Genomic DNA, 57,671 nt, shown 5'->3' on the forward strand with positions numbered 1-57,671 from the left:
ACTGACATTGAATTCCTCAGCTCTCTCCGCGCTTGCGATCCTTTGTTTGGGACGCTAATCGTATCGACAAGCCCCGTCTGGCCAAAGGTTATTCAGTCGATCGGACTTGACTACGTATTCCTCGATACCGAGCACATCGCGCTCGATCGCAGTTGCTTGTCGTGGATGTGCAGAACCTATCGGGCTCTGGGCATCCCTCCAATCGTGCGCATCACTTCGCCTGACCCTTACCTCGTGACCGTTGCCTTGGACGATGCAGCGGCAGGCGTCCTCGTTCCCTATATCGAGTCTGCCGATCAAGTTCGCGCGTTGGTCGGAGCTGCAAAGTATCGCCCACTCAAGGGCCAGAAACTGCAAGCCGTGCTCAACCAACAAGAAACTGTCGGCGGAACGCTCGCCGAGTATCTCAAGAAAGCCAATGCCGGCAACAGCTTGATTCTGAACATCGAGAGCGTCCCTGGCATGAAGAACTTGGACTCAATCCTTCGGGTTGATGGAGTCGATGGCATCATCATCGGACCTCACGATTTGTCCACGAGCTTGGAAGTGCCCGAGCAATACGATCATCCGAAATTCATTGCCGCCGTCGATGAAATCATCGAGAAAGCCCGCGCGGCGGGAGTGAGTGCGGGAATTCATGCAGGCTTCAACCAGCAGATCCATACCGCGGCTCAAATCCGCTGGATGCAGCGAGGGGCGAATTTGATTTTGCATGCAGGCGACATCATCGCCTTCCAACAAACCATGCAGCGCGACATTGCTACGCTTCGTGAAGGCTTAGGCCAATCCATCGCAAAGGACGAAGTCCTGGTTAATATTTAAGTTTACAGGGATCAGTACTAGCAGCCACAAATTGCTTCCATCACCTCTATTGATTTAATTATTTCGGTAAACCATGTCTCGACCTAAGATTGTCGCCCTCGATGGATATGCTCTCAACCCCGGCGATTTGAGTTGGAATCGCCTGGAAGAACTGGGGGATTGTACCGTCTACGATCGTACGACTCCCGATGCGGTGGCCAGCCGCGCTCTAGGCGCTGAGATCGTGCTCACGAATAAGGCCTTGATATCGGGCGAGACGATTTCCGCACTTCCGGAACTTCGCTACATCGGCGTACTGGCCACCGGATACAATGTGGTCGACGTCGCGGCAGCCTCCAAGCAAGGAATCGTCGTAACCAACGTGCCAACCTACAGCACTGATTCCGTTGCACAAATGGTTTTTGCTCATCTCTTGAATCTTACTCAAAGGATTGGCGATCATGCCGCAGCGGTTCGTAACGACAAGTGGGCCGCAGCAGAGGATTGGTGCTTCTGGGATACGCCTTTGATAGAGCTATCTGGCCTGACGATCGACATTGTTGGCTTCGGACAAATTGGTCGAGAAGTTGCCAAGCTGTCGCACGCATTCGGCATGAATATTATCGTCGCCACCCGTTCCATTGAGGAAATGCCAGGCTACGTGCGGGCAGTCACCCTCGATGCGATCTTCGTGGAAAGCGACGTCATCAGCTTACACTGCCAGCTCACCCCAGAGACCGAAAGGTTGGTCAATACCGCACGAATTGGACGAATGGAACGAACGGCGTTTCTCATCAATTCGGGACACGGCGGGCTGGTCGATGAAACAGCACTTGCCCACGCACTCAATACAGAGCGGATTGCCGGCGCCGGGCTTGACGTTCTGCTTCGGGAACCCCCTCCAGCTGAACATCCACTAACGAGAGCTAAGAATTGCTTTGTGACTCTTCATATCGCTTGGGCGACTAAAAGCTCCCGCAGTCGATTGCTTGAAACAGCCGTCAAGAACTTAGTTGCATTCTTTGCAGGTGACCCCCAACACCAATTGACCGCGTGCCCATCCAATGAGTGATTGGCAGAACCTATTATTACTACCCTGGCACAAGGGAGACTGAAGCGATGTCGATTGATAGCTCCTATTTGAAAAAGCACGCCGCGCGAATTAAAGCGGAGTTCGAACTGAACGGGTTTGTTCACATACCTCGCTTCGCGACAGGCGCGGAGTTAGAGACAATCCAGAAGAATATGCAGCGAGTTCTTCAGGAAGTTGTGCCAACAATGCCTGCGACTCACGTCTATTACGAAGACTTGGCAGATAAGACTTCTTTGAAGCAACTGCAAGAGCTGTATGAATACGACGCCTTTTTCAAATCGCTCATGATCGACAGCAGGTGGCAAACGCTGGCCGAAGTCTGCCTCGGCGAAGCTGCTACGCCCCAAAATATGCAGTATTTTAATAAGCCCCCCGGGGCAAGTCTGCCGACGCCGCCGCACCAGGACGGTTTCTACTTTCACGTCAAGCCAAACCATGCAATAACTCTCTGGATGGCTTTGGAGGAAGTGGAACCCGAGCAAGGCTGCGTAAATTATGTTCAGGGGTCTCACAAATACGGCATGCGTTGGCACGGTCAATCGAACACCCTAGGATTCTCGCAGGCAATGCTCGATTTCGGGAATCACTTTGATCGTACCAATACGCGCAGCTTCCCCTGCCAGGCCGGAGATTTGATTGCTCACCATTGCCTGACCATTCATTGGGCCGATGGCAATCACACCTCAGACAAGACCCGCCAAGCTCTTGGCTGGATTTATTTCGGCGCAACTTGTCAGGAAGACGCTGAGAAAGCCGCTTCCTACAAAAAACAGCTAGACTCGCAACTCATGGCAGCGGGGAAAGTGTGACAACCGCCTGTTGCATCCAAATTGTCTACTGACGTGACGTTGTGAAATCTTAGTTCGCGCCAGCCCGTCGTGCTCCAGTATGCCCCCCTGCGGTTATCCATCCCACGCTTTCTGAATTACTTGCTTACGGGGCGTATTTATTATCTCTCTACATCAATCATTCTAGTTGGAACTGCCGCATGCTTCTCCATCGTATATTACTGATCGTACTAGCAGTGAGCCTTCTCGGCGTTACCGACAACGCCCGCTCGTCCCAGGTTTACCAGGCAGAAGTTCTTGTCTACGGGGGAACCTCCGGGGGCGTGGCGTCGGCCGTTCGCGTCGGTCGCGCCGGCAAGTCGGTGATCCTCGTCGAGCCAGGTAGGCATCTAGGCGGAATGACGTCGGGCGGACTCAGCTGGACTGACATTGGCAGTTCTGGTGAACGCATCCGAGCCGTCGGCGGCATTGCCCAGGAGGTGTACCGACGTATCGGAGCGCACTACAAGATGGCGCCTGGGACTGAGTTAGAGCCTCCGCGAAGCGACGATCCAACGCGCTCAGGCGTCGACTTCGCCAAGCCGCCATCGCTCGCGTTCGAGCCCAAAGTTGCCGAACAAGTTTTTAACCAACTTGCGGCAGAAGCCAACGTAGACTTACGGTTCGGTTCGCATTTGGTCAGCGTCGTCAAGAAAGATAACCGCATCCATGAAATAGTCTTGAAAAACGGCAATGTCTTTCGGGCTCGCATTTTTATCGATGCCACCTACGAAGGAGATTTGCTTGCAGCAGCCGGCGTTAGCTATACCGTCGGGCGCGAGGCGAATGCACTATACGACGAAACGATCAACGGCGTGCAGCCTCCCGCAACGAATCCGCGAGGCGGTCAGTTTCAAGCCAAGGTGGATCCCTATCGAGAGCCTGGGCAACCAGCAAGCGGAGTACTTCCGTATCTATTGAAGGATGAGCGGCTTGGCAAACGCGGAGTCGCGGACAATCGCGTGCAGAGCTACAACTATCGAGTAACGCTCACCGATCAGCCGGAGAATCGACTGCCTATCGAACCTCCTGAGAAATACGACCCTGCACACTACGAGTTGTTAGCCCGTTGGATCGTCGCCCGCGAAGCTGCTGGAAGAAAACTGACGCTACGTAGCTTCTTGAAATACGACCCTCTCCAAAACGGCAAGTACGATTTCAATAATCGCTGGGCGATCTCGACAGACTTCCTCGGTGGCGCCGACGAGTATCCGAATGCCAATCCTCAGCAACGCGCTCGGATTGCCAAGCAGCATGAGGATTACTTAAGGGGCTTCTTCCACTTTCTCGCTACGAGTGCTCAGTCGCCTCCGCAAGTTCGTCAGGAGATGCAGCGATTTGGACTCTGTCGCGATGAGTTTATCGACAACGCCGGTTGGCCTCACCAATTGTATGTTCGCGAGGCCCGTCGCATGGTCAGCGACTTTGTGATGACTGAAGGTCATGTCACTGGCGAGCAAGTGGCCCCGCAAACGATTGGCTTGGGAACCTACAATGTGGATCTCCATGCAGTCAGACGCTTGATCTATAAACAACAACCGGTAAACGAAGGAAGCATTGGCGTCGGCGTAAAGCAACCCTACCCAATCGGTTACGGGGCAATCACACCTCGGCAAGAGGAATGCGACAATCTCTATGCGACGTTTGCCGTCTCGGCGAGTCACGTCGCATTCGGCTCGATTCGTATGGAACCTGTTTTTATGACGTTGAGCCACTCAGCCGGAATTGCAGCCACTCTGGCAATCAATGCGGACATCCCTGTGCAAGAAGTGGACTATAAGGTTCTTCGCGAGCACCTATTGCAAGATAAGCTGATTCTCGAATGGGAAGAATAGATTTGTTGTCCTGCTTATCAGCCTCCGCACGAGTAGCGAAAGGTCTTCCAAAACCATCTCTCTCTCAGCATGGTGTGCCACTCAAAACTAGTACCACTAGTCATGAGAGCTTAACATTACCCCACATTTACTTCGAAATCCGCGTGTTGCTCGTAGAGCAATGTGGAGTTTTGTGAACCCACGCCATCGTGTTGACCTGCCCCCACTTGTGAAACCTTGGCCTGCTCCCCAAAACCTAGTCCATGTGTGTGAGAGTCTAACTGCCAATTTTGGCCAGGAGACTCCAGATGTCCCAGAAACGCAAGAAGCGGCATTCGCCGGAGCAGATTGTCAAGAAGCTACGCGACGCCGACGTGATGCTCAACACGGGCAAAGACGTGGCAGCGGTGCTGCAAGCCTTGGAGATTAGCGAAGCGACCTACCACCGCTGGCGTGCTCAGTACGGCGGTATGAAGGCCGAAGAAGCGAAGCGACTGAAACAGCTTGAAGACGAGAACAAGCGTCTGAAAGAGATCGTGGCTGAACAGCAACTCGACATCAAGAAGCTGAAGCACCTGACAGAGGGAAACTGGTAAGCCCTGCTCGGAAGCGTGCGGCCGCCTCAGAACTTCAAGAGAAGTTCGAGGTCTCCCAACGCAGGGCTTGTTCAACGGTCGATCAGCCGCGTAGCAGCCAGCGTTACGCGGCGAAGCCGCGTGATGATGAATCTCAACTTCTCAAACGAATGCTGGAGCTAGTCGGCCAGCATTGCCGTTACGGCTACCGCCGAATTACGGCGCTACTGCGAGCGGAAGGCTGGCAGGTGAATCACAAACGTGTTTATCGCTTGTGGCGAAAGGAGGGCTTGAAAGTACCTCAAAAAGAGCGAAAACGACGCCGTTTGGGCGTCAGTTAGAATGGCTGCTGCCATCGTCGTTCTGAGCATCAGGACGACGTGTGGGCTTGGGATTTCATTTTTGATCGGACGACCAACGGCAGCACGTTGAAGTGCCTGTCGATTGTCGATGAGTACACACGAGAATGCCTCGCTTTGAAGATTGACCGCAGTATCACTAGCGAGGATGTCCTCGACACGCTGGCCGAGCTGTTCGCGATACGTGGTGTGCCGAACCACATCCGTAGCGACAATGGTCCTGAGTTCATCGCGAAGTGAGTACAGGAGTGGCTTGCAAAGCTGGAGGTAGAGACACTGTATGTCGCGCCAGGTAGCCCCTGGCAGAACAGGGCAATCGCATCTAAATGACGGAATACATCGATCTCTGCGTAGAAGTCATTTCAGCGGTTGGGTCAGAATCTAACCGCCGATAGCATTTCTAGCACGGAGGTCGACGTATGGCGATTACAAAATCCCCTGTCATTCTTACACACTTCGAGGAACTTACCGATCCTCGCATGGAACGGACCAAGCGACATCGGCTCAGCGACATCGTGGCTATCGCCTTGTGCGGCGCAATCTGTGGAGCCGACTCGTGGGCCGATGTCGAGCGATTTGGCAACGAGAAGATCGACTGGTTCCGCACCTGGTTGCCTCTGGAGCATGGCATTCCCTCGCACGACACGTTGGGTCGCGTATTCTCGCTGCTGGACACCAAAGAATTCTACCACTGCCTAGCGAACTGGGTTGCCAGCCTGCAACTCGATCTGCAAGGCCAGACCGTGGCTATCGACGGCATGACACTTCGCCGGTCTTTCGACCAAGCGTCCGGCACAGGAGCCTTGCACCTGGTCAACGCGTGGGCCAGTGATCTTCATCTCTCGCTCGGACAACTCGCGACGGAGCAAAAGTCCAATGAAATCACTGCCGTACCACGGCTTTTGGAGATACTGGCCATCGAAGGGGCAGTCGTCACGCTCGACGCGATGCATTGCCAGAAGCAAACTGCTGAGAAGATTCGCCTAGCGGGTGCTGATTACGTTTTGCAAGTGAAAGGCAATCAAAAAAAGATGCATGAGCAACTGCTCCAGTTGTTCATTGACTACGGCGATCAGGATTATCGTGGCGTGCGTCGGCATGTCACGGTGGAGAAGAATCACGGCCGCGATGAGCGTCGCGAGTATTACGTCGCTCCCGCGCCCCCAAAACTGTCTGAGCAGTGGCGTGACCTTCGCTCGGTTGGCATGGTTTTTCGCTATCGTAAATCGGGAGAGAAGCTGAGCGAAGAGACTTCCTTTTTCATCAGCAGCCTGCCCCCCAAGGTCAGGTCCCTAGCAGGACATGTTCGTAACCATTGGAGCGTGGAGAACTCACTGCATTGGTCGCTGGATGTAACTTTTTCAGAAGATCAAAGCCGTCTTCGGAAAGGCAACGGCCAAGAAATCGCTGCCGGAATGCGTCGCTTGGCGCTCTCCATTCTCAAGCGAGACACTACGCTCAAAGAAAGCCTGCGCGGTAAACGACTCCGCGCAGGTTGGAATAACCAAACACTGCAAGCCATTCTCACGAGTATTCAAGCGTAATTAGATGCGATTGCCCTGCCATCGCAAGATGCCTTGCTTACGCTCCTTGGCGTCTCCCTTGACGGGCTCGGGATTCGATTTCAGTAACGAGACTTTGATCTCCGCATCTTCGGCCGGAGGGAGACGATCGTACAAACGAACAGCTGCCGCGGTGTCGCCAAAGTTCTCTAGCAACAAACGGTAATCGAACTGCGCTACCTGATTGCCACCTTGCATGCGGTGATGCTTCTTGACCAACTCACGGGTCACGCGAAGCGATTCGTCAATGCCCAGGCCGATAGTTAACGATTCGCCGATGGCCACCGTTGGCACAGCACCACGGCCGACGAAGCGGTCGCCCGAGAACGTGGCGGCGGGTCCTGCCAGCAGTACAAAATCGGTGTCGTTCACAACGCCCGTTTCTTCGATTAGGAGTCATTTTGCGAAGATCGAACGTTGGCACCGCGAAGCAGAAGAGCAAATATGCCAAATAGAAAAACGCCAGTAATCAGAGGCCCACCGATTATCAAGAGTCGGCTGATTCCTGGCTGAGGCGTTAACGAAGATTGCTCGGCAGCCGTCGGTTGGGGGGCTACCGGTTGGGCATCTTCAACGAGCGGTTTACTGGCCGTAGCAACATCGGCCGCACCAGTTCTGTCCTGCTTGTCGAGATCTTTCACGGGTTCAACTTCGGTGCTTGCGGATTTCTCGGTCCTCTTTTTGCCGCTGACTCTGGCCAGCAGGCCAAACGCCATATAGCTACGTGCTCGTTTCACCGCCTGAGGGTCTAGTTGCTCCAAGTCGGCCAGCGCGGCAGATGCTCGCTCGCTGATCTCGTTGTGTTGTTCTGTGGCTGCCAGCAGGTACGAAATTACCGGCTGTCTAACCCAGGCATCCTCCTCCGAGGCCTTAAACATTTCAACTAGTTTATCCATGACACTCCAGTCCTCCCAGCGTGCCAAGTCGCGAATCACCTGGTCAGCGATTTCCTCGTTGTCCAACAGTAGTCGAATCGACTGTAACAATCGCTGACGAGGGAGCGAGTCGGTTTCTTCGCCATGAAATCGTAGCGCCATCATCGCCGCATAAACATGCGCGTATTCGGCAGCTGGGTTGGTAAGAAACCGCTCTTCAATGAGCTGCAAGCCGTCAGGTCCACGGAGTTTCAGGTAGGCGGCGATTAGTGCGTCGAGGCATTGTTGCTTGCGGCTCACATCTGCCTTGACCATCTCGTTGAGAACCGACGCGCCGAACGCTGGCCCCGTATTGGACATCATCGCCAAACTGACAGCGATGCCTGGCTTGAATTGCTGATCGTCGTACAGCAGCAACGATTCTAAAATTGCAATGTCCTCTGCCTGTCCACAGGTACCAAGCATCGTGAGATAGAGTCGTCGCCGCGTAGGGCCGACCTGACAGTCCTCGATCCAACGGATGAGCTTCTGGCGATTCATCTGATCGCCAACTTCTACGACGTCCGCATATGGCGCCCGGCCAAACTCGTCGTAGGCGTCTTGGGCCAGTAGTGGATCCTCGTCTTCTAAGTGGTTAAGAAAAAAGGCTAGCCGCTCAGCTCCTTTTTCTGGCAAACTGCCTAATTGCCTCACGTACTCGATGCCTCGATTAGTCAGCGGCAACGAAGTCGTCCAATCAATCTGACTACCTGCGATGCCGCTGATCAAAAAACTCTTCTTCTGTTCGTTGCTCCCAAAAAAAACAACCTCGATCGTGCTGCCCGCAACTGGCGGGTTGTCGCCGCGGATAGCTTCGACGACTTCAAATTCCGCTATGCCCATGTCTGGATCGTCGAGGTCTAGTCCTGCGGGATCGTCGCTGTTGGGGTCGGCTTCGACCGGCAAATTGACTAGCTGCGCGATCACTACCACGTCGGCTTCAGCGATTTCTTGGCTCAGCGTCTGCGATACCGCACTACAAAACGGGCAGGCGGATGCGCTTGCTGACCAATTCGCGAGAAAGAGGCAGAGTACCAAAAACAATCTGCAGATGGGCATGGGGTAACCATCGGTATTTTACGGCCGGCGAAGGCTTGTCAACGAGCTGTGAGGTTCTATTGTATTGCGAGTTGCGTGACCTTGGGAATTCGTGTTTTTTTCTGGGGATGTCCCATTGATAGTTAAAACGTGGCCTCGCTCTTCAGCCAACTTAGCGTAGCGACGTCAGCTGATCAACTCGGCGGCGTCCCGACGCAGGACGATTGCAAAGTCGCGTCTGCGATACTACCTGAGCATTCCGAACTCGGTGACACGATGGGCTTTAGCTCAAGGAGCCAGCTATGCCTGCACCTACCGTTTTGCCATCCCTGATGGCCGCCTTGTCCCAAGTGAGCGATCCTCGCCAACCGCGCGGTGTTCGACATCCATTTTCCGCCATTTTGGGACTAACCTTGCTCGGCTTGGGCTGTCGCACCAACGATTTTGCCGGGCTGCATCGGTGGGCCAAAGCCCATTGGCATTTGATCGGTAAGACGCTTGGTTTCACGCGTCGCCGCCCGCCACACCCCACGACGCTCAGTCGCACCTTGGCCAAGTTTTCTTTGGCAGAACTGCAAGATGCTTTTCCGAGTGGCTGAGTACGATACTCGCTGAGGTAACGATTTCGGCAGCCGTCGATGGCAAGACCAGCCGGCAAGGATTCGATAGCTGCCAAGCGTTCCCTGACCGTAACCTTCATAAGGGGGGCACTACCCAGCACGGATCGGAGTTGAGTAAAAAGTGCAGTCTAGATTAAACTCCGGTTGTGTAACAGTATCCCCCCACGACCGGAGACTTTGGGATAATTGCGATCAAGTTCACGGAAGTGCAAGTCGAACAGTTGGCTTACGAGCGATTTCATCACCCCCATGGAAATGCCATGGCAGCCGCCGCAGGCTCGACGCGAACTGGCGTACCCACCGTCAGATCTTTAGCCACTAATGCACGAAACGACGTCTGAGCATGAAATTGTCTGCGAAATAGGTGCAAACACACTGAGAAATTAAATTCGCTTTGATCGCACGGCAGTTTTGGTTTTCAGTCACTTTGCGAATCAAATAGTTTCATGCGGAGATGACGCCTGGAGCAGCTTGTGAAGCAACGCTCAGATCCCGCGTCGGTGAAATCATTCGAAGCGCGCAACCGCTAGGTGAGGCTTCGGGGAAGAATTTCCGTCATCACAGTGCTGTCCACTCTTTTTGCTTGGAAACGACAATTAATGGGATAGATTCCATATAGCCATCATGGCCCGCAAACTACAAAACAGGATGGTTTTGTGCGACTATTTAATTGAACAGGACGTAGGCTCGAGAGAACAGCCTACTGATGACTCACCTCATAAGAGATCGTGACGTACTGTGACAAACTTTTTGCACACGACGGTCCTAGTGAAAATATGCCGAGCCCAAAAGCGAGCAGATATAAGCTTTTTGGCTCTGGTACCACGTGAACTGGATCTGAGGACAAAGGCTGGAGAATAGAGCTTGCACAGTATTGCGAATTCCAAAGGCGCAAATCCTCCTCATCCACAGCTCCATCATCAGTGACATCACCTTGAGACAATGTCGCGCCGTTGTTGATTCCAAACCCGCGTTGCCAGATTAGGAAGTCGGAGCCGTCGACATCAGAGTCACTATCGAAATCGGCTAATTGCACCCAGCTTGAAGTCATGTCCATGGCTCCCAAATAAAAGAAACCTGCACTGTTAGTGTTGTTCGGCCCTTTCTGAATGGTGAGAGTGATCTCTCCGTTTGGGTCCGGAATGATGTCCAATAGCTGGGCGATGTTGTTTAGGTTCTCAGCTGGGTTTAGGAAAGTCGTGCCGAGATTGTCTCCGGCGACATCGTACTGCGTTTCGCGATTGTCCGACGCTCCGAGTCGAGACGCAAAAAAGGTGAAGTCGTACGACTGATTCTGGTCAAGGCCTGAGAGGGTGTACTCAACCAGGGAACGTGGCTCGCCAACGTTGAAGTTGGAGTCGTGCCCAAACAGACTGTCTGCGGTCGCGTTGAAATTAAAAAAATCACTGGCTGGTGAACCAGCACTGATCGTGCCGCTTGGGTTGTGACCGGCTTCGTTAAAACCGGCGGTAGAGGAAATGGTAAGGCTGATGTCGGTTTCCACACCAGTTACAAAATCTATGGTTTTCTCGATATCCTGGGCATTCCAAGGCACAACGTTGTACTTTGGATCAGGGCTTCCCGTCTCACCAAAGTCGAATTTGAGCGTTACTTGGTCTGGTGGGGCAGGCGGATCGGGTGGAATGAGCCCATCAGTGATACTAGTGAGGAATTGGCCTTCGTAGAGGCTGAGTCCCAGTTCCCCCAAGACGCTGCTCAAATCGATTCCACTGGTCTGTTGTTGGTAGATAGTGGAGTAGATCTCTAAAGAGGCCAGCAAAGTACCTCGGTTCTGGGCATGGTATAAATCATCGGAGTGGAGATTGTCCCAATTAGCATCCTCCCAGCGAGAGCCGACCTCAGCTATGCGGGCGATTCGACCGCCGGTGGACACGTCTATGTCCTGGGCTGCAAGCAGATAGCCGTTACGAAGTTCGGCTTGCATCTCGGACGGACCGCCCGGAAAGTCGGGCACTCCACTGGTATAGTAATTATGCCCGGGAGCACGGGCCCAGGTTTCGTAGAGCACTGGGGTGTGGCTGGGGCTGTGAGCGGCAATCTGTTGATACAGCGATACCGAATCAGCCCGATGTTGCGCGACGTTTCCTAAGTGAGTGGGTGTTGTCGAAAAGTTTTGCAAGACGGCGAAATCCCATTGCTCGCTAATCGGCAACCCACTGCTAATGACTCCAGCGTTGTTGGCGAGATGCCACGTGAAGCTGGAGCCGTTGTTGGCGGCGTTAACCACGGTTGGAGTTGTATGCCCCGCCGCGGTGGCAATATCTCGCACTAGATTCGGCACACTCTCTGTGCTGCCGAGACCGTTCGTAAAGCTATTGCCATAGAACAGGATGTTGATCGCCTGCAGCTCGCCACCCCACAGTGCGAGGTAAGCGATTAAAATCGCTCTTAAGTAAGTCAAAAAATACTTCATTAAATGCTGCGCCTTGGTCTGGACCAAAATCCCAGTATAAACGCGGAACTAGTGAGCAAGAAGAGCGACGAAGCCTCGGGAATGGTTGATATTTGGGACGCTGCGGTCCCATAGTTCGATTTCCAAGCGACAAAGTCTTCGGAGCTTTGCTGGTTGGGTGCCCCGCCACGTTGCCAGAGGAGGAAATCTTCGCCATCGACATCGCCATCTTCGTCAAAGTCGCCAGGAAGGGGCTCCATAATTGGTGCAAGTTGGATGGTGAAGAATTCGTCCGATGCGTAGCTCCACTCTTCAAGATAGGGAGAGTAGCTTTTCACAGTCACGGTCTCGCCGTCCGGAGAAAACTCAAGGAGTCGAATCCAGCCATCACCACCGTTGGTTCGATTCTGTTGGTTGACAAGCACTTGATAGACGTCTTTACCCTCATTATTTTGAGTTAAGAGATAGGGGTAACCATCGAGCTCGTCGAACTGATGTCCGGTAATCACAAGTGATAGATTTTCCCGTTCCTTAACCAGCTTGTCCCAGAGGTCTTTGCCGTCGTTTCCGTCGGAAGCCCAGCTGTATCTCCTGGGGTTGTAAATCGACTCAGTGTGGTTTACTTCGGAGTCGCGAATCTGATCGAAGGTGCGCCCTTGAAGGTCGTTGGGATCTACGGTGTCGTCGAACCATTGCCCACCATCATACATATAAGCGTGTGTCAGTAGTATCGCACGATGGTTGGGAAGCGAGTCTGCAATCGATTCCGCCCAGTTTACCACGTCGTCGCGTGGGCCGAACTCCAATGCAAGCACCAGAAAGTCTTGTCCGTTGGCTTGGAAAGTGTGATACGTGTTGGTGCGGCTATTTGGTTCGGCGGGATAGTAGCCTGAGAGAGTCGATTGTCCGCCGTAGGCTGAGCTGGGACCGAACCGGTCTGTCTGATTGAATTGGGTAAGCGCTCTATTGCTAGAGCAATCGTGGTTGCCTGGCGCGATGGCGTAGTTCAGTTCCCCATCGAGGGTATTCATGGAAGTGGCTGCAACGTCCCATTGGCTAGTGTTGTCGATGTTCACGACATCGCCTACATGCAACACAAACTGAATGTTCTGCGAACACTTGTTGTCGACCAGCCACTGCGTCTGCATGTCGAATATGTTGGGGTGTGACTGGCTGGAGTTTTGCGTATCACCCAAGACAGCAATGGTGTATGAACCGGGCTCTACGTAACGCGGGTCTTGCAACGTCTGCCCCGACGTTGCAAGACCCGCCGCATGCGTACCGCCAAGCTGAAAGATATCGTTGGCGGTCATCGCATAATCTTCAAAACGAAAGCTGCTCAAGTAACCTGGCTGGGTTTCACTGTTATTGTCAGTAAACAACAGATAGCTGGGATCTAGTGAGAAGCCAGTACTGCTGGCATCTTGTTCGCCGACGTAGCCGCCGTTGATATACTTGTTCCACGTGCCTCCAGCATCTCTCGTGAGCGCAATGCGATTCCACTCTCCCGGCTTAATCGCTCCGTGATATTGATTGCTGATGCGAATGGCACGTAGATTTACCTAACTCCTTTCACCATTTCGCTTTTGATCACGTGACGTGGTTTTCTTAGAAACGCAAAGTGCTTGGGCCTTCGTTTTAATAGGCGTGGCTCGAATCGGTCGGGTCGATCGGCAACACGATGGCTGGCGACGCAATCCAGCAACTGTTGATAAAGGACCATTCGGTGAGCACCCCCTCGACACGCTTGGTAATCAATCAGCCGTTGAAACTCTTCAAGGAATTGCAGAGCTCCTTTGAAGCTAACCGTGCGCGGCTGAATGCCATGCTTACTTGCTGCTTGAGCCATGATCGTGCGAATGAGATTGTAGGCGAGGACGTGTGTCCAGATTTCCTTGCGGACCAATTCGGGCGTCTTGCAGCGCAAAACGTCCATCTGCAAGGTCTGTTTCACCGAGCGCAGATCAAGTTCCACATTCCAGCGTGCTCGATAAAGCTCCCCGATGTCTTCTTTGGTAAACTCCTTGGCATCGAGTAGCGTCGTTACGACAACGATCGTCTTGCTGCGAAAGCCAGCTTGCTTGATATGAATACGACATTCACGGACCGTGAGAAACTCGGGTAGCAGTTTCTGAGCTTGCCAACTGAGCGAGCGTATCTGCGGTCTGGGCCACTGAACAAGGTGATCTTCCTTACCCAGTCGCTTTCCTTTTCGGAAGTCGGCCTTTCGCATCGCCTGCAGCCCAGAGACCGAATCGACGCCTCGCTGCTTGAGCGTGCATAGCTCTCGCCACGTGCAATAGAGGCGATCGGTCAGCACCACGTCGCCAGGGCGAAAGAAGTGCCAGAGCGCGCGAAACACGCTCAACTCGCCTCGCCCCTTGCCTGCGTAGCGACAGATCCCCAGGTCAATGATCGCGCCACACGAAAGCGAAAAGATGGCGGCGATGCGTGCCAGCGGAAAGCCGAGACCCGGTTTCTGCGAATCATGCTGGGGGTAAGCATTCTGATTCTCAGGCGTATCGGGCATCGTTACCGTGGAGCCATCGAACAAATACACGCGACGGTTCTTCCAAAGCCAGTCCGATTGAGCACTATGATCAAGGGCTTGCCCTGTCTCTTGTGCGACATCGGAGAAAAACTCCTCCGGCAAACGTTTTCTCGCTTGGCAGTACGCGCCAGTTTCTGGCGAGCATTCACTTTGGCCTTGGGATAGGCGATGCGTAAGTAAGCGCGCGACGGCTGCCCGACAGGAATGATCGGCACTCAAAACTTGGCTCAAAAAAACCCACAGCGTTACTAGTGGTGGGTAGATGCTATCGTTCCAAACGACCTTGGACGCTGTCAGTGCTTGCGAAACAATCTGCTCGGAAAGAACATCGGTGAAAGGCAAGTCGCCGTCTTGAAGAAACTGGCGTCGCAGAAAACTGACCTGTTGTTGAAAACGATCTTGGTTAAAATTGCCCATCAGAAGGCCTCCTTGCTAGCGATGGTTGTGTTAGACAACACCATCTGTGCAAGTGAGGCCTTTTTTGCCTAGGTCAGTTCGGCGTAAACACTTACAGAAATCTACGTGCCATTCATTGCTGATGCCGACGCCTCCCCAGGGAACGTTCCGAACAAAGAAGTCTGCATCATTGCCATTGGTATCAACAGTTTGCATCATGGCACGCCAAGCTACGTCGCTCGATTCAGGGTAGAGTACGTCCCACATCATCGTGTACTCGTCCACAGCGGCGCCCGCATTGTGGGCCACGGCGTAGCCCTGAGTCGAATCCGCCGCAGGGAACGCCATGATTTGCTCTGCGTCGGTATTACCGAAAAGGGATGGCAAACCGAAACTGGCAGGTGTGCCAAACTGAGTCACCGTCGATGTGTTGCCCCGATAAGTCATCACTCCACTGCCCAGCGAGGCACCGAGGTCTCCTTCGAAATCCCAAATAGAGCCAGTTGCCGAGACTGTGCCGAGGTTCGCACCTAGCCACACAACAACAGCCATGAAAAGCTGTTGATTCTTGAGTGCAAATGCCACGCGGGTTTTACTCCCTGATCGACGAATAAACAAAGTCATCGACAAACTGTCCCGAGTAAACGTGTAGTCACAGACTTATGCTAAGGAAGCTCTGGAATACAGATGTCTTTACTGCGATGACACTAGGAACCTCCGACGAATCTAATCACTTGCCTACGACTCTGCTGGTCATCGTCGTTCCACGCTTAGCGTTTTCACTTTGGAATACGTTTCATGAAAGCTGACAAAAGTGCAAGGAGTGTGAGCGAACTTGGCTCGACGACTGTCGTCGCGACCGTTAGCGAACCGGTGTACTGCCGTTGCCAGGCAAGGAAATCTTGACCATCACTGTCACCGTCGCTATCGGCGTCGGCCAGTGCGTCGACACCATATGAGGATTTCCACTGTAAGAGATCGGCATCGTCGACATCGCCATCGCCATCGAAGTCTGCCGACGGTCCGGTTGCAGGAGCAATCGGATCGTCGAAGCTGATAAAAGCCCATGAAAAACTGGAGTCCTCAAGTATCAGCCCTGATGCGTCGACCGAGTTGATCAGAAAAGTATCTGAGAGTGTCGGTTCGTAGCTCAAAAGATTGTTGTTTGGTGCTGTGATGGAGCCATCGAAGTATTCGTCGCTGATCGTCAGTAGGAGCATGCCCGTTTCGGGTGTTTCACCGAGAATGGTCAATTCATACTCTCCTGTGGACAGACGCGACATGGTAAAGTCGCCTGCCGAAGAGATGTGAGAATCGGTCGCTCCGTCGTAGAGTCCACCAATCATCCCTTCGGTATCGTAAGGGAGATAGATAAAGCTGAAGTTGCGATCCACCCCCGTTGCAGAAAAAGCGGCCCCGTTGTGTTGGACGCGCATGTCCCAGCCGCTTCCATCGGAGTATGGCGCGGTCTGGACAACAGTATTACTGTTGTTATTGCCAATGGCGAACAAAAGCCCTTCGGATTGCGAGTTGACGCCAAGGTCCAATGAGTACCTTCCTAGCCCTTGCTTGTTAAGCATGGATTGCTCCACTTCATTGAAAGCATCGGTGGCCAAGGTGCCGTTGGAATTCACATGCGCTCCTTGCCAACCTGCCTCGAAATCGAACCATGCCACAGAGTTGTTAAAATTGACTTCGGTGACGCCTGCGAGCCCTGCTTTGGTAAGAGACAACGCCATCAATCCCCCGCCATAGCTATTGCGTCCTGCTTCAACGGTTGCGCGATGACCATCTCGCAAGTTCTGAGTAATCGACGCAAGTAGTATGCCACGCTGATAGACGAGTCCACTTCCGTCAACGGAGATTTCGTAATCTCCCCGATTCAATTGCAAGGTGCCGACTCCGGGTAGAGAAGACTGGGGCACAGTGATCGCTCCTACAGTATTGCCTCCAGGAGCTGCATCGCCGACAACGAGCAGATTGGCTACTACGGCGTGTTGGTTGATGGCCGGTGCCAGCGGTTCGTGATACTCGTTCAGTCTGAGCGTGAACTCTTGGTCGTAGCTTGCGTCGTAACGATCAAGCACCGGCGAATAAGTGCGAACGACAACTGTTTTGCCATCTGGCTTGAATTCCAACAGTCGCATGTCGCCATTGCCACCCTCTTGTTTGAACTGATAATTTGCCAGCATTTGGTGAACTTCATTCCCCATGTCGCCAGTACTGCTGAGAAAGCCGGTGCCATCGCCGATGACATGCCCACTAAAGGTCATACGGAAGTTGTCATGCTTTGAGACGAGGTCGTCCCACAGCTCTTGACCGTCGTTGACGGTTTCGGCAGGATTACTTCCCAGCGGATAAGAGTGTGGGTTCCACGACTGGCTGCCCCCTTTAGTGGCCCAGTCGTAGCGGGTTTCGTCGTAGTACATGTAGGCGTGTGTCGCCATCATCGTTAGGTGGTCGGGGTGATTTTGAACAATCTGATCGGCCCACACCACAACCTCATCACGTGGAGCCCACTCCAAAGCCAAAACTAGCCAGTCTTGGCCTCCGGCGTTGAAGGTATGGTAGGAATTATCTGTCTTGCCTGTTTCGAAGAAGCCACCGACTGATGCCTGGTTGGCGTAGGGAGATCCTGGCCCAAAGTAATTGGGATCGTTGAACAAACTATCTCGGTTTCCGGAAAAACCGCTCGGGCCATGGTCGTGATTACCCGTTGCAATCGCATAGGGAACCACTCCATTGAGTAGATTCATGGATGTGAGTCCACGGTCCCACTGGGTTACAGAATTGTGTTCGGTGACGTCTCCCTCGTGAATTACATACTTGATATTGTGGGACACGGCGTTGTCGGCGATCCACTGTGTTTGCGTAGTAAAGTGAGGGTAGTTGAATTCGGTATAGTTTTGCGTATCTGGCAAGACGGCTAACGTCCACGATCCCGGGTCGATCGGTAACACCTCGCATGCTGCTTTGCTGCAAGAGAATGCCAATGGAAGCAAAATCGCCAAGCGGTAGACTAGCGCAAAAGGCCATTGCTGAAGTATGGTGAAGCGAATGTGGTTCATCATTGGGTTCCAGATCTGCGATTATCAGTCCGCTAGAGAATCGAATTGGATATTTGCAGGAAGAACGCCCGGCAACGGGGAAGCAATTCTGTTGTCCAACCCGGAATAGTCGAGTCCCAACAGAGCAGCCACGGTTGCGGCTACTTGCCCCTGACTGGCTTCTACATTCTTGCGCACTCCCAAGGCAGGCGTATCGGGGCCTAAAACGGCAATCCAAATCCGCTCGGACCCGGGAAGATCAGCACTGTGGTTCTTCCAGCCTTCGCGTCCACTTCCACGTCCGTGGTCGACGGCCACGACCAGCGAGGTTCGGCCTCGATACCCCTCCGAATTCTGTGTGAACTCCCAAAGTTGGCGCAAGAAACGGTCACAGCGATTGGCTGCTTCCAGATACAGATCGTAACGACCCGAGTGGCACCAACTGTCGGTTTCATCCAGCGACAAGTAGAGGACGCGGGGCTGATGCTCACGTGTGTATTCGAGGGCACCAGCAAAGGTCAGGTAATCGAAACGAGAGTTTTCCCAATAGTGAGGTGTCTCGCCAACCGCACGATTGAGCATTTCGCGTCGGACCGGATCGGCCCCATGTTTGAACTCTTGCCATCCGGAGTTAACATGGATTCCGCTCCGCTTAGAATTGATGATGTATGGCAGTGTATCCCAGGAAGAAAAAACGGCGACCTTACCTGAAAATTCAGGCCGATCGTGAATCCATTCCAGGACATTCGTGTTTTCGTTGTAGATTTTGTCATTCGAGTCGATCGCCGCGTCTGGAAAGCCGCAAAGCAGTTCTTGGTAACCGGGATAGGAAAAGTACTTTCCGTTTCTCACCCACACTTCGCAGTCGTCGTCGGACGAACCGAATATTTGCCCTTCGTTGGCGATAACGCTCCACAGAAAAGGCATGAGTCGCTTGCGTCGAACAAGCGGGTCTTCATGCCAAAAGGCTTTGCGAAGTTTTGCTGGATTGCTGACGCCGCCAATATCCTTGTCGATCAGACGCTGCTCGGCGCCAGAGAACAGTTCTTCCGGTCGCAATCCGTCGAGAGTAACTAGAATCACATTTTGGGTCTGAGGTACTGTCGCCCAGGCTGCTTCGCTAATGCAAAGCAGAGCGAGCGTCAGGAAAACAGCCCTCCAATAAGATTCCCCCATTGAAATTCCCCTTCTGCAGAATGTGACACTCTGTTAGCTGTTGTAGAAATCATCAATAGCCGCCTTCGCTGAGCAATGACAATCCTGCAAATCAATATTCTGTGCATCGTTCTGTGAGCAATTACCGCTCGCAGTTTAATACCTCTCTCTTTCTAGGCTCAAATATCGAAGCCTCAACCTAAAGGCGGAATCTTCTCCCCCAAAAATGAAGGGTCGAAAGAAGTAGCAAGAGACTCGTGGGTTCAGGCACTGACGTTGCGGAGGCAAGGAGCGTCGTCCCGTACTGGCTTTCCCACACCGCCAAGTCTCCACTGTCCACGACACCATCGAGATTGGCGTCGCCTTCTGCATGAGTCGTGCCAGTTGCGACGCCCCGCTGCCAGATGAGAAAATCTTCACCCCCGACACTCCCATTTCCATCGAAATCCGCATCATCCAGGTCGGGCATCACATCGAAAGAGAAACCGGAAACGCCCGAAATGCCAAAGACTCCGGAGTTGGCCTTCACGCCGAAAGCAAACGTGTCGCCGTCTTGGGCATCTATGATGTCGAAGAAGTGCATGTCGACAAATCGATTCCCAACCAAGGTGCCCGAGCTTACTGAATCGTAGGTGGTGCCATTTCCTAACACAGAAACGTGTCCCAGAAAAACCTCTTTTGGTGCGAAGCCTCCATTATCTAGGCCATCGGTCATCACACCTACACGAATCCTTGAAGGCACATCAGAGCCAACAGTAAACCCCCAACGACCCGCAGGAAGAGCATTCGGATCTGAATTTGCCGGGTCGTGGCCAAATTGGTCCCAGCCGTCCAAAATGCCTTGCTTGACATAAGGGGCTTGCGAGTGGGCAGGGTTGGCTGGGGGCGACTGTGTATCTCCCCAATTGAAATCCCTGTATCCTGCGGTAAGTGCTGGGTCGTCAATTAAAGCATAGGGATATCCGCCAGCGACCTTGCTGGATAAGACCTCTGAGTAAGTGACGAAGTCGGGTAGATCGACGAGATCCGGAAAAGCCAAGGGGAAGAAAGTATCCTCTGGATGGGCACTCGCGCCTGAGGTGGCATTGGCGTTTGGATAGTCAAACCTAGTGCCGAATAGGGCATAGCCATCTCGGCCATAGTAACGCTGGCCCGAATCGCTGGAAGCACTGAAGGTATTATTTGCTGAATCAGAACGCCAGGGAACAACAACATAGCTCTGCACGTTGGCCGGACCTGCACCTGGGAAAAACGTGCCGCCAATATCATTATGCGAGCCCGCAAAGCTCAGGTCCACTGCTTTTGCTGCATTGGAAAAATTAAACAGTAGGCCACTGAATGTTATCAGGAAGAATAATGTCTTAGCTGTTTTCATGTTATTGCTTCCTCAGGGAATCTTGGATGTCGAGTATCTCGGGTACTTATCTCTTGCAGGTTAAGAATCTATTGGATTAGAGACTACCTACCGTTTCGCCATTACTTCGAGTCGAAATAGCACGCCATATTTCCAGTTCGGTATCTTCGGTAACGAAATCAACATGGCCATCACAAAACGCCACCGCCACACCACCGGGATGCTGGCTGCGGGAGGTCTGCGACATGGGGCCACGCGGGAGATCCATATTGCTTGAGTCGCAGGGAGCAGCAGGGTTGAGCTCTCCCAGAGGATCATCTTTTCCAGAAGGCCGATCGCCGCAGAATTCCAATCTGTCGACCGCCGGAGTATTGAGTAGGTATTGGTGAGAATAGAGACAGCTTGCCAAATAGAGCAGTCCGCGCGAGTCCTCCCCGGGAAACTGTCGACATTCCCCTAGCATTACTGTATTGCTTGTCCCGTCGGTGATCTTTCTCAACGCGACACCTTTGTTTGCCATCCCATAGACTTTTTCGAACGGGCCCCGTTTGTCGATACCCTGATTACTTGGGTCAGAAGTTCTGTACAGTTCCAGAGTATTCTCAGGCAAGCCCTGCCACCACACCCACCAGCCCTGGTTAGCTAGATAGTTTCCGTGAGCAAAACAGGCGGCAGTCCCAGTATGAATGCCTGTCGGTTGATCGGACGGGCATTGGAATAGGCTAATTTGCGTGTAAGTCCAAGGAGCATCGTTGGGGCATGTCTTGCCGGCCTCCTCCCAGGGTTGGAAGGAGGGGATGGAGAAATCTATCTGACCGAAAAGGGCAGCCTGCTCGAGGTACGGCAGTGTATAGGAGGCCCAGGTATGGTTGACGTCGTTGGAGGGGACCGTGGTAAAACCAGCCGGTAACCGCTGATTCACACCCTCATGGTTCAAGACGCCCAACGAAATCTGCTTCATTTTGTTCAGGCAAGAACTGCGTCGAGACGCTTCACGTGCCGCCTGAACCGCCGGCAATAACAAAGCAATCAGAACGCCAATGATGGCAATTACCACCAGGAGTTCGACTAAAGTAAATGCCGACGCTTTACCAGAACTGCTATGGGCCGATTTTCTTGTCATGCTCTGCTGATCCTCTTGCTGCTGTAATTAGATTGTCTCGCTCCGAGAAGAACAAAATCGCGTGCATGCGATCTCTCTCAAGCGGTCACAATTGTCTCGTCGATCACAAATTCCCCGATGGGATTGGCACTACAATAAAACTAATCTGAAATCTGGAACTGACCTATTCAAAATTATGATCGGAACCCTCAGGCCCTATGAAAATAAGGTTGTAGTAACATGACAAGGGGGACAAGTCGTTAATAGGCGAGAAGGCATCCACTCCCTCTCTCTAGTAGATCTTCAGCAAGAACTCACAAAACGTCAATTGAAAAATGCTAACCATTTCCTGTGTAAAATAACACGGTTCGCGTGGCGATCAATCGAACAATAATAGCGCGGCAAGGATCGAAATCGACTATGGCGAAGCGGGATAAAATGAATGTTATGGCATGTTATTTTTCACGTCAAATTATTAGCAAATTTCAATAGATTAATCGGGGGGCGCCCAATAGCATTGTGGATGTAGGGCCTGATCTTGTTATTTGATCTTCGGAGATTAGATCTTTCGAGATTGATTTTTGGCTGACAGCTCATCTTGATTCGACGACTTTTTCTACATCTTTTTTGGAGGAAAGCTCATGAAGTGTTTGGGAGGAAAACTGATGAATAAGAAGCAATTCGTACTAGCCGCCTGTCTCTTGGCGGTAGCAAATTCGGCATCGGCGGCGGTGAATGTTCCCTCGGGGGTCACGGGGTTGTGGCTATTCTCGAACGGTTCTTCAACGCAAGCAACCATCGGCAATGACGTGACGAATGTCTATGGTAATCCCGGGACCGGATTTACGGGGCCGGCGGTACAAATTGGAACTGAGTCTGATCCTTTTCTCTGGCAAGACTCTGGTAATATCCAAATGTCAGACTGGGGAGCCGTCGCTGTTCCGCACGGCATCTCACCCAATGGAGGCGGCAGCAAGGTTAATGAGTACACGATACTCATGGACTACAGGCAGACGCATAAATTTGGTGATTGGGTAAGTATGTTCGATACCTATGATGGGGATGTTAAAAGCGCAGGAAACTCAGATGGCGACTTGTTCAAAAACACTTCCAATCAGATTGGCACCGGCGCTACGGGCTATTCCACTCTGACCTATGATCCATCGGTCACCCACAGAATCGTCATCTCAGTCGACAATGGATCCTCTTTCCAGGTTTCCGTCGACGGTGTGCTCTTCTTGGATGGTACGGCCCAACCCGTTGATGGCAGGTTCTCCCTCGCACCTGTAGTCCATTTACTGGTAGACAATGCCTGGGAAGCGGCATGGGGCCATCTTGAAACGGCGATGATCTGGGATCATGCTTTGTCGCCGTCTGAAGCGGCTGCTCTGGGGGCTTTTTCAGATCCTGGCAATAATAACTTTCCAACACCGTTGGTCTTTGCAGATCCGATTCCCGAGCCGACTTCGTTGGCTCTGATTGGTCTTGGATTGGGCAGCCTGGCAGGTGTTCGCCGAAAGAAGTAACCAACAACTACCTATCGAGTTTATAGACGGTGGTCCTCTAGTTGGGGGGCCACCGTTTTTCATTGTCCGCCGAAGATAGTACGAACTTGGATCGGTGCACTAATACTCCGGGCCTAGGGTCTCGTTTCACTACGTTACACCTCGGTGCACTACATCTATGTGGCTAAGCAGAAGTGAGGCTACGAGCGAAGTATAGCTACGAGAATGGAACCGATATTATTCACCGGTGCTGTGAGACAGGTAGTTGGATTGAAGCCGTGGCCGACTCCAATCAAAGAACCCGTGGTTACTTCGCCATTAGACGTCCCAGGCTGACTGGCCGAGAGAGATCGTCCAAGCCGTGACTACGCCTCGCCAGGTCCCTCTGTACCTCCGGTGAACTTTTCATCCTCTGCTTTGTGACCGACAAGCACTTCCACCTTGTAGCCTCCTTGAGACTTGTAATAGAGAATCAAGCCGACATAACACACAAACATAATTGCAGGCAGATAGGCGATTTTGGCTAGTGCGTGTTGTTTGGTCTCGCGTTCGATACCATCGAGCGTCTCCTGCTGCCCCTTCAAAAAGGCATCGTACTTGCTCTTGTCGATAAATACGTAATCGGGGAAGAGACCCGTCTTGTCTTGTGCCACTTGATCGTGCATGTCTGACGCCTGCGCTTGTACTGCCTGATTGAAGTCTTGATCTTGAATCGTGCCGATGTAGGTTGCCCCCAATGTGCCAATGGCGATCATGCCGACCCCACTTATGGTGTTCAGCAGCAATGCTCCGCCACGCGGATACTGCTCCGATACCACGCCTAGTGTGGTCGACCAGAAGAAGGTCTTGCCAAAGCCATAGAGAGTTGCCGCTAAAAACAGGACACCCGCACTGGTGCCAGCATTGCCCAGCCAGATGAGTCCGATAGTCGCCAACAGTGAGGAACAGGCCGGTAAACCCAGCGGGGAAATGCGATGCACAATAGGTCCCGCAAAGAAACGCAAAACAAACATGATCAGCAGAAGCAGTAAAAAAACAGCCGGTCAAACTTGCGAATCGCAACGGCATAAATGGCCGCGGGAATCACAGCAAACGCCAATGCTCTCTTCCAATGGATAGGTTCATAATTGAACACCGTCAGCACCTGGCTGATGCCCATGATGATCAGAAAGGAAACGATATAGGCACTTCCCCAGCCGAACTCTACCAGCATAGCTCGATAAGAGACCCCTGCCTCAACCCGCTCTTGTGTCGGAAATTTAACACCGTACAGGAGAAAGCCATAGGCCAAGGTGGGGAGTAGCAGGATGGTCATTTTCCACCGCCACAGCTCGCCAAGCAGCGACTCTCCCAGGCTTCCGCCTGCCTTCAAGATGACAATGGCCAGCAGCCCTCCCAGTACGAGTCCCCCTGGCCAGCCCGCATGGAGGACATTGAGCCAATGGGTCTTGTTGTCTTTGTAAATTGTTGCCACAACTGGATTGATCACAGCTTCGACGATGCCGTTGGACAAAGCGTAGATGAACGTGGCGACATACAGCACCTCATAACTCGGCGCAAATATTGTCAGCACGGTCGAAACGATATGACCACAGAATGCAATGGCGATCGAGGTTCCGTAGCCAATGCGATCGACAATGAGACTAAACAGGATAATTGAGATCGCGAACGGATAGAGCCCAACGCCGCTGATGATTCCCTTTTGTTCCTCGGTGAGGCCGAAATGGCCTCCCCAATCGCCCTAGGCAGCTGCACGCACGGCAAATCCAAACGCGGTGGCTACCAACCCAGAAAACAGCCCAGGAACAAACGACGATTGTTATCTTGCGTCATGATAACCTTGTGATCAGGAAGTACAGGAAAAAGCTATAGAAAAGATTGAATGCGGACTGATTATGGGTTGAGAGACTCAGCTAGAAAAGAGCAGAGTATTAGTTTTTGGCACTCTATTGTGCCACTCAAGTCGCCCCTGACGCTGCTTGTGATTTTGTAGTTGTTCGAAAACGCAAAATCTAAGATTTCTGGTTGAGGCTCAGTCTTCGCTGAGGTGAGATCTGCTCGGTTTGGATGATTTACCTTTTTCGCGGTAGCTGCGGGGCGTCATTCCCATGTACTTTTTGAACGCCACCGAGAAATAGTCTGGACTTGCAAACCCCGCGCGGTTGGTAATCTCCGAAAGAGAGAGCGTGGTTTCGCGTAAGAGTCGGCAGGCCCGAACCATGCGAATGCGTACAATCTCAGCATGAGGGGTACGGCGCACTAGTTTTTGAAAGCGATGTTCCAACATTCGACGCGAAAGGGGTACTGCATTCAGAACATCAGCTACGGTAATACCCGTACAGGCGTTCTCTCGGATGTACCGCAGCGCCCTGACAATATCCTCATCGTCAATCGCATAAACATCGCTTGACTGACGCTCGGCGATACCCAGCGGAGGAATTAGCATTGCCTCGTCTCTCACCTTCTTTCCCCGCATCATCTGATCCAAGAGTTGAGCTGCCTCGTAACCCGTCCGATGTGTGTCGGGAATTACACTGGAAAGTGGTGGCGTACACAGCCGACAGAGTCGAACATCGTTGTCAACGGCGACCACTGCCAGTTGCTCTGGGATAGCAATATCCAACTCCCGACAAACGTCGAGCACCTGCTGGCCGGTGAAGTCGTAGCAAGCCATTAAACCTGCTGGCTTTGGTAGTTTTTCCACCCAGCTGGCCAAACGCTTACGCTCTTTGGTCCAGGAATAGTCCTCATCGCCACGAGATTTTCCAGAAAAAACATGACACTCACAGCCAGCTTCCCTGGCGAAATCTTGAAATCTCTGCTCTCGCCAGCGCGACCAACTAAAATTGGGTTCGCCACAGAAAGCGAGGGTTTCGAACCCGCGATCTACAAGGTGTTCGACGGCCAGACGGGATATCTCTCTGTCGTCGGTTTCCACCCAGGGAATACTTTTTATCTTTCGAGCCGCACTTACATCGACCACTGGAAGCTTCGTTCGGCGAATAACTGAGGCAATCGCTTCGGTTTCAATTCGGGCGATGATGCCATCGCCCTTCCAATTTTTGAGCCAAATTGGTGGCTTCGCACCACGATCTTGTTCTCCAACATAAATTGACCACAGCTCATGCTCCCTTTGGTACGCGATGATTCCATCCATCAACCCGCGTGCATAGGCATTGGAGGTTTCAATTAGCAGGGCCACAGAGCGTCTATTGCTCATTTTCTTTCCCATGATTTGTTAACAGTGCATTGGAACTTCGATTCAGCGAATTCCGCGCATGTGATAAATCACAAATGTTATGCGCTAATTGTCATTCTACAGTAGTCCTCCTCGGCTAGAATGGAAGAGGAGAATTTGGAAAAATGATCGGTATGACGGCGTTGGTAGACAAGCTCGCTTTGTCGTAATTTACTAGCGCTGCGACGTTGCCATTTACTAGCGCTGCGACAGCTCAATCACATAGGAAGTAAACCTAGCCATGACCAATGTACGTCCATTGAATGCAGCCATTGTTGGCTTGGGGTTTGGCGCTGAGTTCATTCCGATTTACTTAAAACATCCCGACGTTAACGTTTTAGCAGTGTGTCGTCGCAACAGATTGGAACTCAATAAACTGGGCGACGCATTTGGTATCGAGCGACGCTATACCGAATTCGACCAAGTCTTGTCCGACGGAGACGTCGATTTTGTGCACATCAATAGCCCGATCGGTGATCACGCCTGGATGAGTATCGCTGCTCTGGAAGCAGGCAAGCACGTGATGTGTACAGTCCCCATGGCTACCACAGTCGCCGAGTGTGAGAAGATTTGTCAGCTTGTTGCAGAGACAGGCCTGAAGTACATGATGGCCGAAACTGTGGTTTACAGCCGCGAATTTTTGTTTATCAAGGAACTCTACGAGAAGGGCGAGTTTGGAAAAATCCAATATCTACAAGCCTCGCACCCTCAGGACATGGATGGCTGGCCTGAATATTGGCAACGGATGATTCCAATGCACTATGCTACACACGTAGTCAGCCCAGTGCTTGGATTGACCGATGGCCGTGCAGAATACGTCTCTTGTTTCGGCTCGGGCAGCGTACGAGATGAAATTCGCGAACTTAGCGGTTGTCCTCATGCGGTCGAGTCATGTCACATTAAACTCGCCGAGAGCGACATCTCTGCCCATATCTGGCGGTTTCTCTATGACACAGCCCGACAGTATCGCGAAAGTTTCGATGTCTATGGTTCAAAGAAGTCGTTTGAGTGGTCTTTGGTGGAAGGCGAGTCGCATATCATGCACACGGCAAAACGTCCCGAACCGGAGATCGCCGAGCAGGTTGAGATTCCCGATTTTGCCCACCGATTACCAGAGGAAATCCAGCCATTTACTCGATCCATTGTCGATGCTGATCATCTGTCATTTCTGCAAGGTGCAGGACATGGTGGTTCGCACCCGCATATGGTGAACGAGTTTGCCGAAGCTTTGCGAACCGATCGCGACCCATGGCCCAATGCCGCAACCAGCGCCAACTGGACCTGCGTAGGCATCCTGGCTCATGAGTCCGCCATGCAAGGCGGAAAAATTCGGCAACTACCGGAATTTACACAAGCAACCACGTTACGGGTCGATGCGGCTGAAAGTGGTGTCCGCCCCCCTGCCATCACTAGCCGTACCGGAATACCATCTCCACACATAAACTGAGCGTTGATCGAGGCAATTAGAGAATGATCGTGATGAACATGTGGCGAACACTGGCTTGTGTATTACTATTTCTGTCGATGGCACCTGTTTCGCTAGCGGAGCCTACGTACCAGTTACACTCGTTTCAGCGATTACAGCTGACCGACCAGTTCTATTGTGAGGGGGCCTCAGCGGCTGACCTTAATCGTGATGGGCATGTGGATATCATCTCGGGCCCCTACTGGTATGCTGGACCAGATTTTACTGAACGCAAAGAGTACTATGCAGCCAAGCCGTTTTCTATCGATGGCTACTCAGACAACTTCTTTACTTTCACTTTCGATATCAACGGCGATCAGTGGTTGGATATCCTGCTTATCGGTTTTCCAGGCAAAGAGGCATACTGGTACGAAAACCCTCGTGGTGGATCGGACCACTGGACTCGTCACCTGGCATTTGCGTCTGTGGACAATGAATCACCTTCTTTTGTCGATCTGACGGGAGATGGCAAACCTGAATTGGTTTTCCACACAGCAGGCCGTTTTGGATACGCTGAAATCCCTACCAACGATCCCAAAGAGGTGTGGGAATTCCAGCCGATTTCTCCCGATCGGGGTTACGACCGGTTCAACCATGGCTTGGGGGTGGGAGACGTCAACGGCGATGGGAAAGCTGACCTCTTGGAAAAGGCTGGATGGTGGGAGCAGCCGAGTTTAATCTCGGGGTCGGAGTGGACGTTTCACGAAGTGCCGTTCGCGGCCGATGGAGGCGCTCAAATGTTGGTTTCTGATCTGGATGGAGACGGGGACAACGATGTCGTCACCAGCAAGTCAGCCCATGGTTATGGCTTGGCCTGGTTTGAAAACGTTTGCCAGGATGGAGTTTGCGAATTCGTCGAACACCCAATCATGGGTGAACACCCCCACGAAAACGACTATGGTGTCGTCTTCTCACAATTACACGCACTTGCCCTGACGGACATCGATGGCGATGGCGTTAAAGATATTGTTACTGGAAAACGTTTCTGGGCTCATCAAGGGCATGATCCCGGTGGCCACGACCCGGCTGTCAGTTATTGGTTTAAGACAGTGCGAGAGCAGGGCAAGGTTCAATTCGTTCCCTATTTAATAGACAGCAATTCAGGTGTTGGTACGCAACTAGTCGTAAAAGACGTAAATGGCGACCAATGGCTCGATCTCGTAGTGGGTAACAAAAAAGGCACCTTTGCACTATTACATCACACGAAAGAAGTTGATCTGAAAGAGTGGAACGAGTCGCAGCCAGTTCCGCTGGAAGACAACGAGCATACTGCCGCTAATGAGTCAGATCGATCCGAGGACGGAATTGTTGCCAGAAACGTCGAGGGGCATCCCCTGAACCTCGATTTCGAAAAAGGAGATTCCCGAGACTGGATAGCAAGTGGTCCAGCCTTTAAGGGACAACCAATTTGGGGCGACACGGTCCATGCCCGTCGACCTACCAGTATCAGCGGACATCAAGGTGATCGGTGGATAGGTACCTTCGAGGTGGAAGGCGACGCACCGACAGGCACGATGAAATCGACTAGCTTTCCCGTGTCCCATCAGTACGCTGCATTTTACGTGGGGGGAGGCAGCTCTCATCTAACCCGTGTTGAAATTGTGCGCCAGGACACGGAAGAAATAATCTTTGTTGCCAGTGGTCGCAATTCGGAACAGATGCGGCCAGTGACAATCGATTTACGCGAACAGCAGGGACAGGAAATATTCATTCGCATTGTGGACGAAAGCAGCGGTCCATGGGGGCACATCAATTTCGATCACTTTCGATTCTATCAGTACAAGCCACAGATATCGGTATTAGAGCAGCAGCAAATACTACCACTCGACGAGTATCCACATGCCGGACTACCGGCGTTGCGGGCGGCTCAGGAAATGATTCTTCCCGAGGGATTCCACGTAGCTCCGTTTGCCAGCGAGCCCGATGTGAAGCAACCCATTGCCATGGCACTGGACGATCGTGGTCGCATATGGATAGCCGAGGCCTATGAGTACCCCCAGCGTGTCGAGGAAGGCAGTGGTCGAGATCGGATTTTGATTCTTGAGGACACTGATGGCGATGGGCGGCTAGATACGCGGAAAGTCTTTGCTGAAGGCTTGAATCTGGTCAGCGGATTGGAAGTTGGGTTTGGTGGCGTGTGGGTTGGTGCAGCTCCCTATTTATTGTTTATCCCAGATCGCAACGGCGATGATCTGCCCGATGCTAAACCGCAAGTGCTACTTGACGGTTGGGGATATCAAGATACCCACGAAACACTCAACTCATTTATTTGGGGACCTGATGGTTGGTTGTACGGTTGTCACGGCGTGTTCACTCATTCGAGAGTAGGGAAACCAGGAACGCGCGATAACGGACGCACCCCACTAAACGCTGGGATTTGGCGGTATCACCCAACGCGGCACGAATTCGAGATATTCGCTCATGGCACTAGCAATCCCTGGGGAGTTGATTTCGACGACCACGGCCAGGCAGTCTCTACCGTTTGCGTGATTCCTCACCTGTTCCACATAATTCAGGGCGCCCGTTACCACCGTCAGGCTGGCGAGCACTTTAACAAGCATACTTACGACGATATCAAGACCATTGCCGATCACTTTCACTACCTGGGGAACACCCCGCATTCTGGCAACGAAAAGTCGGACTCCAACGGAGGTGGTCATGCACACGCGGGTGCGATGATCTATCTTGGAGGGGCCTGGCCGCAACGTTATCGCAGTCAGATCATGATGAACAATATCCATGGTCAAAGACTGAATGCAGATATCCTCTCGCCAAGAGGATCAGGATTGGTCGGTAGTCACGGCGATGACTTTCTGCTCACGCAAGATCGCGCTTCTCAGATGCTTGCCATGCGCTACGGCCCCGACGGCCAGGTGTACGTCATTGATTGGTACGACATGCAGGCCTGCCACGATGGGAACGCATCCGCCCATGACCGTAGCAACGGTCGTGTATATAAGGTTACTTTTGGCGAACCGGCTCCGATCGTTACGGATCTAAGCAAGAAGTTGGATCGCGAATTGGCCGAGTTAGTACTTAATGAGAACGATTGGTATGTTCGGCACTCCCGACGACTTTTGCAGGAGCGTTCCGCCGAGAGGGGCCTGAAGGCAGCTGCCCACCGGCGTCTGGTCGAGATTGCCACAACTCATGCAGACGAAACTCGCCGACTACGAGCGGCTTGGGTCCTTCATGCAACGGGCAGCTTAGAAACACATGTGGTCAGAAATATGTTTGCCGATGAGAGTGCCTACGTGCGAGCTTGGGCAATACAGCTCTCGTTGGATGGCGCAACAGCTGATGCAGACCTCTTAGAATGTTTCGCAAGGTTGGCCCGAGAAGACCACTCGCCGGTGGTCCGACTCTACTTGGCTTCGGCTCTACAGAAGATCGCTTATGAAAATCGCTGGACGATTCTAGAAGCCTTGGTAACTCATCAGGAAGATGCTACAGATCATAATTTGCCATTAATGTATTGGTACGCCGCGGAACCTCTTGCAGAAGTGGACCTGACGCGGTCCCTTGAGTTTGGGCTTTCGTGTGGTAATTCAATTCCAATGCTTCGCGACTTCATGCTGCGTCGCATCGCTAAATTGGCTTCGCCGGAGTCTCTGGCTACTCTTGTCAACGCCTTGGGTAAGTCACAGACAGATAACGAACGACTTTCCCTTTTAGCCGCAATTCGAGATGCCTTGAAAGGGCACCGTCGAGTCGAGTCACCTGCGTCGTGGTCTGGTGTTTATGCAAAGCTGGCTAATGCCAGCCAAGATGTGCGCACTCAAGCAACTTTTCTCGGTGCGAGCTTCGGAGATTCGGTCGCGCTATCAGCGCTTCGGAAGTTGATCCGCACAAACAGCTCAGATATCAATGATCGGCGCGAAGCTCTTGAAACGCTGCTGGAGATAAAAGACCCTCAACTTGTTGACACTCTCCAACAGATGCTTTTGGAACCGACGCTGCGCGATCTAGCACTCACAGGCTTGGCTGCCTACAGCGATCCTGCAACACCGACAGCGGTGCTTGCGGTCTACGATTCGTTCTCGCCCAGTGAAAAAAGGCAAGCTTTAGCTGCGCTTGCCTCCCGTTCCTCGTATGGCAACGAATTACTTCAAGCAGTGGCCGATGGGATTGTACCGAGCACTGACATGTCTGCCGACTTAGTTCGGCAACTTCACAGTTTAGGAGATGAGAAGCTTAGTACTCTCTTAAATGATCTTTGGGGTACGGTTCGCAGCACGGCCAAGGACAAGACAGAGCAGATCAAAGCGTATCATGAACTTCTCAACAGCCCAGCGGCAGCCGATGCTGACCCTGAATTAGGACGAGCTATTTTTGCCAAGACCTGCCAGCAGTGTCACACTCTTTATGGAGTGGGTGAAACCATCGGCCCCGATCTCACAGGCTCGAATCGATCGAACCTCGACTATCTGCTGTCGAACATTGTCGATCCAAGTGCGGTGATTTCGAAAGAATATCAGAATACGGTGATCCTGACTGATGGTGGACGAGTGCTCACTGGCATTGTGTCTGCTGAGGACGACCAAGCAATCACCTTCCGCACCACAACCGAAACTCTTGTGCTTTCCAAAGAGGAGATCGAAGAACGGACACTTAGCGAGTTGTCGATGATGCCTGACAACCAACTGAAGCAGTTTTCTCCGCATGAAGTGCTCTCACTCGTTGCTTATCTTAGAGGACGACTGCAAGTGCCACTCTTGGCGACTAAGGACAACGCGAGCATGCTATTCAACGGTCGTGACCTTACAAACTGGAAAGGCGACAGCAATCTTTGGTCGGTCGAGGACGGAGAGATTGTTGGACGAACGACGGGCCTCGAAGAGAACTCTTTTCTAATTAGTGAGCTCACCGCAGAAGATTTCGAACTATCGCTAGAAGTGATGCTCAAAGAAAACGCAGGCAACAGTGGGATCCAGTTTCGAAGCCGCCAGCGCAAAGGATTCAAAGAAATGCACGGATACCAGGCGGACATCGGCCCCGGATGGTGGGGAAAGCTCTACGAAGAGCATGGCCGCGAGTTGCTCTGGGAAGAATCTGGAGAAGAGTTCGCGCAAAGTGGCCGTTGGAACAGCTACAAGATTCGTGCTGTGGGAAGTCGAATTCAGACTTGGCTGAACGGTCAACTTTGCGTTGATCTTGACGACCCGACCGGCGCCCGTAGGGGTGTCTTTGCTCTACAGATTCACTCGGGAGGGCAGACGGAAGTGAGGTTCAAAAATCTCCGCCTCGAAATCTCAAGCGGGGGCTCTGACTGAAGGCTAGAGTAAAACTGCGACGACCTCGAGGTTATGAGCCGTTAGATCTCAAGCTACTGAAACCACTGTAATTGCAGGGCGAAATAGAAATTATTTCCTCGTTTGTACTGTTGCTATCGCGTTCAATTAGCTTGTCATGCAGAAAATCGCTTCTGCTCTTGACTGAATGGTTGCCCTGCATCGCATGCATACCACGAAAATTGTCATGGTAAAGAGTTGGCTGAACTACGGTTGCTTTATCGATTTGTGACCGAGATTTGACAAGCCTCGTAGCGTCTCGGAAAGTCTCAATTCATAAATCCTCACGCAGCGAGCCGTTCGCAGTGCCTGAGCACTCCACCAAGTCGAGTCTTGCAGACGACCTGCTCGTCAAAGCCGAGCGGCTCATGGACATCGGATCAAGAACCCGTGAGCGGACGATTGTCTTTGCGCTGATGCGGTCAACTTTCGTTATCAAAATCGGAGAATTAGAAACGATGTGGTCGATGTGCCTCAGCCCAAAGGTAATAGATTGGTTCCAGCATTCGTAGCGCAGCGAGCTAATCCACCTTGCGACGTAGGCGTTTTGGTTAGCCTTTCGAATTCGCGCAGGCGCCATCCCTCTCACTTATTGGAAACCCATTAGTGTGTAGAGATGCTCCGGCGCGAGGTAAGAAGTTAGCGGCTTGCTTGTCATGGCGAGACCCTCGCTGATGCGGGTGTTTTCAAAACCTGTACCGTACAGGTTTTGAATTCATGAAAACTTGCGAGTACCTCTATAACCCAAGAAACAACGCACTTATCTGCAATGGTTTGGAATTACTGCAAATGACGCTAGCTTGGTATTATTCCCCGTGTTCTCGAGGGTTTTACGCTGGCATGGGTAGCGCCTCATAACCTCAAGGTCGTCGGGCCGCGACAATTGTGTTGGCCATCGTAGTGCGAAACAGTGGCCTGCTGCGAGGGCTGTTTACCGACGACCACCTGCACGACCTTGGGAAACTGCTTCTCGGCTTTAGCTGCTTTTGGATATACATCTGGTTCAGCCAATACATGCTGATCTGGTACACGAACATGCCTGAAGAAACGTCCTATTACCTCTTGAGAACTAGCGGGCCCTGGGGACCGATCATGGTCGTCAATATCCTACTCAACTGGGTTGTGCCGTTCTTTATGTGTCCGTTCCGCTAAACACATCTTCTTGCTGAGCGGGTGAAGCGTCAAGCTGCTGGTTTTCTCACCGCGGAGAGCAGCGATGGCGAACAAGCAACGAGACCCCGTGAAAGAGGCGGCCTGGCGAAAGGCTCTGCATCAGTTTGCTGCGAGCGGGCTGAGTGTCCGTGAGTTCTGTAGACGCGAGCAACTCGCAGAATCGGCCTTCTACGCTTGGCGGCGAACGATCAGTGACCGCGACAAGAATGTCGACACTCAGCCTGCCTTCGTGCCAGCCGTGATCAACGGCGCTGCTGACCGGGATGAACCGCTTGTTCTAATGCTGGGGAGTGGCCTGGAACTGCAACTACCGCAATCGCTTCCTACCGAGCGGGTGGCTCAACTCGTGCAGGCGTTGCAATCGCGAGGCGGGTCATGATTGCCACCGACCTTCAGAACGTGCAGGTTTGGATCGCCACCACGCCGGTTGACATGCGCAAGTCGTTTGATGGTCTGGCAGAAGTCGTTCGTAGCTTTCCCGGTCACGATCCACTGTCGGGCAGCCTGTTCGTGTTTCGTAATAAGGGCGGGCACTTGGTGAAAGTCTTGTGGTGGGACCACGATGGTCTCGCGATCTACTACAAGCGGCTTGAGCGGGGTGAATTTCAATTCCCACGTACCGGCAAGCCGGTGATCGAGATCAGCCCGGAGCAGTTGTTGCGGTTACTCTCGGGTCTCAACGTGAAGGCCCCGAAAGTCGCGTAAATTTTCGCCACCTGGGATGGCGCGATCTGCTCGCAACTATTACAACAGGAAGCATGACGCAAACCGATGAATTGCCGAACGATGTTGAAGTGCTGAAGCGAATCATCGTCGAGCTTCAAGAGCAGTCGGCGGCGGAGATTGAACGCTTCAAGGCGGAGCAGCAAGCGGCAATCGACGAAGCCGTGAAAGCTGCGGTCGCCGCGATCCTGCGTCGCTACTACGGCCCTCGCAGCGAGAAGTTCGACCCGCGGCAGCTCTTCCTGTTCGGTCAGCAAGTGGTCGACTCGCCACTCGATGCTGCGAGTATCAAGGAAGAATCAGGCGAGCCGCTCACGACGCGGCGACCGCGTCACAAGCACGGGCGTCAGCAGTTGCCCGACCATCTCGAACGCATCGAGGTCGAGCACGACCTTGATGATAAGGCGTGCCCCGCGTGCGGCAACGAACGCTGCCGGATTGGGGCCGAGGTCTCGGAGCAGCTCGAATACTTCCCGGCTAGCTTCAAGGTCCTGCGGCACGTGCGTCACAAGTACGCCTGTGCCAAGTGCGACCACGACGGCTACAACCCGAATATCGAAACGGCGAAGAAGCCGCAGCAGCCAATCGACAAGGGCCTGCCCGGACCGAGCCTGCTGGCACACGTGATCACCAGCAAGCTGGGCGATCATCTGCCCCTCTATCGACTGAAACGCATCTTCGAGCGGCAGAAGGTCCACGTTGCCCGCAGTACGATGTGTGCCTGGATGCGATGTGCCGGGGAGCTTGTGACTCCACTCGTCGAGTTGATGATCGAGCGAGTTCGCCAGTCGAAAGTTATTCACACCGACGACACGGTCGTGCCGATCCAGTCACCCGGAGCGAAACAGTGTCGCAAGGGCCGCATCTGGTGCTATTGGGGCGACGAGGCCAACCCGTACATCGTCTACGACTACACGCCTAGTCGCTCACGCGATGGCCCGGCGAAGTGGCTGGCAGGATACTCAGGCTACTTGCAAGCGGACGCCTACGGTGGTTACGACCGCATCTATCATTCGCAGAACGTGACGGAAGTTGCGTGCTGGGCGCATGCACGCAGGAAGTTTTACGATGCGCAGGACTCCGACGAAGAGCGGGCTGTGCAGATGCTCGCGCTCATCGCCGAGTTGTACGCCGTCGAGCGTGAAGTGAAGGACGCTGACGACGCGACACGTTTAGCTCTGCGCCAAGAGTGTAGTGTGCCGGTGCTCGACCGCACCAAGACTTGGCTCGACAACGAGCAAGAGCTCGTGCTACCACGTAGTCCGATGGCCAAAGCGATCACCTACGCGCAGAACCAGTGGCAAGCACTCACCACGTACACCACGCAAGGTTACCTCAACATCGACAACAACGCCAGCGAGCGGACGCTCAAGCGCGTCGCCATTGGGCGCAAGAATTGGCTCTTCGCGGGTAACGACGCGGCCGCTGAGAACCACGCCAGGCTCTGGTCGCTGATCGTTAGCTGCGAACAGCACAAAGTCGATCCACAGCGCTACCTCACCGGTGTCTTGGCCAAGATCGGTACAATGCACAACGGCGACTTGAAACAGTTCCTGCCGGACGAGTGGAAACGTGAGGACGCAGCGGAGCCGATGACACATCACGAAGAGGCGAACTCCTGAGCACGTTTTCGCAGTTCCGCTTCGGGAATGTAAAACTCTTCTCCCTCTTGCATCGTGAAGATGTCAGTAAGAGCTTCTCTGACGGCAGGCGAGCATTCGGCGTTGTGCGTGTTGAAAAACACGCGGTCCGCCCATCGAGCAATCCGTAATGGATCGTAACCCTGGTCGAGTTCCGCCAGCAACTCAGTGCCAAATTGTTGATCAGTGTATGTCATTGCCCCAGTTCGCTCCCCGTCGGTGGATAATGTGGGCCGATGATCTGCTGGCCATTGATCATCTTGGGATGCACACGAGTCACGTTGCCCGTGTGATCGTAGCTCTCCGCCCAAGAACGAACGCGTCCAGTAGCCGGGTCCCACTCAGTCACATACGCATTGCCACGAGTTGGACCTTGCGTCCTCGGCGCGCGCTCTGCGTTATAGTAGCGTACTCGCCCGTCGGGGAGTTGGCGAATACGAACGGCTTCTCGTTGCGCTTTCTGTAAAGCTCCCAGCTTCGAATTGAGGGCTGCTCCGGCGTTGACGCTGCTAACAGGAGTGCCATTCGCGGAACGGACACGTCAATTTTGAGCGACAGATTGTCCAGAGCGACCGTACTGTCGTACTCCATGCGGAGGTTTGACTTGAGTCATGGATAAGTGCTCAGCTTTTAGTCAGGCAAATGTTCATTCTTAATCCCCCTATCAGGAGAGCGCTGCTAGCGCATTCGAAATGCCTGTGGGCGTCGCATCAGTCACTCAATTGAGGCGCGTCAAGATCCTTCAGGTAAAGCAGGCCTTCTGGTACCCAAGTCTGCGGTTTTGACCATAGCTTGGGATTGTAGTAAGCAGTTCCTGTTGTGCGTTCTAACTTTGCCAACTTCTTGGGATCGCCGAGCTCCTGGAGCATCGGATCCTTGGGATTAAACCGATTCATCAGATATATGCCATCTACGCCCGCTTGCCAGGCGTTGTAGGCTTCGCCCCGCCAGACTCTGATGTCTGCCTTGCTTTCAGGGTTTCTATTTGCTTCAATCCGACGTATCGCGAAACACGCATAGACCGGCACGTCGTATTTCTTGCCGGTAGCTACCAGGTTCTCCCACGGCTCCAGCTTGAAATAGCCAGCGCCGGTGACGATATCAACCAGCCCCTCCTCTAACCATTTCGGCACGTCGAGCCCCATGGCCTTGCAATAGTCCATCGAATCAGGAATTCTGATCGCGATCAGTAGCGGCCGCCCGCGTTCCATCCCGACTTGAGTGGCCATCGAATTGATCCGACGTAGCAGCCCCGTCATCATGTCTAACTTTTCCTGTGGCGTCGGCTGACCTTTCAGAGGCTCGGTAAAGAAGGCCGGATGTCGGAAGAAGTCGAGCTCAATTCCATCGACGTCGTAGTTGCAGCAGACCTCTTCGATGACTTGGAAGACTCGATCGCGGACTTCTGGCTGGTCATATCGCATCATGGACCAACTCTTTGCTCCGCGTTCGAAGTCCTTAGGAAGGCCCCCTTCCTCTGTGCCCATCAGCAGTTGAGGATTCTCGCGCTTCCAATCCGTTACGAGGTACTCCCAGCGGGAACTAGAGTCGTGCCGATCATTCATCCGCATCGACCAAAAGACCTCGCGGTCGTTTTGCTTGCACCAATCGACGACAATCTCCAGAGAGTCGGTGTCCATCTCATTGAATGCTGCCACCCATCCCTTGCCAGGCACGTCGGCGTGATCACCGACTCCCATTTGTTCTGCAATACGGCTCCGATGGGTGTAATGCATAGGTACGCCCGTGCAGTAAAAGATGCTATCGACTTGCGCGTCCGTCAGCGCGGAAGTCCGCGAAGCCAGAAAATCCTCGGGGGTGTACGGAGGCTTCGCCTTGTCATTGCCATCGTTATTCACGATAATTCTGCGGCGGCGGAATCGCGCAACGCGTCTTGCCGCACGGTATTCCTCCCTACTCATTGATTCTCGTTCGACTACTGGCTCTGCCGCTTGCTGCGCGATTGCCGTCGAACTTCCGAGGATTGCCGCGCCAACTACCAACGCTATCGCCCAACATCTTTGTATGATTCTCATCATCCCTCACCTTTCGCCAGTATTGTAGAGCAGGGCTGCAACATTCGACAATTGGTTGCAAACGCCAACACTTACGCCTAAAGAGATAGGCAACATTGTGAAAACAGAGTATAAATCATCGCTTGCCGAATCCGTCGCCAAGAATTGCATGGCTAGCAGTGCAAGAAGCAGAATTCGTTTCGTAACGACCGAAATGGCTTGCGAACTATCCATGGAAATACCGTGCTACGTGATTGCGTCAAAAGAGTTCTCGTCGGGAATCGCTTCTGCTACTACTACATTCGGTCGGTTATCTCAGCTTGGCTTTTGGCAAGCTGGCCGAGATGCGAAGGAGGAATCGCAGGATGGGGGCCGGAATGCTTCTCCCCATTGCAGCTCTTGACGGAGGTCACCTCGAAAAGCCATTGACTCATGCCAGTGCTATCCAACTCTTGATGGAGTTGTTTCTCTTGATCAGAAGTAAGCGAAGTCAGAGGCAGTCGACAGCCTCCACAATTGATGCCGAAGCGAGTGAGGATACTCTTGATCGATGCGTGAAACGGGTACTTCAAGAGGAGATTGATCATCTGGATCGATTTCAATTGCAACTCTCGCGCTCTGTCTAAATTCCCTTCTTGAAAGGCGCTAATCAGTTTACGGTTCAGCGGAGCGGCAATGTTGTAAGTACTGCCAATTGCACTCTGAGCGCCAACCGCCAGAGCGCTCAGCAGCATTTCGTCGGTTCCCCACACGATATTGAATCTACCGTCCATTAACTCTTGGCAGGCTTGGAATTCATGAACCATCGGAGCCGTGTATTTCATGCCGGCAAGGTTGGGGATGCGTTCATCCGCTAATTCAAGAAACCGCCGCATATCGAGCACCGCCCCGGTTAGCAGCGGCATGTGATAATAATAGAAGGGAAGTTCAGGAGCTGCAGCGGCCACTTGAGCCATGCAGTCGACTAACATCTCGACGGAATTTATCTTGTAGTACGAAGGCGCCGTTGCTGAGATAACGTCAGCTCCGACTTGCTGGCAATGTGCTGCTAATTCAGCGGCTTCGGAAAGTGAGTTATGCCCCACATGGATCACCGACTTAAGCCGCCCCTTAGCACTTGCGACAAATGCTTCTGTCAGTGCTCGCCGTTCGTCGGAAGTCAGCGACATTCCCTCGCCAGTGCTGCCGCACACATAGATTCCACTCACGCCGCTTTGCTTCAAGTAATCCGTCATCTTGGGGATTTCCGCCAAGTTCAAGGATCCGTTGGCGTGCATCGGCGTGTAAGTCGCCGCTAGGAGTCCGCGCAACTTATAGTCCATGGTATCAGCCTTTCTTCGTTACTTTAGTGCGTTGGTCAGCTGCCAGCCTTGGTTGCCAACCTTGTATGAAAAACGCCTTCTCCGCTCCGCCGAACTGGGTTGAATTGGCGGATCTATTATCTCGCCAAAATGGGGAACTCAAGGCTCCTGCACCTGTTCTCTCCACGGTTATGCCAATCAAAACTTTGCTGAAAACCCTTTGCTGAAAGCGACTTGCGGCCCCGCCTTACACGCCGCTTGTCGAGAAAATTCTCAAAACGCAGTAATATTACATCGACAAGTATAACCAGATCGATTAGGCTTGCAAGCAGCATGCGAAAGATTGCTTCCGCAGCCAGGAATTCAAGTCGGTAGGAATTGCAAGCCTGATCGACCCTTGTCAATTAACTAATTGGGACTTTCTTATGGCAGGCTCAAGGACCAGAACGCCGCAAGTAATCGATTTGGCAGAGCAGCTCATCTCGGATATTGAATCGCGGGAACTGAAGCCTGGCGATCGATATCTCACGACGGCGGCCGCGTCGAAGATGCTGGGCGTCGGCAATGGCGTCGCCAATCGTGCTTTGCAATTGCTTGAACGTAGACAAATCATCACGCGGCAGCAGCGTCGCGGCGCCTTCGTTGCCAACTTGCCCGGAGACGGCCCGATGCCTCCGCTGCGTCGCGTTCATTTTTTAGTCCACCAAAACTATCTTGTGACCGAAGGCGTCGGAAGCGATCTCGTGATGCTTGGCATGCAGGAAGAGCTGCCCGGTGTCCATGTGCAAATCAGCTTTCTTCCGAAAGAAAACGCCGAGGGCTATGTGGCCGATCTGATCGATCAGTCACTCACCGCCAAGGCACGTGACGGCTTTATCTTGGTCCGAGCTCCCTATGAGGTGCATCAGCTGGTCAGCAATAGCGGCGTGCCATGTGTCGTCTACGGCGGAGTTTACCCAGGCGTTACCCGGCTGACTCGCATTGACCGTGATATGTCGGCAGTTGGTTCGCTGGCGATGGATTACTTGCTGGATAGAGGGCACAAGCAAATGGCCTTTCTCTCCCGCCAGCAATCGCTTCCAGGGGATCACAACACCATGGACGCCATTCGCCAGAGGCTCGGTGCCCGCCAGTTCTTGGCAGATAACCTGACTGAGCGGTTCTTGCCCACAGCGAGTAATGTTTGTGAAGCCGAAGTAACGCGTTTGTTGAAGTCGAAGAATCCACCAACAGGTTTTATTTGTCGGTCACAACGTTTGGCGGACGCCGCTATGAGCGTTTTTGAAAAGCAGAAATTGGAGCCCTTCAAGGACGTCGATCTGGTGCTTTGCGACTATCACCTCCTTGCCGGGCATCGTCCGCAGTACATCTATCCTCGACCGGCTTATTCGCTAGAAAAACAGGGCAAGCATATCGCAAAAATGCTCGCAGGACATGCGCGTGGAGAAGTGGTTCGGGATGAGATTATTCCGGTGGAGTTAGACGTATCGGCGGAAGAATAGGAACACGTGCTAGTGGGCCAAGGGCTCTTGAAGTACGAATGTCACAAAAATAGAAAGGGGCAATATGCCAGAAGCATTCACACGAAGTCGACTCATTACACCCCTGTTGATCGTGGCGGCGTTCGCTACGTGCCCGTTGCGATGTAGCCATGCGGCCATTACTAAGACAACCGTCTATACATCGGGTACCGAGGGGTATTTCCGCTATCGGATTCCAACGATCGTCAAAGCGGCAAACGGAGATCTTTTAGCTTTTGCCGAAGCTCGTGCTGGCGGCGACGCTAGTGATATCGACATTGTCGTGAAGCGGTCTGTCAACTCTGGAGCTACCTGGGGTGCCCTGCAAGTGGTGATGGATAACTCCGACTTTACATCCTATCTCCCTCCCGGAGCCCAAAATATTACGGTTGGTAATCAATCTCCAGTCGTCGACCTACTCGACCCGGTCAATCCCGGCAGGATTTGGATGCCGTTTACGTTGGAGAACGACCAGGTTTTCACTACCTATAGCGATGATAATGGGGCTACCTGGGCAACTGCAACCAGCATCACCTCGTCAGTGAAAGACTCGGGCTGGGGTTGGTACGCAACAGGGCCTGTCCATGGTATTCAATTGGAGCGTGGACCAGATGCAGGACGGTTAATTGTCCCTGGCGACCATCGGGGAGACGGTGTGGACACCCGTGGAACCCAAGTGCTCTATAGCGACGATCATGGAGCGACCTGGCAGTTGGGTGCCGTAGCAACCTATGACAACGCAACCAGCATTGTAGCGCCCAACGAAAATGTTGCAGTCGAGTTGGTAGATGGTCGGGTTTACTTCAATGCCCGTGATGGCCACGTCCCCAGCCTCGGTAATCGGAGTTACAACTACAGCGAAGACGGCGGCCTGACCTACATCGGTAAGCATCTCAAGGAGGACAGGATATCTACGCCGGGCGTCCAAAACTCGGCCATGCGTTTTCGTGCTACTGACCAAGGTGATAGCGAGAATATCATCCTGTATTCCTCTCCCGGCGACTTCGATAATCGAGTCGATTTGACGATTCATACAAGCCATAGTGAGACGCTCACCTGGACACAGGAAACCTTAGTCCACTCGGGCCCCTCGGCGTATTCTGACTTAGTCAAGATCAACCAAAATGAATTCGGCGTGTTATTTGAAGCCGGTGCATCGCTGTACGACGAAATCTTGTTCGCCTACATGGACTACACGGATCTGGCAACGCCCGACTGGTCAACGATTCAAGGGGATGTCAACCAAGACGGTGTACTGGACACGGCCGACCTGCCGTATTTCGTCAGTGTGTGGACCCCCGTCACTGATGTCGTTTACGATGGCAACTATGAGAGCTACACAAACGGCGACCTCAATTTCGATGGCAAAAACGACCTGGCTGATGTGTTCTTGATGCGAGAGGCCTTCATCGATGCGGGGCTCTCCCTCGTGGGCTTGAACGCTCTATTTCAGGTTCCCGAGCCCTCGTCGGCTGTGTTGGTAACTATCGCAGGACTCGCCCCGGTGTTTCAGCGTTACCGGCGGCGAAGGCCAGGGATGAACGGGCGTGAGCGATGAGTGCTGCTTGCTCGTCAGGTTGAACTGCCATCCTGCCGTTTCCAGGGCCGTGGGTAGGCGGCGCGTCGACACAGCTCTCGTAAGGCGAGCACGCGACTCCTAGGGAGTTGTTAATCCCGTCTCTTGCAGAAATCGATTCAGTCCAACGCCATGACGCATCTAGTTCTGAAACTATCTGTAGAAACACAAGTTGCTAATCAAATCGGTCTTGCCGAACAAACTAGCGACATTCTCCGTAGAGATAGAGAACGGATTTCACTTTTCTCACTCTGACGGAGCATATGTAAGGTAGCTTCTTCTCTCAAGCCGTGTTACAAGCTTAGCAATTGGCGAGCCTACAACAGATCTCTGGTTTCTCGCGGTGATATCACGGTGTGGTTCGACGAAGACGTAATCGACCAGTGGGAGCATGATAACGTCGAAGTGCGTGCCGGTCATCCGTTTGTTAACAGTGATTTGGCGATTGAAACGCTGCTAATGTTACGCGAATTGTTTCGCCTTCCCTATCGCCAGACCGAAGGTTTCGGCCGAGCGTTAGTGAAACTGATGGATGTGGACGTAGCCATCCCTCATCATACGAGTCTGCAAAAACGAGCCGCTAAGCTGGGCATCACGATCGAAGTTGCTCGGCCTGAAAGTTCGATTGATCTGGTAGTCGACAGCACTGGCCTGAAGGTTTACGGCGAGGGCGAGTGGAAAGTCAAAAAGCACGGTGCCGATGGGCGGCGTACTTGGCGAAAGCTCCTTCTAGCAGTCGATCCAGACACGCATATGATCGCCGCTCAATCGCTGACTGAAAACCGTGTCCACGATGGCGATCAAGTCGGACCGTTGTTGGAGCAAATCGAATCGGACGTCGGCACTTTTTATGGCGATGGCGCTTGCGACCAGTGGAAAGTACATGATTCGCTGGCAGAGCAAGAAATCGAAGCGGTTATTCCACCACGCAAGAATGCTAAAATCAAGCAGCATGGCAACTCCAATGAAAAGCCTTTACCCCGCGACGAAGCGATTCGCGACATTCGCCTGTTGGGGAGAAAAGAGTGGAAGCAGGACGTCGGTTATCATCGCCGCAGCCTGGCAGAAACCGCCATGTTCCGCATGAAAAACACGTTTGGTGGGAAACTCAATAAACGATCGCTACCAAACCAAATCACCGAAACGGCGTTTAGGTGCAAAATACTCAACCTCTTCGTTACCCTGGGAATGCCCGCATTTTTATGGAATTAGTGCGTCCTTCGAATAGCTCTAGCGCGCTCTAGGCAAGTTAGTTAATCTAGGTTTACCAGTAGCAGGAGGTAAACCGATGTTAGCTTATTCAAAGGAATTTCGCCGTGAAGTCTTGGCCGCTTGTGATGCGGGTGGTGGTACCCGTGAAGTGGCATTACGCTTCGATGTATCCGAATCTTGGGTACGTCGGATCAACTAGGAGCGGCGTGAACAAGGGAAGTTAGCCCCAGCGACTACCCGCAGGCGTCAGAAGAGTTGGGAGCCTTATGCGGATTGGATTCTCGCCAAGTTAGATACACAGCCGGATATCTATTTGCGTGAATTGGTAGCCGCTGCTGAGGACGAACTAGACTGGGAAGTCTCTGATATAACGCTTAGCCGCGCATGTCGGGCATTGAAGCGTACGCGAAAAAAAGACGCTCCTCGCCGCAGAGCAGAAGCGGGAAGACGTCGTAGAAGCCCGCCGTCAATGGGTGGCCGAGCAACTAACTATTGTCCCAGATAAAGTGGTTTTCCTTGATGAGACCTGGGCCAAGACGAATATGACGTGTACTTATGGCCGCAGTCTGCGGGGAACGCGTTTAGTGCAGTATGTACCAAATGGTCGTTGGCAAACGAACACGTTCTTGGGAGCAATGCGTTCTATCGGTTTTGTCGCACCTTTATGTGTCGAAGGGGCAATCAACGGCCGTGTCTTCTTGGCCTGGGTAGAACAACATCTGGTTCCCACGTTGAAGCAAGGGGACGTGGTAGTGATGGACAATCTCTCCAGTCACAAGGTGAAGGGAGTCGTCGAGGCGATCGCAGCCGTGGGAGCAGAAGTGCGGTACTTGCCACCCTACTCGCCAGATCTCAATCCCATCGAATTGGCGTTTAGTAAGTTCAAAAAACTCTTACGCGATGGGGCCCGGCGAACCGTCGAGAAACTAACCGAACTCTGTGGAAGAGTTCTCGATTTGTTCACCGAACACGAATGCCGAAGTTACCTCCGACATTGTGGGTACCGCTACAATTAAACGTCGACGAGACTAGTTGCTCAGCAAAGCCAATCAAATCGACAAATTACAGATATTCCCCAAAAAACCATTTGCAGAAGTTACGATCGGATATACAATAAATCTTACAGTTCGCCAAGAAATTTATGTTGTTCGGGCGGGAATTTAACTTTTCTTAGGAGGAATGCTCATGTATCGGTCGAGTCTTTTTGGCAAGTCAGTAATTGTTCTGGCAGTTCTTGGGACGGTTTTCACTGTCGCTTCAGCGTCCGCAGCGGCGGTAGACATCAGTAGTGCTTTTAATGTCGATTTCATCGCAACCAGTACCACCGAAGATGGCCAGGGGGCAGGTAGTTCAAACTCGCTTTTCGCCAGCCAGAGCCTTGTGGACAGCCAAACTACCGGCGCCCCCGACAACAGGGGTTTTCCCGATAGTCTTTCACTTTCGGACGGAACCCACACATTCGCCCTAGGGCCTTACAGTGATGGTCTTGGTGGCAATGCCAACAACATGATTGCCAGGGGGCTGCCGAGTAGTTCTTACGGCGGCGCAGGGACAACTGCCACCGTCGATATCGCAAATGCTGCTTACGATGATCTGACTCCCTTGTTTTTTTGGTCTTCGTGGGGGAGTAGTGGGCAGGACGCGTCGTTCACCGTGAATTATACGACGGGGGCTGACGACGTATTTGTCTGGGACACCGCCGACTTTGGCAGTGGCGGAAATGGCACCGCAGTCTTAGGTAAAATCAACAGATACACAGGATCGACGATGACTGTTGAAGCAAGCAGTAAGCGGAATATCTTCAAGCAAACGTTTGATGTCGATGAAGGTCGCCTCGTGGACACCATCACTTTCGGCCCTGGTGTTGCCGCAGATAGCGGCGGCAACAACGGCTATTACGGCGTCTTCGCCGTAGATGGGACGGTGATTCCAGAGCCAGCCTCTCTTGTTCTCTTGGCGCTTGGCGGTTTGTCGTTGCTTGGTCGTCGGAGTTCGTAGCGAACATATGAGAGGTAAGTTGTATAGCATGTGTTTCTAGATGGCATTGCAGGAGGGGGGAGGGGGGATTGCCCCTCCTCTGTCCCGTAGTGAATTACAGGAACATGCGGGGATTGGCCAGGTGATGTTGGCCTGCTCCCCAAAACCTAGTCCATGTGTTATGAGAGTCTAACCCGCCAATTTTGGCCAGGAGACTCCAGATGTCCCAGAAACGCAAGAAGCGGCATTCGCCGGAGCAGATTGTCAAGAAGCTACGCGACGCCGACGTGATGCTCAACACGGGCAAAGACGTGGCAGCGGTGCTGCAAGCCTTGGAGATTAGCGAAGCGACCTACCACCGCTGGCGTGCGCAGTACGGCGGTATGAAGGCCGAAGAAGCGAAGCGACTGAAACAGCTTGAAGACGAGAACAAGCGTCTGAAAGAGATCGTGGCTGACCAGCAACTCGACATCAAGATGCTGAAGCACCTGACAGAGGGAAACTGGTAAGCCCTGCTCGGAAGCGTGCGGCCGCCTCAGAACTTCAAGAGAAGTTCGAGGTCTCCCAACGCAGGGCTTGTTCAACGGTCGATCAGCCGCGTAGCAGCCAGCGTTACGCGGCGAAGCCGCGTGATGATGAATCTCAACTCCTCAAACGAATGCTGGAGCTAGTCGGCCAGCATTGCCGTTACGGCTACCGCCGAATTACGGCGCTACTGCGAGCGGAAGGCTGGCAGGTGAATCGCAAACGTGTTTATCGCTTGTGGCGAAAGGAGGGCTTGAAAGTGCCTCAAAAAAAGCGAAAACGACGCCGTTTGGGCGTCAGTGAGAATGGCTGCTGCCATCGTCGTTCTGAGCATCAGGACGACGTGTGGGCTTGGGATTTCATTTTTGATCGGACGACCAACGGCAGCACGTTGAAGTGCCTGTCGATTGTCGATGAGTACACACGAGAATGCCTCGCTTTGAAGATTGACCGCAGTATCACTAGCGAGGATGTCCTCGACACGCTGGCCGAGCTGTTCGCGATACGTGGTGTGCCGAACCACATCCGTAGCGACAATGGTCCTGAGTTCATCGCGAAGTGAGTACAGGAGTGGCTTGCAAAGCTGGAGGTAGAGACACTGTATGTCGCGCCAGGTAGCCCCTGGCAGAATGGTTACGCGGAGAGCTTTCACAGTCGCGTGCGCGATGAGTTTTTCGCGATCGAAGAGCTAGAGAACCTAGCGTCGGCCAGGCAACTGGCTGCCGCTTGGAAAGAGAATTACAACCACCGTCGTCCGCACAGTTCGCTAGGGTACGTCGCCCCGGCGGAGTACGCGGCCCGCCCTGCTTCCGCTCCGGAGTTGGCTTCGGCTACGCCTCAGCCAACTCCTCCGCTCCAGCAGGGCGGAGAGACACCCCAACCCGTACTCTCATAACCTGTGGTACAGGTTTCGGGGGCAGGTCAGCGCCTCGAGACAAAGCGGCTCGGCGAACGTCTCTGCCGGTGGCAGTTGCCAGTTCACTCGGAAGAGCGACGGTAGTCGCACCATCGGCGACTTCGATAACCGGAGTGCAAGTTCACCTCCTGTCGCCCCTACTTTGCGGTCTAGGTCGCAAAAGTGCAGGAGTTTAGAGAGTACAGAGGAGGATCCTTCTAATTGTATCTCGCTTCTACGGGTTGGTGCCGCGAAAAAAGCTCTCGCGGTCTATTCACTACTCAAGTTCCTTTTCTCAATTACTCGGCAAGCAGGTGCAAGACGGCGAACCACTCTTTTGAGTCGGTCCACACTTTCTCAAGTCGCAGACCGGCGGATGCGGCCATCGTGGTGAAACGTTCGACCGTGTATTTGTGCGAGCTCTCTGTGTGGATGGTCTCGTCTTTGGCAAAGTCGAAACTCTCGTCGGCGATCGTCACTTGTTGTGATTGCAAGCTCCGTAGATGCATTTCGATGCGATGAAGTTTGTCGTTATAAAATGCAATGTGTGCGAACTGGTCGACTGAGAAATTCGCTTGCAGTTCACGATTGATGCGGTTTAGCAAATTTAGATTAAAAGCCGCGGTCACGTTTTGCGAATCGTAGTACGCCGGCTCTAGAACGCCGAGGTCTTTCTCCAGATCAATGCCGATGACCAAACCGCCACCCGTGCCGACCAACTCCGCTATGCGAGTGAGCAGTTGGGTTGCCTCTTTAGGGGGAAAGTTGCCAATCGTAGAGCCGGGAAAGAACACCGTTTGATGTTCGCTCGCAAGGGATTCGGGAATCTCTACGTCTGCCGTGAAATCGGCAACGACTGGTTCGATCGATAGTTCCGGCAACTGAGTACGCAACGCGGCCGCTGTTTCCAATAAGTGCAACCTTGAAATATCGACAGGTACGTAAGCCGCTAAATTGGGAGAGGCCTTCAGCAGCGGGACGGTCTTGGTGCTACTACCGCTGCCGAACTCAATGAGCGTGGCTCCCTCGCCAATGGCCGCTGAGATTTCAGCCGCGTACTTATTCAGGATGGAAGCCTCGGTGCGTGTCGGGTAGTACTCTGGCAGTTCGCAGATGCGATCAAATAGCTGCGAGCCCTTCTGGTCGTAAAAGTATTTGCAGGGTAGTGTCTTTGGAGTGCGTGACAATCCTTCCAAAACATCAACAAGAAACTCCTCATGCGTTGCCAAGGGATGGGAGAGGATCGCAGAATTAGAAGACACGATAAGCTTTCAAGTTGGGACGCCGAGAAGTCAGGCTGTAGATTTAATTTGAGAATGGGCGAGTGGGGGACTTAACAGGAGCCACCACTGAGGTTGGAAGCGGAATCGCCTCCTTCGATGACTACGCCTTTCCAGAAGGCAATCCGCCCGGCGATGTTGGCCGCCTCGTCCTTCGGTTGAGCGTAGTACCAAGCAGCCCCCTCGTTTGTTTGGCCGTCAACGACCACGTCGTAGTAGTTGGCCGTGCCTTTCCAGCCGCAGACGGTCGTTGTGTCGCTCGCTTGCAATTTTGTCTGATCGACCGATTCGAGCGGGAAGTAGTGATTCCCCTCGACAACTATCGAATCTTCACTCTCGGCTATGACCGATTTATTCCAGATTGCACGTACCATGGATTCTGCTTTCCTGTGGTATTTGTACTACAGAAGGCAACAAAGTGAACGGAGTTTCATCTGCGTGAAATCTAACCCAACGGGCTCTGTTTTCTCTGTTACCTCTTGTTCAAGATGTGAACTCTAACAAGACCGTGCTAAGCGTATTCCAGTAAACTGCCAGCGTTTGCTTGCGTGGAAGAAATTACGATAAGTCGGTCGGCGATGAGACGCTGGCGTGGCACAAGAACTACCACGTAGCACGTGCTGGTTGCACATGAACTTGCCGTTGTACTCCCCCAAAGCGCCCGCCGCCGCACGATAACCAGGGTAGGGCGTGTATTGCGAGCCGGTCCATTGCCAAACGTGACCCATCCATTGGCGATCTTCATCGTCGAGAGCGGCTTGAGGGTGCCATTGCGGTATAGCCGTCTCTTTCTCGAGTTCGATCTGTGCTGCGTGTTCCCACTCTGCCTCTGTGGGCAAACGGCAACCTTTCCAGCGCGCGTAGGCATCAGCTTCGTAGAGATTTACGTGGCAAACGGGGCTTGCTAGATCGATTGGCTGCCGTCCGTGCAGCGTGAAATGGTGCCAGGCATTTTCCGTTTCTTGCCAGTAAAGCGGCATCTCCCAATCATTTGCCTGCACCGCATCCCATCCCTCTGAGAGCCAAAACTCGGGACGTTCATATCCTCGGTCATTAATGAACTCCAAGTATTCTCCACAAGTGACCAATCGCGAGGCAATCTCGAACGGCTCGAGAAACACCCGGTGCCGGGGTAGTTCGTTGTCGAAACAAAAGCTACCGTCAGCGTCGTGACCGATCTCGACGACATTCTCGTCGAAAGGAATCCAGCGTGCTTCCACGGTCTTCATATTCTTGGTCGCCAGCGGATCGGTAACGAGTGCCGGTTTGAGCAGATTCCTAGAGAACGCATGCTTGATGTCCGTGAGCAACAGTTCTTGATGCTGCTGTTCGTGATGCAAACCTAGCTCGACAATGCTCAACCATTCCGTTGCAGGTTCACTCGTCAAGAATGCAGCCATCCGCTCGTCCGTTTCTCGACGGTAATTCCACACCTCATCCATCGATGGGCGAGAAAGCAAGCCCCGTTCGGCCCGCGGGTGTCGCTCGCCCACTGCGTTGTAATAGGAGTTGAACAGGAACGAGAAGTCTTTACTGACTGGCTGGTAGGCAGGATCGTTCTTAGCCAGGACAAACGTCTCGAAGAACCATGTCGTGTGGGCTAGATGCCACTTGGCCGGGCTCGCGTCAGGCATCGACTGCAGCAGGAAATCTTCCGTTTGGAGGCCCTCGACAAGCCGTTTCGACCAACCACGCACGTCAGCATAGCGTGTGACTAGGGAATCAGCCTGATCGGGCGTTTTCATGCCCGCGGGAGTAGAAGAGGTAGCAGCCATAGCGAGCATTGTAGGCATTTACTGCCTAGAAGTGAAATCAGCATGCTCAGAAGTGAAGTCGGTTGTGATTCTCACCGCTTGCGGCTTAGCCGCCGTCTTGTTTCAAGCGATTATTCTCAAAACACGTTCGCTAGCCAACTACGGGGCTGACGCAGGTCGAGAGATGCTATTCAAGACTACACCTAAAGGCGATTATCGGCTCTGTGAGATAATCTGCTTTTCTTGTGTAACGCTGAAGAGAGTAGCACGCTTAGCCCATTGAAGAGTCCTCTGGCAAGACCCATTTCATGGTTCGAGCACACCCCAAGACAAAGGGATTTAAAGATGGATGAGAGTAAATTGAACACTTTAATTGGCCGGTTTCTCAACGACTTAGGTGGCGCTTTCAGTGTGCCGTTAGTACAGATCGGCGAGAAGCTTGGAATCTACGAGGCGCTTGATCAGGCTGGACCCAGCACAGCGAGATCGCTAGCTAGCTCGACAGGGCTGGACGAACGCTATTTGCGGGAGTGGCTCTGTGCTCAAGTCACATCCAACTATATCTCCTACGATGCCGAGACTGAGGCTTTCTCGATGAGTCCAGAGCAAGCTTACATCCTAGCAGATAGAAACAGCCCGTTCTATCTAGCTCCGGCATTCGGTGCAGCGGCCGCCTTTCAAAGAAACGAGCCACAAGTACGTGAGGCGTTTAAGACCGGCAAGGGTGTGTCGTGGGGGGACCAGACCGAATGTCTCTCGTGTGCCGTCGCAAGATTCTTTCGCCCTGGTTACCAAAATCATTTGGTTCAGGCATGGTTGCCCTCAATCAAGGGGATGACTGAAAAGCTCGAGAACGGTGCTCGTGTTGCTGACGTTGGCTGTGGCCACGGCATAACAACAGCACTCATGGCACAAGCGTTCCCAAATTCAGAGTTCATCGGTTTGGACTTCCATGGAGGATCTGTTTGCGAAGCCCGTAAGCACGCAAAGACACACAACCTGGACAATTTGAAATTCGAAGTTTGCTTAGCGAAGGAGTTGCCCGGAACATATGATCTTGTGACCACCTTTGACTGCCTGCATGACATGGGCGATCCGATCGGCGGCATGAAGCACATTCGCCAGTCCCTAAACAAGGGCGGGGCCTGCATGATCGTAGAGCCCATGGCAGGGAACTCGCTTTCGGAAAATCTAAACCCCGTGAGTCGACTCTACTACAACGCATCAACAATGGTGTGCATTCCAACGTCCTTGGCTCAGGAGACTGGTGCTGCACTGGGTGCCCAGGCAGGTGAAGAGCGTCTCAGGGAGGTGGTCGTAGAAGGAGCAGGATTTACCAGTCTCAGCCGCATTGCAGAAACCCCATTTAACCTAGTGCTTGAAGCTCGCGTTTGAGAAGCCTTCGCTGGATTGACACCAAGGAGAATTTATTGAGCAAGGGTAAGGGCCCCGGCGAATGGCGACCGCCGGGGTATTTCCTCGGAACCTACTACCGTTGAATCCAGAGGTATGGACCATTCACACTGCCACGATAAGCAACTTTGTGGTCCAAGTCTCGGCTGATGGTACACTAGATATGGATCTGACCAGCCTGACCAACTACGCAGCTACCGTAGCGGCAGTACAAGTCACGCTCGTCTAGCATTTTCCCGCGACTACTTTGGCATACGATTGATTTCGCAACCAGCATTTGGTAAGTCCTCTAGAAAGCCTGACATGAAGATACTCCAAGTAGCCCGTGTTTTGTCCATAGTAGTTGCGTTCGCAATCACGACAGCCGCCAGTGCGCTGCCACCGTTGGGTCTCACACTGGTTGGCCCTGCTGGGCCTGACTACCAGCAAATCGATATCCTTGGTGACAGCGCCTACCTTGGTCGCCCAACCGGCATCACCGTGGTCGATACTTTCGGGAACGTCAGTGCCGTCGATCCGACACACTCGACACTGGGGACACCCTTTTTCTTGCGTCGCCCGATTCTGGCAGATGATGGAGATGTCTACTATGCCGCCAATTTTCGCGCCTTTTCAGATGCAGCGGCCCTGTATCGGATAGATCAGCCAGCCACGCCAGTCACGACGTGGTTGGGTGGTGCTGTCATTGGCGGGGTGTTGCCGTCGCTTGTTTCTCTGGGATACAATGGAAGTCATACAGTCCGCTATTTCCCCGACGGCAGCTCAGAGCCATTCCCCGTATATTTAGACGCTCTGGGCGAAAACCCTGGAATTGGTGAAGTAACTCCCAATGGTATTATGGCCGGAGGCGCTGACATAATAGGAAGTATAGGCACGGAATCCTACTTATGGGACGCTAGCGGTGACCTGATTGGTTTTCCTTTTGATAACCCCTTGTCGCTTAGAGATCGTGATGACGGCAATGGCTTTGCCACCGACTTGAATAACACCCCGGTGGTCTACACCAACAATGGGACTTGGTCGCGGTTTATTACGTCAATCGATTTCAACGAACCAGCAGTTTTTCAAACCAGTTGGGTAGTTACCGGCACAGACCTAGTCTTCGGCAACAGTTTTTTCAACCGACACGGAGTATCCTGGTCACCACTGCTCGAAGCAACTCCTGAAAACCCCTTGGTACTGCAGCCGCTGCTAGAGGTGTTCCCCGATTTGCCACCGATGGTCAACTCTCGATTAATCGACGCCGACACCATCGATGGTCGTTTCTATTTGCTCTTCGAGACCGACGGCCAAACCTACCTCTACGGCGGGATGGACCCCTCGGTGGTTCCAGAACCGACCACACTGGCCTTGGGCTTGCTTTCCCTAGCGATGGCCGTCTTTCAGAGCAGGCGACGGGCATAGCAAATTGGGCTCACGCTTGGCTCACCAAGAGGCAGCACTTTTCAAACGCTATTCACGAGTTGCTTCAGTTCGAACTGCGATTCCTGAACCATCGTGAATTGGTCAATTCTTAAGGACATAAACCTTCTGCCTACGAACGGTCCTGCTGACACTGCCTGATTCAAGCAACCAGCATACCAATCCAGTGGTAAGCAACGCATCTCTGAATCGCTTTAGTGGCAAAGTCCAGAAACGAAAAAAGCCCTGCAAAGCAGGGCTGAAATCGAATGAGCCGGGAGCGATTCGAACGCTCGACCTACGGATTAAAAGTCCGTTGCTCTAACCAACTGAGCTACCGGCCCTCATTTTTCCTAATCGTCACAATGCCCATGACAGGGGTTCACCAGAGTCATGACCGCTAACCTCAAGGGCAATCAACCAGCCCGTGAGGTTCGGTCAGAACGACAAAGTGACGAAGTGAAGCGAGGCATTCTACGCACTTTCCACCCAGAATGAAGGGCCTGAGAGCCGAATTCAAGAGAAACACAAAGGGGTAGTGGTCGGTCCCCTGATTCGACGCCCTGCGACAGTAACCGCCACTTGCAGAGATGCTACTTCTCGCGAACGAAGTGCCCGAAGCCGGTGCTGATTTCCCGCACCCGCGGGGTACCACGCCAGATGATCTCTGCTGGTTTTTCGTCAGTCTCATCGGCGTCGTGGATCACGACGGTCCCTTGCAGACTGTGCCAATTGCGTCCTTGGACCTCTTTCAGCATCTTCACAGGTACGGCGAATTCGAGATCGTAGCCGTCGTCGGTGAGCTTGGATTTCGCCTGCACGTTGCCATAGATGCGGTTGTTGCGAAAGCGACGCGCATCGATCTTTGTTTCGCCTGCCTCGTTGGGAGCGTACGCACTGATTGTGAGCCCGCTGCGAGCATATTGAGGCGTCGTCGTACGAACACTCAAAGGCCGCGGATCGATGAGCAGTTCCACGCGATCGGCGCTTGAGATGACACGATCGTCGACGACTCGAACCCCAATGTAAACCTGCTCACCTTCAGGCACATAGCGGGCAAAGAACTTTGCGGAACCATCCCCGGGACCTTGCCAGCTAAGAGCGTTGCCAATGATCAAAGGTTTCTCTGACGTAGCGTTGCTGCTCTCCGGCCAGTTCTGAATCTTGCCATCAATTTCAGGTAGCTTCGCGATCTTAGGGAATTCGAATCGGCGGTCGATCACCACGGGAATGATCCGTTCGCTTTTGAGTTTCCTGCTAGTTTTGGAGTCGCCCGCAGTGTGAATTTGGGCCACGAGTGACGTGCGAAAGAGGCTTTCGTATTCAATCGGATCTGAGAAAGCGACTCGCACCTTTAACTCGGATGTCTTGCCTGGTTGAGCCTCTAGATCGAAAGTTCCAGGATCGACGGTCAGTCCACGCAGGGGTAGGCCTTCGATAATTCCAGAGAGAGAAATCGGTTCGGTGAATCCATTGGTGAGACGGATCGCGACTTCGCCTGATGAGAACTGCTCGGTAGAGTCTTCGTCCAGCAGAATGGGAGCGACTTCAACCGATGTTTTTGAGAGGAACTTGTTGAACCTCTTCGAGCCCTGCTCCGTGACCACATTTGCAGGCAAAATTCCGTCGAGGCGTAGGTTTACCAACTGCGGCCCGCTCTTTTCCATGGTCAGCCACATGACGTGATCGAACTCGCCGGCTTGGTTGCCGCGTAGTTGCGATCCACCGCCGGTTGTGGCGAGCGCGTAGTACTCCTGTTCGTTCCGTTGATACTGTACGTAATGATGCACGTGACCAGCAAAGACGGTGTGTGGCCTATCTACCAATAGCTGCTCAGCCTTTTTCCAGTTCGTGCGGTCCGGCTTACCGGCAGCCAGGTCGCGTTCCGCGTAAGTCCATAGCGGCTTGTGAATGAAAACCAGCGTCCAACGAGCGTCCCCGTGCGCTTCCAAGTCCTTGCTGAGCCAGGCGATTTGCTCCTCGCTCATACGGTCCACTGGTTCCTCGCTGCACAGACAAACGAAGTGAACCTGCTTATAGTCGAACGAATAGTAAGTCGGCCCAAAGTGCTCTCGCCACTTCTTATGCAGCACTTCGTTGGTTACATCATGGTTGCCCGCCACGAAGAAGAACTTCATGTCGAGTTGATCGATGAAACCGAGGAATTCTTTCCATTCCTGATCAGCCCGTCTGTGAACTTTGTGATACCCCTCGATAAGATCGCCCACGGACATGACGAACTCAGGTCGCAGTTGGTTGAGCTTGCGAACTGCATCCATCCAAACTCCCGGTCGGTGTCCTCCTGTGCGGTCGGTCATGATGGCGATCTGAAACCGCAGGGGGTCGTTCAGTACCGGCTTGTCCGACCAAGGCTGAGGCCCTTCTATGTTGGGGAGAAGGATGCCGGTAGGTACCTTCGCACCGTCGATTGATTCAACTAGCGATCCCTCCTCGGGATGGCAGTGAGCCTGTTGGCATACTGCCAGGAAGCAAACGCTAGCAAGTAGGGGCGGCGAGAAAATCTTGAGAAATGCAAAGCACATGGAAAATGGCCGTCTGGGAAACTTCGTGGGATTAGTATCCCGCGAGTTTAACAGGCGAGCCGTGCTTGTGTAAGCAAGCAGTGCATGAGGGTCGCAATTGCGAGTTTCGGTCTACGAATCATGCTGACTGCAAACGAGATTCGCGGAACGAAGGCTCGAGAATCAGCTCTATGGCTCCGGAACGTCAACCGGATCGTTGACCACAGTACCCGAGGTGGATACGGTGCCCGTGTTGCGTGTTGTGACATCGGCAAGGCTTTCGACCTCGAACGAGCCGTTGACTTGATTCAGTTCGTAGCCATCGTTGCCGGCGTTTGCTGGTGTGGAGGTATTCGCGTCGAGGTCGAGATGCAGGTTGGCTCCCGCGTTGTCAACTTGCACTCGTACCGGAACGCCGGTTGCTAGATCGGCATTGGCAAAGTTGTTGTTTCGGATCGTCACATTGACTACGCCCTGACCTTCGGCCCGAATGTCCGCAGCGAAGGCTGTCGGGTCGTCATTATTGAAGGTATTCCCTTCGATGAGTGTGGTGAGAGTCTGCGGGCTTGCTCCGGTGGTCGTGAGTAGGAAGGCTTCTTGCCCATTGGAATTGGCTGCGATGTTATCGGTCACCGTGACAGCTGAAGTGCCGTCGCCGTTGAAATTCAGCGCCATCGCTGCTTGGGCGGTGTCGTCGATGTTGTTGCCATCGAGAATCAACGTGACTTGATCTCCCGCGGTCGTATTGAAGTCGATGCCGGAGCCGGTGATGCCAGTAATCCTGTTATTGGATACTGCGGCTGTAAAATCGGCGGGGCTGATTCCGCCCGTATGGTTGAGGTCAATACCATCACCCACGCCGTTTTCAATCCGCACTGCGTTAATCACGACATTCTCTACGTCGGTAATCGTGAAGGCTGTGCCAGTAATGTTCTGTATCAGGCCACCATCGCCAGCGGTCGTTCCGCCGGCACCTAGGTTGACTACGCCACCCGTCACGTTCGTTAGCACAACGGCTTGGGCGGCTCCGTCGGCATTGATGGTTCCCAGATTTATTCCGGTAGCGGCCACGACTGAATCAGTGATCCTCACGGCTGTACCCGTGGTGGTAGTGATCGTGTTGCCTATGCCTGTGGCTGAGACGCTGCCGGAAGTATTGTTTTGGACGGTGAATGCATCATTTGCACCAGTTTCCAAACTAAGCGTTGCAGGCAAACTGACGTTGGTGTTGGTATTATTTTGCACAAGGACACCTGTAGCACCGTCCGTGGTAGTAATCGTTCCGTCGATGACCACGTCGGCGTTGGTGTTCGACTCAACTACGACAGCACGACCCGCATTGTTGGTTATCGCCGCGTTATTGAAAGTCACAACAGCAGACCTCGCAGGATCAACGGCTGTGTTACCGCTTATGACAACCGCGTCTCCGGTGGGGTTGGTAATCGTCGCATCGGTGAATACAAAGGTTCCCGAGGAAACATTGACGATATCAATGCCGGCATCTCCGCCGTTGAGCGTGCCTGTGTCATTGAATACGTACGCCCCGTTGGCATCGTTAAACTGCAGGCCATCGCCATTGGTGACATCGAACACACCAGCATCGGTGGTCGCTTCGTTGAAGTTG

Annotated in this window: 44 protein-coding genes, 1 tRNA gene and 4 pseudogenes (2 of these 49 cut by a window edge); 26 read left to right on the forward strand and 23 right to left on the reverse strand. The window is 53.0% G+C overall.

What is annotated here, in order from left to right; genetic code table 11:
- The 8 genes and pseudogenes from HG15A2_RS10090 to HG15A2_RS10125 form a co-directional block, all read left to right on the forward strand.
- On the forward strand, positions 1 to 822 hold the 3' portion of the coding sequence (locus HG15A2_RS10090) for an HpcH/HpaI aldolase family protein (RefSeq protein WP_145060091.1). Its footprint begins 3 nt before the window's first position; only the last 822 of its 825 coding nucleotides appear in the window; its start codon lies beyond the left edge, outside the window; the stop codon is at positions 820 to 822.
- 73 nt (positions 823 to 895) lie between these two features.
- Positions 896 to 1,873, forward strand: coding sequence for a D-2-hydroxyacid dehydrogenase (locus tag HG15A2_RS10095; RefSeq protein ID WP_145060092.1), 978 nt, complete (start codon positions 896 to 898; stop codon positions 1,871 to 1,873).
- Positions 1,874 to 1,920: 47 nt separating this feature from the next.
- Complete coding sequence (locus HG15A2_RS10100) at positions 1,921 to 2,703, forward strand: phytanoyl-CoA dioxygenase family protein (RefSeq protein ID WP_145060093.1); 783 nt, start codon at positions 1,921 to 1,923, stop codon at positions 2,701 to 2,703.
- A gap of 179 nt (positions 2,704 to 2,882) precedes the next feature.
- Positions 2,883 to 4,556 carry an FAD-dependent oxidoreductase gene (locus tag HG15A2_RS10105; protein ID WP_145060095.1) on the forward strand — a complete coding sequence of 558 codons (1,674 nt, stop codon included), beginning with the start codon at positions 2,883 to 2,885 and terminating at the stop codon, positions 4,554 to 4,556.
- A 287-nt stretch (positions 4,557 to 4,843) separates the two neighbouring features.
- The gene (locus HG15A2_RS10110; protein WP_391483913.1) at positions 4,844 to 5,131 is read left to right on the forward strand and encodes a transposase; all 288 of its coding nucleotides are present in this window, start codon (positions 4,844 to 4,846) and stop codon (positions 5,129 to 5,131) included.
- Complete coding sequence (locus HG15A2_RS25100) at positions 5,125 to 5,451, forward strand: IS3 family transposase (protein ID WP_391483922.1); 327 nt, start codon at positions 5,125 to 5,127, stop codon at positions 5,449 to 5,451. The genes HG15A2_RS10110 and HG15A2_RS25100 overlap by 7 nt, the downstream gene beginning before the upstream one ends.
- A 39-nt stretch (positions 5,452 to 5,490) precedes the next feature.
- Positions 5,491 to 5,778: pseudogene (locus HG15A2_RS10120) on the forward strand (DDE-type integrase/transposase/recombinase); the annotation flags it as partial.
- Between the two features lie 110 nt (positions 5,779 to 5,888).
- A complete protein-coding gene (locus HG15A2_RS10125; protein WP_145060101.1) occupies positions 5,889 to 7,013 on the forward strand; it encodes an ISAs1 family transposase in 1,125 nt (374 codons plus the stop codon).
- On the opposite strand, the gene HG15A2_RS10130 is transcribed toward HG15A2_RS10125, so the two are convergent.
- Both HG15A2_RS10130 and HG15A2_RS10135 read right to left on the reverse strand, forming a co-directional pair.
- Positions 7,014 to 7,403 (reverse strand): DUF4139 domain-containing protein, encoded by a 390-nt coding sequence (locus HG15A2_RS10130; RefSeq protein ID WP_218932464.1) that lies wholly within the window; start codon positions 7,401 to 7,403, stop codon positions 7,014 to 7,016.
- Positions 7,404 to 7,420: 17 nt separating this feature from the next.
- On the reverse strand, positions 7,421 to 9,004 hold the full coding sequence (locus tag HG15A2_RS10135; RefSeq protein ID WP_145060106.1) for a hypothetical protein: 1,584 nt from the start codon (positions 9,002 to 9,004) through the stop codon (positions 7,421 to 7,423).
- 281 nt (positions 9,005 to 9,285) lie between these two features.
- Here HG15A2_RS10135 and HG15A2_RS10140 point away from each other — a divergent pair, with 281 nt between their 5' ends.
- Positions 9,286 to 9,582: a transposase family protein gene (locus HG15A2_RS10140; RefSeq protein WP_145060108.1), complete on the forward strand. Its 297-nt coding sequence runs from the start codon at positions 9,286 to 9,288 to the stop codon at positions 9,580 to 9,582.
- A gap of 721 nt (positions 9,583 to 10,303) precedes the next feature.
- Here the strand turns inward: HG15A2_RS10140 and HG15A2_RS10145 are convergent.
- The 8 genes from HG15A2_RS10145 to HG15A2_RS10180 form a co-directional block, all read right to left on the reverse strand.
- On the reverse strand, positions 10,304 to 12,037 hold the full coding sequence (locus HG15A2_RS10145) for a hypothetical protein (protein ID WP_145060109.1): 1,734 nt from the start codon (positions 12,035 to 12,037) through the stop codon (positions 10,304 to 10,306).
- The gene (locus HG15A2_RS10150; protein ID WP_145060111.1) at positions 12,037 to 13,398 is read right to left on the reverse strand and encodes a metallophosphoesterase; all 1,362 of its coding nucleotides are present in this window, start codon (positions 13,396 to 13,398) and stop codon (positions 12,037 to 12,039) included. Before HG15A2_RS10150 ends, HG15A2_RS10145 begins: the two co-directional genes overlap by 1 nt.
- A gap of 176 nt (positions 13,399 to 13,574) precedes the next feature.
- Complete coding sequence (locus HG15A2_RS10155; RefSeq protein WP_145060113.1) at positions 13,575 to 14,984, reverse strand: IS4 family transposase; 1,410 nt, start codon at positions 14,982 to 14,984, stop codon at positions 13,575 to 13,577.
- Positions 14,985 to 15,014: 30 nt separating this feature from the next.
- Positions 15,015 to 15,548 (reverse strand): hypothetical protein, encoded by a 534-nt coding sequence (locus HG15A2_RS10160; protein WP_218932465.1) that lies wholly within the window; start codon positions 15,546 to 15,548, stop codon positions 15,015 to 15,017.
- Between the two features lie 194 nt (positions 15,549 to 15,742).
- Positions 15,743 to 18,031, reverse strand: coding sequence for a metallophosphoesterase (locus HG15A2_RS10165; RefSeq protein WP_145060116.1), 2,289 nt, complete (start codon positions 18,029 to 18,031; stop codon positions 15,743 to 15,745).
- Positions 18,032 to 18,055: 24 nt separating this feature from the next.
- On the reverse strand, positions 18,056 to 19,186 hold the full coding sequence (locus HG15A2_RS10170; protein ID WP_145060118.1) for an AP protein: 1,131 nt from the start codon (positions 19,184 to 19,186) through the stop codon (positions 18,056 to 18,058).
- 178 nt (positions 19,187 to 19,364) lie between these two features.
- Complete coding sequence (locus HG15A2_RS10175; RefSeq protein ID WP_145060120.1) at positions 19,365 to 20,540, reverse strand: hypothetical protein; 1,176 nt, start codon at positions 20,538 to 20,540, stop codon at positions 19,365 to 19,367.
- Positions 20,541 to 20,616: 76 nt separating this feature from the next.
- Entirely contained in the window at positions 20,617 to 21,642 is a 1,026-nt protein-coding gene (locus tag HG15A2_RS10180; RefSeq protein ID WP_145060121.1) for a DUF1559 domain-containing protein, read from the reverse strand.
- Between the two features lie 644 nt (positions 21,643 to 22,286).
- On the opposite strand from HG15A2_RS10180, the gene HG15A2_RS10185 reads away from it, so the two are divergent.
- Positions 22,287 to 23,147, forward strand: a complete 861-nt coding sequence (locus HG15A2_RS10185; RefSeq protein ID WP_218932466.1) for a PEP-CTERM sorting domain-containing protein — start codon at positions 22,287 to 22,289, stop codon at positions 23,145 to 23,147.
- 344 nt (positions 23,148 to 23,491) lie between these two features.
- Here the strand turns inward: HG15A2_RS10185 and HG15A2_RS10190 are convergent, their stop codons facing one another.
- The 3 genes and pseudogenes from HG15A2_RS10190 to HG15A2_RS10200 form a co-directional block, all read right to left on the reverse strand.
- Positions 23,492 to 24,106 carry a hypothetical protein gene (locus tag HG15A2_RS10190; protein WP_145060124.1) on the reverse strand — a complete coding sequence of 205 codons (615 nt, stop codon included), beginning with the start codon at positions 24,104 to 24,106 and terminating at the stop codon, positions 23,492 to 23,494.
- 35 nt (positions 24,107 to 24,141) lie between these two features.
- A pseudogene (locus HG15A2_RS10195) lies at positions 24,142 to 24,843 on the reverse strand (MFS transporter); the annotation flags it as partial.
- Positions 24,844 to 25,158: 315 nt separating this feature from the next.
- On the reverse strand, positions 25,159 to 26,346 hold the full coding sequence (locus HG15A2_RS10200; protein WP_145060127.1) for a XylR family transcriptional regulator: 1,188 nt from the start codon (positions 26,344 to 26,346) through the stop codon (positions 25,159 to 25,161).
- A 259-nt stretch (positions 26,347 to 26,605) separates the two neighbouring features.
- Here HG15A2_RS10200 and HG15A2_RS10205 point away from each other — a divergent pair, with 259 nt between their 5' ends.
- The 6 genes from HG15A2_RS10205 (at position 26,606) to tnpC (ending at position 36,638) form a co-directional block, all read left to right on the forward strand.
- Positions 26,606 to 27,811 (forward strand): Gfo/Idh/MocA family protein, encoded by a 1,206-nt coding sequence (locus HG15A2_RS10205; protein WP_145060129.1) that lies wholly within the window; start codon positions 26,606 to 26,608, stop codon positions 27,809 to 27,811.
- A 32-nt stretch (positions 27,812 to 27,843) separates the two neighbouring features.
- The gene (locus HG15A2_RS10215; protein ID WP_218932467.1) at positions 27,844 to 33,102 is read left to right on the forward strand and encodes a PVC-type heme-binding CxxCH protein; all 5,259 of its coding nucleotides are present in this window, start codon (positions 27,844 to 27,846) and stop codon (positions 33,100 to 33,102) included.
- Positions 33,103 to 34,008: 906 nt separating this feature from the next.
- Positions 34,009 to 34,272 carry a hypothetical protein gene (locus HG15A2_RS10220; protein WP_218932468.1) on the forward strand — a complete coding sequence of 88 codons (264 nt, stop codon included), beginning with the start codon at positions 34,009 to 34,011 and terminating at the stop codon, positions 34,270 to 34,272.
- A gap of 64 nt (positions 34,273 to 34,336) precedes the next feature.
- Entirely contained in the window at positions 34,337 to 34,672 is a 336-nt protein-coding gene (gene tnpA / locus HG15A2_RS10225; RefSeq protein WP_145060132.1) for an IS66 family insertion sequence element accessory protein TnpA, read from the forward strand.
- Complete coding sequence (gene tnpB, locus HG15A2_RS10230) at positions 34,669 to 34,998, forward strand: IS66 family insertion sequence element accessory protein TnpB (protein ID WP_145060133.1); 330 nt, start codon at positions 34,669 to 34,671, stop codon at positions 34,996 to 34,998. The genes tnpA and tnpB overlap by 4 nt, the downstream gene beginning before the upstream one ends.
- A gap of 53 nt (positions 34,999 to 35,051) precedes the next feature.
- Positions 35,052 to 36,638 (forward strand): IS66 family transposase, encoded by a 1,587-nt coding sequence (gene tnpC, locus HG15A2_RS10235; RefSeq protein WP_145060134.1) that lies wholly within the window; start codon positions 35,052 to 35,054, stop codon positions 36,636 to 36,638.
- Here the strand turns inward: tnpC and HG15A2_RS10240 are convergent.
- The 4 genes from HG15A2_RS10240 to HG15A2_RS10250 all read right to left on the reverse strand — a co-directional run bounded on the left by HG15A2_RS10240 (position 36,617) and on the right by HG15A2_RS10250 (position 39,993).
- The gene (locus tag HG15A2_RS10240) at positions 36,617 to 36,853 is read right to left on the reverse strand and encodes a hypothetical protein (RefSeq protein WP_145060049.1); all 237 of its coding nucleotides are present in this window, start codon (positions 36,851 to 36,853) and stop codon (positions 36,617 to 36,619) included. The two genes, tnpC and HG15A2_RS10240, sit on opposite strands and share 22 nt — an antisense overlap.
- Entirely contained in the window at positions 36,850 to 37,005 is a 156-nt protein-coding gene (locus tag HG15A2_RS23920) for a hypothetical protein (RefSeq protein ID WP_218932457.1), read from the reverse strand. Before HG15A2_RS23920 ends, HG15A2_RS10240 begins: the two co-directional genes overlap by 4 nt.
- 361 nt (positions 37,006 to 37,366) lie before the next feature.
- Positions 37,367 to 38,695: a glycoside hydrolase family 10 protein gene (locus HG15A2_RS10245; protein ID WP_218932469.1), complete on the reverse strand. Its 1,329-nt coding sequence runs from the start codon at positions 38,693 to 38,695 to the stop codon at positions 37,367 to 37,369.
- Between the two features lie 272 nt (positions 38,696 to 38,967).
- The gene (locus HG15A2_RS10250; RefSeq protein ID WP_145060137.1) at positions 38,968 to 39,993 is read right to left on the reverse strand and encodes a dihydrodipicolinate synthase family protein; all 1,026 of its coding nucleotides are present in this window, start codon (positions 39,991 to 39,993) and stop codon (positions 38,968 to 38,970) included.
- A gap of 404 nt (positions 39,994 to 40,397) precedes the next feature.
- Between HG15A2_RS10250 and HG15A2_RS10255 the strand changes: the two genes are divergently transcribed.
- The 7 genes and pseudogenes from HG15A2_RS10255 (at position 40,398) to HG15A2_RS10280 (ending at position 47,677) form a co-directional block, all read left to right on the forward strand.
- Entirely contained in the window at positions 40,398 to 41,474 is a 1,077-nt protein-coding gene (locus HG15A2_RS10255) for a GntR family transcriptional regulator (protein ID WP_145060138.1), read from the forward strand.
- Positions 41,475 to 41,538: 64 nt separating this feature from the next.
- A complete protein-coding gene (locus HG15A2_RS10260; protein WP_145060139.1) occupies positions 41,539 to 43,050 on the forward strand; it encodes an exo-alpha-sialidase in 1,512 nt (503 codons plus the stop codon).
- Between the two features lie 279 nt (positions 43,051 to 43,329).
- Positions 43,330 to 44,280, forward strand: a complete 951-nt coding sequence (locus HG15A2_RS10265) for an IS5 family transposase (protein ID WP_145060141.1) — start codon at positions 43,330 to 43,332, stop codon at positions 44,278 to 44,280.
- 76 nt (positions 44,281 to 44,356) lie between these two features.
- The gene (locus tag HG15A2_RS24800; RefSeq protein WP_261342161.1) at positions 44,357 to 44,479 is read left to right on the forward strand and encodes a hypothetical protein; all 123 of its coding nucleotides are present in this window, start codon (positions 44,357 to 44,359) and stop codon (positions 44,477 to 44,479) included.
- A gap of 244 nt (positions 44,480 to 44,723) precedes the next feature.
- A pseudogene (locus HG15A2_RS10270) lies at positions 44,724 to 45,296 on the forward strand (IS630 family transposase); the annotation flags it as partial.
- A 169-nt stretch (positions 45,297 to 45,465) separates the two neighbouring features.
- Complete coding sequence (locus tag HG15A2_RS10275) at positions 45,466 to 46,278, forward strand: PEP-CTERM sorting domain-containing protein (protein ID WP_218932470.1); 813 nt, start codon at positions 45,466 to 45,468, stop codon at positions 46,276 to 46,278.
- A gap of 200 nt (positions 46,279 to 46,478) precedes the next feature.
- Positions 46,479 to 47,677 (forward strand): annotated as a pseudogene (locus tag HG15A2_RS10280) (IS3 family transposase).
- Positions 47,678 to 47,976: 299 nt separating this feature from the next.
- Here HG15A2_RS10280 and egtD read toward each other — a convergent pair.
- From egtD to egtB, 3 genes are all read right to left on the reverse strand, one after another.
- A complete protein-coding gene (gene egtD / locus HG15A2_RS10285; protein WP_246117931.1) occupies positions 47,977 to 48,939 on the reverse strand; it encodes an L-histidine N(alpha)-methyltransferase in 963 nt (320 codons plus the stop codon).
- Positions 48,940 to 49,010: 71 nt separating this feature from the next.
- Positions 49,011 to 49,331 carry a DUF427 domain-containing protein gene (locus tag HG15A2_RS10290; protein WP_145060144.1) on the reverse strand — a complete coding sequence of 107 codons (321 nt, stop codon included), beginning with the start codon at positions 49,329 to 49,331 and terminating at the stop codon, positions 49,011 to 49,013.
- Between the two features lie 123 nt (positions 49,332 to 49,454).
- The gene (gene egtB, locus HG15A2_RS10295) at positions 49,455 to 50,732 is read right to left on the reverse strand and encodes an ergothioneine biosynthesis protein EgtB (protein WP_246117932.1); all 1,278 of its coding nucleotides are present in this window, start codon (positions 50,730 to 50,732) and stop codon (positions 49,455 to 49,457) included.
- 324 nt (positions 50,733 to 51,056) lie between these two features.
- Here egtB and HG15A2_RS10300 point away from each other — a divergent pair, with 324 nt between their 5' ends.
- The 3 genes from HG15A2_RS10300 to HG15A2_RS10310 all read left to right on the forward strand — a co-directional run bounded on the left by HG15A2_RS10300 (position 51,057) and on the right by HG15A2_RS10310 (position 53,528).
- Positions 51,057 to 52,106 carry a class I SAM-dependent methyltransferase gene (locus HG15A2_RS10300; protein ID WP_145060146.1) on the forward strand — a complete coding sequence of 350 codons (1,050 nt, stop codon included), beginning with the start codon at positions 51,057 to 51,059 and terminating at the stop codon, positions 52,104 to 52,106.
- 61 nt (positions 52,107 to 52,167) lie between these two features.
- Positions 52,168 to 52,353: a hypothetical protein gene (locus tag HG15A2_RS10305; RefSeq protein ID WP_145060147.1), complete on the forward strand. Its 186-nt coding sequence runs from the start codon at positions 52,168 to 52,170 to the stop codon at positions 52,351 to 52,353.
- A 74-nt stretch (positions 52,354 to 52,427) separates the two neighbouring features.
- On the forward strand, positions 52,428 to 53,528 hold the full coding sequence (locus HG15A2_RS10310) for a PEP-CTERM sorting domain-containing protein (RefSeq protein ID WP_145060148.1): 1,101 nt from the start codon (positions 52,428 to 52,430) through the stop codon (positions 53,526 to 53,528).
- 267 nt (positions 53,529 to 53,795) lie between these two features.
- On the opposite strand, the gene HG15A2_RS10315 is transcribed toward HG15A2_RS10310, so the two are convergent.
- From HG15A2_RS10315 to HG15A2_RS10325, 3 genes are all read right to left on the reverse strand, one after another.
- A tRNA-Lys gene (locus HG15A2_RS10315) sits at positions 53,796 to 53,869 on the reverse strand.
- Positions 53,870 to 54,118: 249 nt separating this feature from the next.
- Complete coding sequence (locus HG15A2_RS10320) at positions 54,119 to 56,068, reverse strand: metallophosphoesterase (RefSeq protein WP_145060150.1); 1,950 nt, start codon at positions 56,066 to 56,068, stop codon at positions 54,119 to 54,121.
- A gap of 168 nt (positions 56,069 to 56,236) precedes the next feature.
- Positions 56,237 to 57,671, reverse strand: the 3' end of a protein-coding gene (locus HG15A2_RS10325) for a beta strand repeat-containing protein (protein ID WP_145060151.1). The gene runs 2,030 nt beyond the window's last position; the window shows 1,435 of its 3,465 coding nt (coding positions 2,031-3,465); its start codon lies off the right edge, out of view; the stop codon is at positions 56,237 to 56,239.

This window comes from Adhaeretor mobilis (assembly GCF_007741515.1).
GTDB lineage: Bacteria > Planctomycetota > Planctomycetia > Pirellulales > Lacipirellulaceae > Adhaeretor > Adhaeretor mobilis.

What these genes read in the sequence shown, in the direction of transcription:
- HG15A2_RS10095 (WP_145060092.1), top strand. Translation starts at nt 896, where the DNA reads ATGTCTCGACCTAAGATTGTCGCCCTCGATGGATATGCTCTCAACCCC.
- HG15A2_RS10100 (WP_145060093.1), top strand. Translation starts at nt 1,921, where the DNA reads ATGTCGATTGATAGCTCCTATTTGAAAAAGCACGCCGCGCGAATTAAA.
- HG15A2_RS10105 (WP_145060095.1), top strand. Translation starts at nt 2,883, where the DNA reads ATGCTTCTCCATCGTATATTACTGATCGTACTAGCAGTGAGCCTTCTC.
- HG15A2_RS10110 (WP_391483913.1), top strand. Translation starts at nt 4,844, where the DNA reads ATGTCCCAGAAACGCAAGAAGCGGCATTCGCCGGAGCAGATTGTCAAG.
- HG15A2_RS10125 (WP_145060101.1), top strand. Translation starts at nt 5,889, where the DNA reads ATGGCGATTACAAAATCCCCTGTCATTCTTACACACTTCGAGGAACTT.
- HG15A2_RS10135 (WP_145060106.1), bottom strand. Translation starts at nt 9,004, where the DNA reads ATGCCCATCTGCAGATTGTTTTTGGTACTCTGCCTCTTTCTCGCGAAT.
- HG15A2_RS10140 (WP_145060108.1), top strand. Translation starts at nt 9,286, where the DNA reads ATGCCTGCACCTACCGTTTTGCCATCCCTGATGGCCGCCTTGTCCCAA.
- HG15A2_RS10145 (WP_145060109.1), bottom strand. Translation starts at nt 12,037, where the DNA reads ATGAAGTATTTTTTGACTTACTTAAGAGCGATTTTAATCGCTTACCTC.
- HG15A2_RS10155 (WP_145060113.1), bottom strand. Translation starts at nt 14,984, where the DNA reads ATGGGCAATTTTAACCAAGATCGTTTTCAACAACAGGTCAGTTTTCTG.
- HG15A2_RS10165 (WP_145060116.1), bottom strand. Translation starts at nt 18,031, where the DNA reads ATGAACCACATTCGCTTCACCATACTTCAGCAATGGCCTTTTGCGCTA.
- HG15A2_RS10170 (WP_145060118.1), bottom strand. Translation starts at nt 19,186, where the DNA reads ATGGGGGAATCTTATTGGAGGGCTGTTTTCCTGACGCTCGCTCTGCTT.
- HG15A2_RS10175 (WP_145060120.1), bottom strand. Translation starts at nt 20,540, where the DNA reads ATGAAAACAGCTAAGACATTATTCTTCCTGATAACATTCAGTGGCCTA.
- HG15A2_RS10180 (WP_145060121.1), bottom strand. Translation starts at nt 21,642, where the DNA reads ATGACAAGAAAATCGGCCCATAGCAGTTCTGGTAAAGCGTCGGCATTT.
- HG15A2_RS10185 (WP_218932466.1), top strand. Translation starts at nt 22,287, where the DNA reads ATGAATAAGAAGCAATTCGTACTAGCCGCCTGTCTCTTGGCGGTAGCA.
- HG15A2_RS10200 (WP_145060127.1), bottom strand. Translation starts at nt 26,346, where the DNA reads ATGAGCAATAGACGCTCTGTGGCCCTGCTAATTGAAACCTCCAATGCC.
- HG15A2_RS10205 (WP_145060129.1), top strand. Translation starts at nt 26,606, where the DNA reads ATGACCAATGTACGTCCATTGAATGCAGCCATTGTTGGCTTGGGGTTT.
- HG15A2_RS10215 (WP_218932467.1), top strand. Translation starts at nt 27,844, where the DNA reads ATGAACATGTGGCGAACACTGGCTTGTGTATTACTATTTCTGTCGATG.
- tnpA (WP_145060132.1), top strand. Translation starts at nt 34,337, where the DNA reads ATGGCGAACAAGCAACGAGACCCCGTGAAAGAGGCGGCCTGGCGAAAG.
- tnpB (WP_145060133.1), top strand. Translation starts at nt 34,669, where the DNA reads ATGATTGCCACCGACCTTCAGAACGTGCAGGTTTGGATCGCCACCACG.
- tnpC (WP_145060134.1), top strand. Translation starts at nt 35,052, where the DNA reads ATGACGCAAACCGATGAATTGCCGAACGATGTTGAAGTGCTGAAGCGA.
- HG15A2_RS10240 (WP_145060049.1), bottom strand. Translation starts at nt 36,853, where the DNA reads ATGACATACACTGATCAACAATTTGGCACTGAGTTGCTGGCGGAACTC.
- HG15A2_RS10245 (WP_218932469.1), bottom strand. Translation starts at nt 38,695, where the DNA reads ATGATGAGAATCATACAAAGATGTTGGGCGATAGCGTTGGTAGTTGGC.
- HG15A2_RS10250 (WP_145060137.1), bottom strand. Translation starts at nt 39,993, where the DNA reads ATGGACTATAAGTTGCGCGGACTCCTAGCGGCGACTTACACGCCGATG.
- HG15A2_RS10255 (WP_145060138.1), top strand. Translation starts at nt 40,398, where the DNA reads ATGGCAGGCTCAAGGACCAGAACGCCGCAAGTAATCGATTTGGCAGAG.
- HG15A2_RS10260 (WP_145060139.1), top strand. Translation starts at nt 41,539, where the DNA reads ATGCCAGAAGCATTCACACGAAGTCGACTCATTACACCCCTGTTGATC.
- HG15A2_RS24800 (WP_261342161.1), top strand. Translation starts at nt 44,357, where the DNA reads ATGTTAGCTTATTCAAAGGAATTTCGCCGTGAAGTCTTGGCCGCTTGT.
- HG15A2_RS10275 (WP_218932470.1), top strand. Translation starts at nt 45,466, where the DNA reads ATGTATCGGTCGAGTCTTTTTGGCAAGTCAGTAATTGTTCTGGCAGTT.
- HG15A2_RS10290 (WP_145060144.1), bottom strand. Translation starts at nt 49,331, where the DNA reads ATGGTACGTGCAATCTGGAATAAATCGGTCATAGCCGAGAGTGAAGAT.
- egtB (WP_246117932.1), bottom strand. Translation starts at nt 50,732, where the DNA reads ATGGCTGCTACCTCTTCTACTCCCGCGGGCATGAAAACGCCCGATCAG.
- HG15A2_RS10300 (WP_145060146.1), top strand. Translation starts at nt 51,057, where the DNA reads ATGGATGAGAGTAAATTGAACACTTTAATTGGCCGGTTTCTCAACGAC.
- HG15A2_RS10305 (WP_145060147.1), top strand. Translation starts at nt 52,168, where the DNA reads ATGGCGACCGCCGGGGTATTTCCTCGGAACCTACTACCGTTGAATCCA.
- HG15A2_RS10310 (WP_145060148.1), top strand. Translation starts at nt 52,428, where the DNA reads ATGAAGATACTCCAAGTAGCCCGTGTTTTGTCCATAGTAGTTGCGTTC.
- HG15A2_RS10320 (WP_145060150.1), bottom strand. Translation starts at nt 56,068, where the DNA reads ATGTGCTTTGCATTTCTCAAGATTTTCTCGCCGCCCCTACTTGCTAGC.